Annotated in this window: 50 protein-coding genes, 1 tRNA gene and 1 pseudogene (1 of these 52 cut by a window edge); 19 read left to right on the top strand and 33 right to left on the bottom strand. The window is 60.0% G+C overall.

Features of this window, described 5'->3' with window-relative positions; translation table 11 throughout:
* The 3 genes in view from uvrA to IB244_RS22010 are tightly spaced (at most 15 nt apart) and all read left to right on the top strand, a layout consistent with a single transcriptional unit that may run on beyond the window.
* A protein-coding gene (uvrA, locus tag IB244_RS22000) for an excinuclease ABC subunit UvrA (RefSeq protein WP_192305554.1) crosses the window boundary here: on the top strand, window positions 1-2058 show its 3' portion. It extends 867 nt beyond the left edge of the window; the window shows 2058 of its 2925 coding nt (coding positions 868-2925); its start codon lies beyond the left edge, outside the window; the stop codon is at window positions 2056-2058.
* Complete coding sequence (locus IB244_RS22005) at window positions 2055-2519, top strand: GNAT family N-acetyltransferase (RefSeq protein WP_192305556.1); 465 nt, start codon at window positions 2055-2057, stop codon at window positions 2517-2519. Before uvrA ends, IB244_RS22005 begins: the two co-directional genes overlap by 4 nt.
* A gap of 15 nt (window positions 2520-2534) precedes the next feature.
* Entirely contained in the window at window positions 2535-3341 is an 807-nt protein-coding gene (locus IB244_RS22010) for a DUF72 domain-containing protein (RefSeq protein WP_169683842.1), read from the top strand.
* An 8-nt stretch (window positions 3342-3349) separates the two neighbouring features.
* On the opposite strand, the gene IB244_RS22015 is transcribed toward IB244_RS22010, so the two are convergent.
* Window positions 3350-4822, bottom strand: a complete 1473-nt coding sequence (locus IB244_RS22015; protein ID WP_029792654.1) for a bifunctional ADP-dependent NAD(P)H-hydrate dehydratase/NAD(P)H-hydrate epimerase — start codon at window positions 4820-4822, stop codon at window positions 3350-3352.
* A gap of 342 nt (window positions 4823-5164) precedes the next feature.
* Between IB244_RS22015 and IB244_RS22020 the strand changes: the two genes are divergently transcribed.
* From IB244_RS22020 to hspQ, 3 genes are all read left to right on the top strand, one after another.
* Entirely contained in the window at window positions 5165-5503 is a 339-nt protein-coding gene (locus tag IB244_RS22020) for a P-II family nitrogen regulator (RefSeq protein ID WP_003539626.1), read from the top strand.
* A 57-nt stretch (window positions 5504-5560) separates the two neighbouring features.
* Complete coding sequence (glnA, locus tag IB244_RS22025) at window positions 5561-6970, top strand: type I glutamate--ammonia ligase (protein ID WP_029792651.1); 1410 nt, start codon at window positions 5561-5563, stop codon at window positions 6968-6970.
* A 153-nt stretch (window positions 6971-7123) separates the two neighbouring features.
* Window positions 7124-7453: a heat shock protein HspQ gene (hspQ, locus tag IB244_RS22030; protein ID WP_025660985.1), complete on the top strand. Its 330-nt coding sequence runs from the start codon at window positions 7124-7126 to the stop codon at window positions 7451-7453.
* A 115-nt stretch (window positions 7454-7568) separates the two neighbouring features.
* Here the strand turns inward: hspQ and IB244_RS22035 are convergent, their stop codons facing one another.
* Entirely contained in the window at window positions 7569-8225 is a 657-nt protein-coding gene (locus IB244_RS22035) for an invasion associated locus B family protein (protein WP_018855032.1), read from the bottom strand.
* Window positions 8226-8491: 266 nt separating this feature from the next.
* On the opposite strand from IB244_RS22035, the gene IB244_RS22040 reads away from it, so the two are divergent.
* Together IB244_RS22040 and IB244_RS22045 are read left to right on the top strand one after the other, a co-directional pair.
* Complete coding sequence (locus tag IB244_RS22040) at window positions 8492-10297, top strand: extracellular solute-binding protein (RefSeq protein ID WP_029792650.1); 1806 nt, start codon at window positions 8492-8494, stop codon at window positions 10295-10297.
* A gap of 88 nt (window positions 10298-10385) precedes the next feature.
* Window positions 10386-11057: a DsbA family oxidoreductase gene (locus IB244_RS22045; protein ID WP_018855030.1), complete on the top strand. Its 672-nt coding sequence runs from the start codon at window positions 10386-10388 to the stop codon at window positions 11055-11057.
* A gap of 4 nt (window positions 11058-11061) precedes the next feature.
* Here IB244_RS22045 and mfd read toward each other — a convergent pair whose 3' ends face one another.
* Complete coding sequence (mfd, locus tag IB244_RS22050) at window positions 11062-14568, bottom strand: transcription-repair coupling factor (protein WP_192241906.1); 3507 nt, start codon at window positions 14566-14568, stop codon at window positions 11062-11064.
* Window positions 14568-14882, bottom strand: coding sequence for a succinate dehydrogenase assembly factor 2 (locus IB244_RS22055; protein ID WP_018855028.1), 315 nt, complete (start codon window positions 14880-14882; stop codon window positions 14568-14570). Before IB244_RS22055 ends, mfd begins: the two co-directional genes overlap by 1 nt.
* 92 nt (window positions 14883-14974) lie before the next feature.
* Between IB244_RS22055 and recG the strand changes: the two genes are divergently transcribed.
* Entirely contained in the window at window positions 14975-17080 is a 2106-nt protein-coding gene (gene recG / locus IB244_RS22060) for an ATP-dependent DNA helicase RecG (protein WP_113470411.1), read from the top strand.
* A 33-nt stretch (window positions 17081-17113) separates the two neighbouring features.
* Here the strand turns inward: recG and IB244_RS22065 are convergent, their stop codons facing one another.
* From IB244_RS22065 to pcsA, 15 genes are all read right to left on the bottom strand, one after another.
* Complete coding sequence (locus IB244_RS22065) at window positions 17114-17599, bottom strand: GNAT family N-acetyltransferase (protein ID WP_018855026.1); 486 nt, start codon at window positions 17597-17599, stop codon at window positions 17114-17116.
* 89 nt (window positions 17600-17688) lie between these two features.
* Window positions 17689-18393: a DUF502 domain-containing protein gene (locus tag IB244_RS22070; protein WP_018855025.1), complete on the bottom strand. Its 705-nt coding sequence runs from the start codon at window positions 18391-18393 to the stop codon at window positions 17689-17691.
* 120 nt (window positions 18394-18513) lie between these two features.
* On the bottom strand, window positions 18514-20340 hold the full coding sequence (glmS, locus tag IB244_RS22075; protein WP_192305558.1) for a glutamine--fructose-6-phosphate transaminase (isomerizing): 1827 nt from the start codon (window positions 20338-20340) through the stop codon (window positions 18514-18516).
* Window positions 20341-20444: 104 nt separating this feature from the next.
* Window positions 20445-21806 (bottom strand): bifunctional UDP-N-acetylglucosamine diphosphorylase/glucosamine-1-phosphate N-acetyltransferase GlmU, encoded by a 1362-nt coding sequence (gene glmU, locus IB244_RS22080; protein ID WP_192305560.1) that lies wholly within the window; start codon window positions 21804-21806, stop codon window positions 20445-20447.
* A gap of 82 nt (window positions 21807-21888) precedes the next feature.
* Window positions 21889-22641 carry a FadR/GntR family transcriptional regulator gene (locus tag IB244_RS22085; protein WP_025660978.1) on the bottom strand — a complete coding sequence of 251 codons (753 nt, stop codon included), beginning with the start codon at window positions 22639-22641 and terminating at the stop codon, window positions 21889-21891.
* Between the two features lie 15 nt (window positions 22642-22656).
* The gene (gene yjfF / locus IB244_RS22090; RefSeq protein WP_018855021.1) at window positions 22657-23625 is read right to left on the bottom strand and encodes a galactofuranose ABC transporter, permease protein YjfF; all 969 of its coding nucleotides are present in this window, start codon (window positions 23623-23625) and stop codon (window positions 22657-22659) included.
* Entirely contained in the window at window positions 23622-24641 is a 1020-nt protein-coding gene (locus tag IB244_RS22095) for an ABC transporter permease (RefSeq protein ID WP_113470413.1), read from the bottom strand. Before IB244_RS22095 ends, yjfF begins: the two co-directional genes overlap by 4 nt.
* Window positions 24638-26161 (bottom strand): galactofuranose ABC transporter, ATP-binding protein YtfR, encoded by a 1524-nt coding sequence (gene ytfR / locus IB244_RS22100; protein ID WP_169683837.1) that lies wholly within the window; start codon window positions 26159-26161, stop codon window positions 24638-24640. The genes IB244_RS22095 and ytfR overlap by 4 nt, the downstream gene beginning before the upstream one ends.
* A 123-nt stretch (window positions 26162-26284) precedes the next feature.
* Window positions 26285-27247 carry a galactofuranose ABC transporter, galactofuranose-binding protein YtfQ gene (gene ytfQ / locus IB244_RS22105; RefSeq protein WP_018855018.1) on the bottom strand — a complete coding sequence of 321 codons (963 nt, stop codon included), beginning with the start codon at window positions 27245-27247 and terminating at the stop codon, window positions 26285-26287.
* Between the two features lie 148 nt (window positions 27248-27395).
* On the bottom strand, window positions 27396-28469 hold the full coding sequence (locus IB244_RS22110) for a BMP family ABC transporter substrate-binding protein (RefSeq protein ID WP_018855017.1): 1074 nt from the start codon (window positions 28467-28469) through the stop codon (window positions 27396-27398).
* A gap of 50 nt (window positions 28470-28519) precedes the next feature.
* The gene (locus tag IB244_RS22115; protein ID WP_018855016.1) at window positions 28520-29440 is read right to left on the bottom strand and encodes an ABC transporter permease; all 921 of its coding nucleotides are present in this window, start codon (window positions 29438-29440) and stop codon (window positions 28520-28522) included.
* Window positions 29437-30522, bottom strand: a complete 1086-nt coding sequence (locus IB244_RS22120) for an ABC transporter permease (protein WP_025660975.1) — start codon at window positions 30520-30522, stop codon at window positions 29437-29439. Before IB244_RS22120 ends, IB244_RS22115 begins: the two co-directional genes overlap by 4 nt.
* The gene (locus IB244_RS22125) at window positions 30512-32086 is read right to left on the bottom strand and encodes an ABC transporter ATP-binding protein (RefSeq protein WP_026371498.1); all 1575 of its coding nucleotides are present in this window, start codon (window positions 32084-32086) and stop codon (window positions 30512-30514) included. Before IB244_RS22125 ends, IB244_RS22120 begins: the two co-directional genes overlap by 11 nt.
* A 42-nt stretch (window positions 32087-32128) precedes the next feature.
* Window positions 32129-33109, bottom strand: coding sequence for a quinone oxidoreductase family protein (locus tag IB244_RS22130; RefSeq protein WP_192305562.1), 981 nt, complete (start codon window positions 33107-33109; stop codon window positions 32129-32131).
* Between the two features lie 9 nt (window positions 33110-33118).
* Window positions 33119-33847, bottom strand: a complete 729-nt coding sequence (gene pcsA / locus IB244_RS22135) for a phosphatidylcholine synthase (protein WP_018855012.1) — start codon at window positions 33845-33847, stop codon at window positions 33119-33121.
* Between the two features lie 247 nt (window positions 33848-34094).
* On the opposite strand from pcsA, the gene IB244_RS22140 reads away from it, so the two are divergent.
* A complete protein-coding gene (locus IB244_RS22140; protein ID WP_025660972.1) occupies window positions 34095-34907 on the top strand; it encodes a ferredoxin--NADP reductase in 813 nt (270 codons plus the stop codon).
* A gap of 45 nt (window positions 34908-34952) precedes the next feature.
* Here the strand turns inward: IB244_RS22140 and IB244_RS22145 are convergent, their stop codons facing one another.
* From IB244_RS22145 to IB244_RS22165, 5 genes are all read right to left on the bottom strand, one after another.
* On the bottom strand, window positions 34953-35570 hold the full coding sequence (locus IB244_RS22145; RefSeq protein WP_169683835.1) for a GntR family transcriptional regulator: 618 nt from the start codon (window positions 35568-35570) through the stop codon (window positions 34953-34955).
* Between the two features lie 247 nt (window positions 35571-35817).
* Window positions 35818-37026 (bottom strand): ABC transporter permease, encoded by a 1209-nt coding sequence (locus IB244_RS22150; RefSeq protein ID WP_018855009.1) that lies wholly within the window; start codon window positions 37024-37026, stop codon window positions 35818-35820.
* A complete protein-coding gene (locus tag IB244_RS22155) occupies window positions 37016-37732 on the bottom strand; it encodes an ABC transporter ATP-binding protein (RefSeq protein WP_018855008.1) in 717 nt (238 codons plus the stop codon). The genes IB244_RS22150 and IB244_RS22155 overlap by 11 nt, the downstream gene beginning before the upstream one ends.
* Window positions 37733-37744: 12 nt before the next feature.
* Window positions 37745-39037, bottom strand: a complete 1293-nt coding sequence (locus IB244_RS22160; protein WP_192305564.1) for an efflux RND transporter periplasmic adaptor subunit — start codon at window positions 39035-39037, stop codon at window positions 37745-37747.
* Between the two features lie 367 nt (window positions 39038-39404).
* On the bottom strand, window positions 39405-39596 hold the full coding sequence (locus tag IB244_RS22165; RefSeq protein WP_018855005.1) for a hypothetical protein: 192 nt from the start codon (window positions 39594-39596) through the stop codon (window positions 39405-39407).
* A gap of 443 nt (window positions 39597-40039) precedes the next feature.
* Here IB244_RS22165 and IB244_RS22170 point away from each other — a divergent pair.
* Window positions 40040-40115, top strand: a tRNA-Lys gene (locus tag IB244_RS22170).
* A 656-nt stretch (window positions 40116-40771) separates the two neighbouring features.
* Here IB244_RS22170 and IB244_RS22175 read toward each other — a convergent pair.
* Window positions 40772-40978 (bottom strand): hypothetical protein, encoded by a 207-nt coding sequence (locus IB244_RS22175; RefSeq protein ID WP_018855004.1) that lies wholly within the window; start codon window positions 40976-40978, stop codon window positions 40772-40774.
* A gap of 780 nt (window positions 40979-41758) precedes the next feature.
* On the opposite strand from IB244_RS22175, the gene IB244_RS22180 reads away from it, so the two are divergent.
* Entirely contained in the window at window positions 41759-42010 is a 252-nt protein-coding gene (locus IB244_RS22180) for a GlsB/YeaQ/YmgE family stress response membrane protein (protein ID WP_025660968.1), read from the top strand.
* A gap of 61 nt (window positions 42011-42071) precedes the next feature.
* On the opposite strand, the gene IB244_RS22185 is transcribed toward IB244_RS22180, so the two are convergent.
* A complete protein-coding gene (locus IB244_RS22185) occupies window positions 42072-42353 on the bottom strand; it encodes a hypothetical protein (RefSeq protein ID WP_007793703.1) in 282 nt (93 codons plus the stop codon).
* Between the two features lie 217 nt (window positions 42354-42570).
* On the opposite strand from IB244_RS22185, the gene IB244_RS22190 reads away from it, so the two are divergent.
* From IB244_RS22190 to IB244_RS22215, 6 genes are read left to right on the top strand one after another with little or no spacing between them, the layout of a single operon-like run.
* Entirely contained in the window at window positions 42571-44463 is a 1893-nt protein-coding gene (locus tag IB244_RS22190; RefSeq protein WP_192241902.1) for a peptidylprolyl isomerase, read from the top strand.
* Window positions 44464-44479: 16 nt separating this feature from the next.
* Window positions 44480-45496 carry an anthranilate phosphoribosyltransferase gene (trpD, locus tag IB244_RS22195; RefSeq protein ID WP_018855001.1) on the top strand — a complete coding sequence of 339 codons (1017 nt, stop codon included), beginning with the start codon at window positions 44480-44482 and terminating at the stop codon, window positions 45494-45496.
* Between the two features lie 9 nt (window positions 45497-45505).
* A complete protein-coding gene (gene trpC, locus IB244_RS22200; protein ID WP_113470420.1) occupies window positions 45506-46318 on the top strand; it encodes an indole-3-glycerol phosphate synthase TrpC in 813 nt (270 codons plus the stop codon).
* A 1-nt stretch (window position 46319) separates the two neighbouring features.
* Window positions 46320-46817 carry a cyclic pyranopterin monophosphate synthase MoaC gene (gene moaC / locus IB244_RS22205; RefSeq protein WP_018854999.1) on the top strand — a complete coding sequence of 166 codons (498 nt, stop codon included), beginning with the start codon at window positions 46320-46322 and terminating at the stop codon, window positions 46815-46817.
* Window positions 46814-48037: a gephyrin-like molybdotransferase Glp gene (gene glp, locus IB244_RS22210; RefSeq protein WP_192241901.1), complete on the top strand. Its 1224-nt coding sequence runs from the start codon at window positions 46814-46816 to the stop codon at window positions 48035-48037. Before moaC ends, glp begins: the two co-directional genes overlap by 4 nt.
* A gap of 50 nt (window positions 48038-48087) precedes the next feature.
* A complete protein-coding gene (locus IB244_RS22215; protein ID WP_018854997.1) occupies window positions 48088-48504 on the top strand; it encodes an ACT domain-containing protein in 417 nt (138 codons plus the stop codon).
* Between the two features lie 13 nt (window positions 48505-48517).
* Here the strand turns inward: IB244_RS22215 and IB244_RS22220 are convergent, their stop codons facing one another.
* The 6 genes from IB244_RS22220 to IB244_RS22245 form a co-directional block, all read right to left on the bottom strand.
* Window positions 48518-49213: a class I SAM-dependent methyltransferase gene (locus IB244_RS22220; protein ID WP_192241900.1), complete on the bottom strand. Its 696-nt coding sequence runs from the start codon at window positions 49211-49213 to the stop codon at window positions 48518-48520.
* 14 nt (window positions 49214-49227) lie between these two features.
* Complete coding sequence (locus tag IB244_RS22225; RefSeq protein WP_062370917.1) at window positions 49228-49659, bottom strand: GNAT family N-acetyltransferase; 432 nt, start codon at window positions 49657-49659, stop codon at window positions 49228-49230.
* Window positions 49660-49713: 54 nt separating this feature from the next.
* Window positions 49714-51588: a DEAD/DEAH box helicase gene (locus IB244_RS22230; protein WP_192241899.1), complete on the bottom strand. Its 1875-nt coding sequence runs from the start codon at window positions 51586-51588 to the stop codon at window positions 49714-49716.
* Between the two features lie 97 nt (window positions 51589-51685).
* Window positions 51686-53545 carry a CHASE2 domain-containing protein gene (locus IB244_RS22235; protein ID WP_192241898.1) on the bottom strand — a complete coding sequence of 620 codons (1860 nt, stop codon included), beginning with the start codon at window positions 53543-53545 and terminating at the stop codon, window positions 51686-51688.
* Between the two features lie 5 nt (window positions 53546-53550).
* Complete coding sequence (locus tag IB244_RS22240) at window positions 53551-54090, bottom strand: FecR family protein (RefSeq protein WP_192305566.1); 540 nt, start codon at window positions 54088-54090, stop codon at window positions 53551-53553.
* Window positions 54091-54198: 108 nt separating this feature from the next.
* A complete protein-coding gene (locus IB244_RS22245; RefSeq protein WP_169683831.1) occupies window positions 54199-55344 on the bottom strand; it encodes a citrate synthase in 1146 nt (381 codons plus the stop codon).
* A gap of 87 nt (window positions 55345-55431) precedes the next feature.
* Here IB244_RS22245 and IB244_RS22250 point away from each other — a divergent pair, with 87 nt between their 5' ends.
* Window positions 55432-56520 carry a citrate synthase/methylcitrate synthase gene (locus IB244_RS22250; protein ID WP_169683830.1) on the top strand — a complete coding sequence of 363 codons (1089 nt, stop codon included), beginning with the start codon at window positions 55432-55434 and terminating at the stop codon, window positions 56518-56520.
* 137 nt (window positions 56521-56657) lie between these two features.
* Here IB244_RS22250 and IB244_RS22255 read toward each other — a convergent pair.
* Window positions 56658-56770, bottom strand: a pseudogene (locus IB244_RS22255) (IS110 family transposase); the annotation flags it as partial.

Below are 56770 nucleotides of genomic sequence, written 5' to 3' on the forward strand. Positions count from 1 at the left end.
TCCTTCAACAATCCAGCCGGCGCCTGCCCGACCTGCGACGGTCTCGGAGCGCAGCAGAAGATCGACGCCAACCTGATCGTGCCGGAGCCCGAGCGCACGCTGCGCGATGGCGCCATTGCGCCGTGGGCGAAGTCGACCTCTCCCTATTACAATCAGACGCTCGAAGCTCTCGGTAAGCACTATGGCTTCAAGCTCGGCGCCCGTTGGAACGATCTTTCGGACCAGGCGAAGGATGTCATCTTGAATGGTACCGACGAAAAGATCGAGTTCCACTATGCCGATGGCGCGCGGTCCTATACCACGCACAAGAATTTCGAGGGCATCATCACCAATCTCGAGCGTCGCTGGAAGGAGACGGATTCCGCCTGGGCGCGAGAGGAAATTGAGCGCTATATGTCGGCAGCCCCCTGCCCGTCTTGTGGCGGTTTCCGCCTGAAGCCGGAGGCGCTTGCCGTCAAGATCAATACGCTGCATATCGGCCAGGTGACCGACATGTCGATCCGCGTCGCCCGAGACTGGTTCGAGGTCCTGCCGCAGTCGCTGAGCGCCAAGCAGAACGAGATTGCCGTTCGCATTCTCAAGGAGATCCGCGACCGCCTGCGCTTCCTCAATGACGTGGGCCTGGATTATCTCAGCCTGTCGCGAAACTCCGGCACCTTGTCGGGCGGCGAGAGCCAGCGCATCCGGTTGGCGTCGCAGATCGGTTCCGGCTTGACCGGCGTATTGTATGTCCTCGACGAGCCATCGATCGGTTTGCATCAGCGCGACAACGCCCGGCTGCTTGATACGCTGAAGCACCTTCGCGATATCGGCAACACCGTGATCGTGGTCGAGCATGACGAGGACGCGATCTTGACCGCCGACGATGTCGTCGACATCGGTCCCGCCGCCGGCATCCATGGTGGCCAGGTGATTGCCCATGGCACGCCACAGGAGATCATGGCGAACCCTAAGTCGCTGACCGGCAAATATCTGTCCGGTGAACTCGGCGTTCCGGTTCCCGACGAGCGCCGTAAGCCCAAGAAGGGCAAGGAAATCAAGGTCGTCGGCGCCCGCGGCAACAATCTGAAGAATGTCACCGCCTCCATCCCGCTCGGCGTCTTTACGGCGGTCACTGGCGTATCAGGGGGCGGTAAGTCCACGTTCCTGATCGAGACGCTGTATAAATCGGCTGCCCGGCGCATCATGGGCGCCCGCGAAATCCCGGCTGATCACGATCGCATCGACGGCTTCGAACACATCGACAAGGTCATCGATATCGACCAGTCGCCGATCGGCCGCACGCCGCGTTCCAACCCAGCGACCTACACGGGCGCGTTTACCCCGATCCGTGATTGGTTTGCCGGTCTGCCGGAAGCGAAGGCGCGCGGCTACCAACCGGGACGCTTCTCGTTCAACGTCAAGGGCGGACGCTGCGAAGCCTGCCAAGGCGACGGCGTCATCAAGATCGAGATGCACTTCCTGCCTGATGTGTACGTCACCTGCGACGTCTGCCATGGCAAGCGCTACAACAGGGAGACGCTCGACGTTACGTTCAAGCACAAGTCGATTGCCGACGTGCTCGACATGACCGTCGAGGAAGGCGTCGATTTCTTCGCTGCCGTCCCGGCTGTGCGCGACAAGTTGCAGGCCCTGAAGGACGTCGGCCTCGGCTACATCAAGGTCGGACAGCAGGCGAATACGCTGTCCGGTGGTGAGGCGCAGCGCGTCAAGCTGGCAAAGGAACTGTCGAAGCGATCGACGGGCCGCACCCTCTACATCCTCGACGAGCCTACGACCGGCCTGCATTTCCACGACGTCGCCAAGCTCCTGGAGATGCTGCAGGAGCTGGTCAACCAGGGGAATTCGGTCGTCGTCATCGAGCACAATCTCGAAGTCATCAAGACGGCGGACTGGATGCTCGATTTCGGTCCGGAAGGTGGCGATGGCGGTGGGGAGATCGTCGCCGTCGGCACGCCGGAAGCGATCGTCAAGGAGAAGCGGTCCTATACCGGGCAGTTCCTGAAGGAGCTGCTTGAGCGGCGCCCCACACGAAAAACTGTTGTGGCAGCCGAGTGATGCTGAGAGCGGCGTCGCTCGATGACCTGCAGGCGGTCGAGGCGCTGACCGCCGAAGCCTATGCTCCATACACGCGTCTCCTTGGCCGCCCGCCGATTCCCGTTACCGAAGACTACACACCGCGCATCGGTCGCGGTGAGGTCTGGTTGCGGGAGGTGCAAGGAGAGCTTGCCGGCCTGGCCGTCGTTGAACGGCACCCAGACCATGTGATGCTCTTCAGCATTGCTGTCTCCCCGAAATTTCAGGGCGCCCAGTACGGCCTTGCCATTCTGAGATGGGTGGAAGAGACGACGCGGGAATGGGGGCTTCCGGAAGTTCGTCTCTACACGAATGCTCGCATGAAACGGAATATTGCGCTCTACCGGGCGTTTGGCTTTCAGGAAACGGGTCGCCGCGAGAATCCGCATAGGCCAGGATGGGTGATTGTCGATATGGCAAAGCAAGTCGGCGGACTGAGATAATCAGAGGAGGAAGGAATGACGAAATCCGGCAACATTCGCGTCGGCATCGGCGGCTGGACCTTCGAGGCATGGCGGGACCACTTCTACCCCGGGGATCTGAAGCAGAAGGACGAACTGAACTATGCAAGCCGCAAGCTGAAGGTCATTGAGATCAACGGCACCTATTACAGTTCGCAGAAGCCGGAAACCTTCGCCAAATGGGCGGCGGATGTGCCTGATGGCTTCATCTTTTCGCTCAAGGCCAGCCGTTTTGTCACCAATCGTCGTGTGCTCGCGGAGGCTGGCGAGTCGATGGAGCGCTTTCTCACTCAGGGCCTGACGGAGCTCGGCCCGCACCTGGGCCCAATCCTCTGGCAGTTCGCCCCGACGAAGAAGTTCGATCCGGATGATTTCGAAGCCTTCCTCAAGCTGCTGCCGAACAAGCAGGATGGCTTGCCTCTGAAGCACGTCGTCGAGGTACGCCATGACTCGTTCAAGGTGCCGGAATTCGTGGCGTTGCTTTCGAAATACGGCGTTGCGCCTGTCTGCGCGGAACACTTCGATTACCCGATGATCGCGGATGTAACTGCCGACTTCGTCTATGCGCGCCTTCAGAAAGGTTCGGACGATATCAGGACCTGCTACTCGCCGGGCGACTTGAAAAACTGGGCTACGCGCCTCGAAACCTGGGCGGATGGCAAGGTACCCGGCGATCTGCCTCTCATCGATGGCGATCGCAAGGTTGCAACCGAACCGCGGGATGTCTTTGCCTTCATGATCCATGAAGGCAAGGTCAATGCGCCCTTTGGGGCGATGGCGCTACAGGAAGCGGTGTTGCGATAGGCTTGTCGTCAGAGCGGACGAACCTCAGTCGCCAGCTCTTCCGCGGTCAGTCCTTTGCCAGCGCGCATGCCGGCCTCTCCATGCATGTAGACGCCGGCCGCGGCCGCCTCGAACGCAGGAACGCCCTGGGCCATCAGCGCTCCAATGACGCCTGCGAGAACATCGCCGGAGCCGGCGGTTGCGAGCCAAACCGGTGCGTTGGTGTTGATGCAGGCTCTCCCGTCAGGCGAGGCGATGACGGTATCGGCGCCCTTGTAGACGATGGCGGCATTCGCCCGTGCCGCGGCAGCCTGCGCTTTTTCGACCTTTCCCATGGCTGTGTCAGCGGCGATATCGGGAAACAGCCGGCCGAACTCCCCCTCATGTGGCGTTAGCACCAGCCGCGGCTCGCCGGAGAACTGTGAAAATAGTTCATCCGGGGCATCCTTAAACGACGAAAGCCCGTCTGCGTCGAGCACGAGATGGCGGTCGGAAAGTGCGGCGACGAAGCGCCGCGCCTTGTCACCGACTCCGAAGCCTGGGCCGAGAACGAACGTCTGCAGCCGCTCGTCGTGCAGCCAGTTGCCGAGTGCGGCTTCCTCTTCGATCGGATGCAGCATGATCGCCGTAAGGTGCGCCGCATTCTCTGCGACTGCATCTCCCGGCGCGGCGATTGTCACGAGTCCTGCCCCGGCCTTCAGCCCCGCCATCGCCGACATTCGGGCGGCGCCGGTCTTGCCTGCTTCGCCAGAGAAGACGACGAGGTGACCGCGTTTGTATTTATGTGTTTCCAGTCCGCTTGAAGGCAGCACCTGGCGCCAACATTCCGGCTGGTTCTCGGCGATTTGCAGTTTTTTCTCGGCGCGAACGATACGGGCGGGTATGCCAATGTCGAAGACTTCCAGTTCGCCGCAGAGTTCGCGCCCGGGCATCAGGAGATGGCCGGGTTTCCGCGTCATGAAAGTAACGGTCCGAACGGCCGTAAAGGCCGCCCCTCGGACGGTTCCCGTACGACCGTCCACGCCCGATGGCAGGTCGACGGCAATTACAGGCACCTGCGCCTGCTTCACTCGCTCAATCACGTCAGCGACGCTCTTCGGAACATCGCGGGCAAGGCCAGCACCGAACAAGGCATCGATGATTACGTCGCCATTCCGTGGCTGATACGTCTCAAGCGGCTGTACTGCGTTCGGAAAATTGTCCCTGGCCCGGGCGGCATCGCCCTTGAGCTTCTCCGGTTCGCCCATCTGGAACACGACGACGGCAAAGCCGCTATCAGCTAGCAGGCATGCGGCAACATAGCCGTCGCCGCCGTTGTTGCCCGGCCCACAAAGAACGACGGCGCGAAGAACCGCGGGAAAATCACGCAACAAACTGGCGGCGACGGCGGCACCTGCTCGTTGCATAAGGGCATAGCTATCGATGCCGGACGCGGCGGCTGCCGTATCGACTGCTGTCATTTCTTCCGGCGTGAGGAGTAGATTGGAGATTCCCGCGGTCATCGCCGCATTCAAACAGAAATCGCCTAAATAACAACCTGTCGAATGATCGGCAAAAAGATCGAAAAATGTGCAAACGCACAAAGGTTAGGCGAGTGGCGAGTTTTGTCATCGATTATTAGCGCGGGGGAATATTCCGAAAAATGAGCCGGATTTGCCGCTTGCATGTCGATTTTCGAAGAATTTCAGCCCAAAACCAGTGAGAATCTGCCCGATTATGGGTTCCTGCGCCTGATCTGCGTCAATTTCTGAAAAATCCGCTTCCCAACTGGCACGATAACTGCATCATGACGGAAAGCAGGTCTGAGCCTGCCATTAACGGGAGAAGCGGAGAGTCATTTTCTCATGAAAAAGATCGAAGCGATCATCAAGCCCTTCAAGCTCGACGAAGTGAAGGAAGCCCTTCAGGAAGTTGGCCTGCAGGGTATTACAGTTACGGAAGCGAAGGGCTTCGGTCGCCAGAAAGGCCATACGGAACTCTACCGGGGCGCGGAGTATGTCGTCGATTTCCTGCCGAAGGTGAAGGTGGAGGTTGTCCTCGCGGACGAAAACGCGGAGGCCGTCATTGACGCGATCCGCAAGGCCGCCCAGACCGGCCGCATCGGCGACGGCAAGATTTTCGTCTCCAACGTCGAAGAGGTTATCCGCATCCGTACCGGTGAAACCGGCATCGATGCCATCTAATCTTTATCGCCTTCGGGCGAACCAAAGTATCGTCATCTCAAATAAAGGAACTATTTAATGGCGACCGCAAGCGAAATTCTTAAGCAAATCAAGGAAAACGACGTCAAGTTCGTAGACCTTCGCTTCACCGACCCGAAGGGCAAGCTGCAGCACCTCACGATGGATGTGGTCTGTGTCGACGAGGACATGTTCGCTGACGGCGTCATGTTCGACGGCTCTTCGATCGTCGGTTGGAAGGCCATTAACGAATCCGACATGGTGTTGATGCCAGACCCCGAAACGGTTCACATGGACCCGTTCTTCGCGCAGTCCACCATGGTCATTCTGTGCGATATTCTCGATCCGGTCTCCGGCGAAGCCTACAATCGCGATCCGCGCGGCACCGCCAAGAAGGCTGAAGCCTACCTCAAGGCATCCGGCATCGGCGACACGGTCTTCGTTGGTCCAGAAGCTGAATTCTTCGTCTTCGACGACGTCCGCTACAAGGCAGATCCCTACAACACCGGCTTCAAGCTCGATTCCACGGAACTGCCGTCCAACGACGACACCGAATATGAAACCGGCAACCTCGGCCACCGTCCGCGTGTCAAGGGCGGCTATTTTCCGGTTCCGCCGATCGACAGCTGCCAGGACATGCGTTCGGAAATGCTGACGGTTCTGTCGGAAATGGGCGTGGTCGTCGAAAAGCACCACCACGAAGTGGCGGCTGCCCAGCACGAGCTCGGCATCAAGTTCGACACGCTCGTCCGCAACGCCGACAAGATGCAGATCTACAAGTACGTCGTGCACCAGGTCGCCAACGCTTACGGCAAGACGGCAACCTTCATGCCGAAGCCGATCTTCGGCGACAACGGCTCGGGCATGCACGTGCACCAGTCGATCTGGAAGGGCGGCAAGCCGACCTTCGCCGGCGACGAATACGCAGGCCTGTCCGAAAGCTGCCTCTACTACATCGGCGGCATCATCAAGCACGCAAAGGCGCTGAACGCCTTCACCAACCCGTCGACGAACTCCTACAAGCGTCTCGTTCCGGGCTATGAAGCTCCGGTCCTGCTCGCCTACTCGGCCCGCAACCGTTCGGCATCGTGCCGCATTCCGTTCGGCACCAACCCGAAGGCCAAGCGCGTCGAAGTCCGCTTCCCCGATCCGATGGCAAACCCATACCTCGCTTTTGCCGCCATGCTGATGGCCGGTCTCGATGGCATCAAGAACAAGATCCATCCTGGCAAGGCCATGGACAAGGACCTTTATGACCTGCCGCCGAAGGAACTGAAGAAGATCCCGACGGTCTGCGGCTCGCTGCGCGAAGCGCTGGAAAGCCTCGACAAGGACCGCAAGTTCCTAACCGCCGGCGGTGTATTCGACGACGACCAGATCGATAGCTTCATCGAGGTGAAGATGGCGGAAGTCATGCGCTTCGACATGACGCCGCATCCGGTCGAATACGACATGTACTATTCCTCCTAAGAAGAGAGAAAGCCCCGGTTCGCCGGGGCTTTCGCCTGACCGGATGTCACAGTTATTTGATAGCGGATGTGACACTCATGTGACGAGATCCCGCAAAAATCTTGATTTGAGCGGGGCCAATCACCAAATCAGGTGATGAAAGGAAGTCGTACCATGAAAGAAAGAGTAGCAAAGTTCAGTATCGGTGAAGTGGTTCGGCACAAGGTATTTCCGTTTCGCGGCGTGATCTTCGATGTCGATCCGGAATTCGCGAATACGGAAGAATGGTGGAACTCCATTCCCGCCGAAGTGCGCCCCAGCAAGGATCAACCCTTCTACCATCTGCTGGCCGAGAATGATGAAAACGAATACGTTGCCTACGTATCCGAGCAGAACCTGATCAACGATGAAAGCGGTGTACCGCTCCGTAACGAACAGGTCTATCAGATTTTCGATATGGCACCGACGGGGCAGTTCAAACCCAAGATGAACTTGGCCCACTAACGTCCGCTAATATCATTCAAAACCCCGCTCCTCCCGCGGGGTTTTTCTTTGCTTGGGTCGTGTAACAGAAAACCCGGCGCAAGGCCGGGTTCTTTGCGAATCCGATGGCTCAGAATTACTGAGCCTTGGCAGCCTTCTGGGCCTCTTCAAGCTTCTTGCGGGCTTCGTCAGCCTTCTTCTGCATGCTGTCCTGCAGGCTCTTCTGGCTCTCAGCAAGCTTGGAAGCGGAAACCGGTTCGCCATCAAAGGCGCCGGTGAAGCCTTCGAGCGAGATCTTGATCGGGTTCGGCGCGCGGCGGAAGTTGATCGAGGTGAGAACCAGATCGGTGCCCTTCTTCAGGCTGGCGACCATGGCGTCAGTCAGCGGGATCTGGGCGACACAACGGTCGGGCATGCACATCAGGTAGTCGATCTTCTGGGCCTTGCCGCCGTCGATCTGCATCGCGACACCTGGCGGGATCAGACGAGCCGGCGGAACCGAAACCTGAAGGCTCTTGTTGTTGATCTTGCCGGAAACGCTGATGAGGCCAACGCCCGTGACGAGCTGGCCGCCGCCTGCGAGAACAACGTTCTGAACGACGCAGACATCATTGTCTTCCTGCTTGCTACAGGTCTTGTACCAGCCGAGACGCGGGGCGCCGGCAGCAGTAGCCGGGTCGGCGGAGGCCGCTGCATCCTGCGCGAAGGACGATACGGGAGCTGCTGCAGCACCGAGCATCACTGCCAGAACGGACAGGGCTGCCCGCGTTTTGTTTTCAGCCTTGAACATCATAACGAATTCCGTCTCCTGAAATCCCTTAGGGACGACAACGTGCCATCCTCACCAACAGGGTTGTTCGCAATTCACCTCTTAGAACAATGAGGCAAATGCATGACCCCCCAACTTCGGGTTCCCCTGTTACATTGCGTCGGGCCAGATATCCAGTATTTCTTTGACCTTTTCGGGGTCATCCGAAAGAATTCGGCGCGGATGGTGAACTGCGGTGGCTGCATGATAGTCTTGCGCCGAATCGTGCGTTCCCTGAAAGGACCTCAACGATGCTTCGGATCGTTCTTCCCGTCATTTTTACACTCGTTGGCAGCGCGGCTCTCGCTGAGCCGGTGCATGGCATCGCGATGCATGGCGTGCCGGCCCTGCCCGCCGATTTCAGGCACCTTCCTTACGTCAATCCCGATGTGAAAAAGGGTGGGAAGATCAGTTATGGCGTCGTCGGGACCTTCGACAGCCTCAATCCCTTCATCTTGAAAAGCATGCGCACGACGGCGCGCGGCATGTGGGATCCGGAGTACGGAAATCTCGTTTTCGAGACGCTGATGCTGCGCTCGCGCGATGAACCCTTCACCCTCTACGGCCTGCTGGCAGAGTCCGTCGAATGGGACGAAGACCGGACGTTTATCCAGTTCAATCTCAATCCAGCCGCCAAATGGTCGGACGGGCAGCCGGTGACCCCCGATGATGTGATTTTCACTCTCAATCTGCTCAAGGAAAAGGGGCGCGTTCCCTTCAGCACGCGATTGAATGCGGTCGAGAAGATGGAGAAGGTGGGCGACCACAGCGTTCGTTTCACCTTCAACGACAAGGCTGATCGCGAATTCCCGATGATTTTGGCCGGCTCCACGCCGATCCTGCCGAAACATGCCATCGATCCAGAGACATTCGATCGTTCGACGCTCACACCTCCCGTGGGATCTGGTCCTTACAAGATCAAGTCTTTGAAGCCCGGCGAGAGCATCACCTTCGAACGCGATCCCAATTACTGGGGCAAGGACATTCCGGCCAAGGTTGGGCTCGACAACTACGATCAGATAACGGTGCAGTATTTCCTGCAGGACACCACCCTGTTCGAGTCTTTCAAGAAGGGTGACATCGATATCTATCCGGACGGAAGTCCCGGCCATTGGGCAAGTGCTTACAATTTCCCGGCAGTGACCTCAGGCAACGTCGTCAAGGATACGTTCGAACCCAAGCTGCCGAGCGGCATGTTCGGCTTCGTCTTCAACACCCGGCGGCCGGTCTTTGCCAACGCGAAGCTTCGCGAGGGGCTGTCGCTGGTCTTCGATTTCGAATGGGCGAACAAGAACCTCTTCTCGAACGCTTATATCCGCACTGCGAGTTTCTGGCAGAACTCGGATCTGTCGAGTTTCGGGGTGCCGGCGGACGAACGCGAGCTGAAGCTTCTCGGCCCGATCAAGGATCGAATCGATCCAGCGATCCTGGATGGCACCTACAAGCTCCCAGTCACCGACGGATCGGGCCGCGATCGCAATGTCCTGAAGCAGGCAGCCGCGCTCCTCAAGGAAGCAGGGTATACGATCAAGAATGGCAAGATGAGCGACACCGACGGACGTCTGCTTGCTTTCGAGATCATGACGCAGAACACCGACCAGGAGAAGCTCGCAGTCTCCTATCAGCGTTCACTGCAACTGCTCGGCATTGTCGCGACCATCCGCACGGTGGACGATTCCCAATATCAGAGCCGCACGAGCAGCTTCGACTATGACGTGATCATCAAGTCCTATACGTCGTCCCTCTCGCCGGGCATCGAACAGCTCGGACGTTGGTCTTCCGCGGCCAAGGAGCGCGAAGGCACAGACAATTTCGCCGGAGTTTCCGACCCTGACATCGATACGCTGATCCAGCACATCCTTATGGCCCGGTCGGCTGAAGACTTTACCGCGGCGGTGCGTTCTCATGATCGGATGTTGCTGTCGGGGCACTATGTCCTGCCGCTTTACCATGTTGATCAGCAGTGGGTTGCGCGCAGCAAGCGCATCGCTCATCCGGACTCCGTGCCGCTCTATGGCTACCAGTTGCCGGCATGGTGGGATCAGAGCGTCCAATAGCAGGTTCCTTTTTTCTGCCTGGTTGAAGTCGCCCGCCGCAGGGACTAGATGGCGGGAAGGTTTCGATTTGAGAAAGAAGGAAAAGCCCATGGAACGCATTACCATCGACGTTGTCTCCGACGTCGTCTGCCCGTGGTGCTATCTCGGTAAGGCCCGGCTCGAGCTTGCGATCGCTGAAGTTCAGGACGAGGTCGGCGTGGATATCAACTGGCGCCCCTACCGCCTCAACCCCGATTATCCGCCTGATGGCGTCGACCAGAAGAAGGCGCTGGAGGAGAAGCTTGGCGGTGCCGAGCGCGTTGCCCAAGGACACAAGATGCTGACTGAGCTTGGTCGTGAAGTCGGCATCAAGTTCGATTTTGACGCGATCAAGATCGGCCCGAATACGCTGGATGCGCATCGCCTGATCCATTGGGCAATGGTTGAGGACCGCGACAAGGCGGACAAGGTCGTCAACGGCCTGTTCAAGGCGAACTTCGAGGAAGGCCGCAATGTCGGCGATCATGCCGTGCTGCTCGACGTTGCCGAGAAGGCAGGCCTTGACCGCACGGTCACTGCGTCGCTGCTCGCCTCCGATGCCGATAAGGTCCTGGTGGTCGAAGAGATCGAGGCGGCGCAGAAGATGGGCGTGAACGGTGTGCCGTTCTTTATCTTCGATCAGCAATACGCCGTCAGCGGCGCTCAGACGCCGGACGTTCTGGCAGGCGCGCTTCGCGACATCGCCAAGGCGAAGGCGGAAGCGCGCGCCGGCATGAACTGAGCCCTTACCCCTTCGCCATTTCCGCAAGCTGCGTCATGATAACGGCTGCGCCCTGCAGCCGCTTTTCCGGCGTCGGCAGATCGCGTGTGAGGAAGACGCTCTGGTCCGGCCGAATCTTTGCCATGGTCCCCTGCTTGGCGATGTAGCCAACCAGGTTCGCTGGATGCGGAAACTCCTTATTGCGGAACTGGATGACCACCCCCTTGGGACCTGCATCCAGCTTCTCCACGTTGGCGACCCGGCAGAGCGATTTCACATACACGATCTTTAGAAGGTGCTGGACCTCGATCGGCATGGGGCCGAAGCGATCGATCATTTCTGCGCCGAAGGCATCGATTTCCTTCAGTTCCGTGATCTCGCCGAGGCGGCGATAGAGTGCCATGCGCAGATGCAGGTCCGGCACGTAACCGTCGGGGATCATCACCGACGTGCCCACAGAGATCTGCGGCGACCAGCCGGTATCCTGGATTTCGTCGACGCCCTTCACCTCGGCCACCGCCTCTTCCAGCATCTGCTGGTAGAGCTCGAAGCCGACCTCCTTAATGTGGCCGGACTGCTCTTCGCCGAGCAGGTTTCCTGCGCCGCGGATGTCGAGATCGTGGCTGGCCAACTGGAAGCCGGCGCCGAGCGTGTCGAGCGACTGCAGCACCTTGAGGCGCCGTTCCGCCGTCGCCGTCAGCACCTTGTTGACCGGCAGCGTGAAGAGCGCAAAGGCGCGCACCTTCGAACGTCCGACGCGACCACGCAGCTGGTAGAGCTGCGCCAGGCCGAACATGTCGGCGCGGTGCACGATCAGCGTATTGGCCGTTGGCACGTCGAGTCCCGATTCCACGATCGTCGTCGACAACAGCACGTCATAGCGGCCCTCGTAGAAGGCGTTCATGATGTCCTCAAGCTCGCCGGCGGGCATCTGGCCGTGCGCGACCGCGACCTTCAGCTCCGGTACATCCGACCGCAGGAAGGCATGCACATCCTCCAGATCGGCAAGCCGCGGGCAGACATAGAAGCTTTGGCCACCGCGATAGTGCTCGCGCATCAGCGTTTCGCGGATGACAAGCGAATCGAAGGGCGAAATGAAGGTGCGAACCGCCATGCGGTCGACCGGCGGCGTCGTGATCAGCGACAGCTCGCGCACCCCAGTCATCGCGAGCTGCAGCGTGCGCGGGATCGGTGTCGCCGAGAGCGTCAGCACATGGACATCGCTTTTCAGCTCCTTCAAGCGTTCCTTGTGCTTGACGCCGAAATGCTGCTCTTCGTCGATGATCAGCAGCCCGAGATTGGCAAACTTGATCCCGGCACCAAGAAGCGCATGGGTGCCGACGACGATATCCGTCTTGCCCTCTGCTACTTCCTTCTTCGTTAACGCCAATTCCTTCGACCCGACGAGGCGTGAGGCTTGCTGGATGCGAACCGGCAGGCCGCGGAACCGCTCGGCGAAGGTCTTGAAGTGCTGGCGCGCTAGCAGTGTGGTCGGCACGACGACGGCAACCTGTATGCCGTTCATCGCCGCAACGAAGGCAGCACGAAGCGCCACCTCAGTCTTGCCGAAACCGACGTCGCCGCAAACGAGGCGATCCATCGGCCGACCGGCTCCAAGGTCGGAGCGCACAGCCTCGATGGCATTATCCTGATCCTCCGTCTCGTCGTAAGGGAAGCGCGCGGCAAACTCGTCGTAAAGCCCTTCCGGCGTCGTTAGCACGGGCGCATGCCGCGTCAGTCGCTCAGCTGCGATACGGATCAGCCCATCCGCCATATCGAGCAGCCGCTTCTTGAGCTTGGCCTTGCGCATCTGCCATGCGCCGCCGCCGAGCTTGTCGAGTTGCGCTTCCGTCCCCTCTCCGCCATAGCGCGACAGAAGGTCGATGTTCTCGACCGGCAGGAACAGCTTCGCGTCGTCTGCGTATTGCAGTTCGAGGCAGGCATGCGGTGCGCCCGCCGCTTCGATCGTTCTCAGGCCGACAAACCGACCGATACCGTGCTGTGCGTGGACGACGACCGAACCTTCGTCGAGCCCGGCAACTTCGGAGATGAAATCGGCGGCGCGCTTGCGTCGCTTCGAACGCCGCACCATGCGGTCGCCGAGAATGTCCTGTTCGCCGATGACGACGAGATTGCCGACTTCAAATCCGGATTCGAGGCTGAGCACGCCGGCAGCCGCCTCGCCTTTGGCAAGGCCATCCATCTCCTTCAGCGCGCCGACCGGCTTCACGCGCTCGAGCCCGTGTTCGCTCAGCACCTGCAGCAGACGCTCCAGCGAACCTTCCGACCAGGCGGAAATCAGGACCTTCGCGCCAGCCGAGCGCTTGTCGGCAATATGCTTCACGACAGCGTCGAACACATTGATCCGCTCGGCATTGCCGCCACCCTCGGCATTCGAGCGTGCCCAGCGCTCGCCTTGCCGCGCGTCGAGATTGATCACACGCCGCGCCTCTCCCTCATGCTCGTTAAAGGGCGAGATTCGCATCGCGTTGAACGCGTCGAGCGTGCTGGCGAACGTCTTTCCGTCCAGGTAGAGTTGGCTGGGCGTCACGGGCTTGTAGGGTGTCCCTTGCGCCATCTGTCCCTTGCTGGGCTGCCCGGAACTGAGGCGGGCGTCATAGTAGTCGAAGACGAGCTTGGACCGTTCCTCGGCGGCCTGGCGCACAGTATGATCGGTGACCATCCGGAAGTCTTTGAGATAGTCGAATACCGTCTCCAGCTTCTCGTAGAAAAGCGGCAGCCAATGCTCCATGCCTGGGTAGCGTCGGCCCTCCGATATGGCGAGATAAAGCGCATCGTCGCGTGTCGCCGCGCCGAAGGAAGAGAGGTAATTCTTCCGGAAACGGCTGATCGTATCGGGCGTCAGTGTGACCTCGCTCATCGGGTTGAGGTCGAGGGAGCGCACCTGCCCTGTGGTGCGCTGACTTGCCGGGTCAAAGCTTCGGATGCTTTCCAGCGTGTCGCCGAAGAAATCGAGGCGAACAGGCTCCTCGGAGCCCGGCACGAAGACGTCGAGAATACCGCCGCGCACCGCATATTCGCCGACCTCGCGAACCGTTGCGACGCGGTCGAAGCCGTTGCGTTCAAGGCGCCCGGCAACATCGTCCATGCGCACCGTATTTCCGGGGCGAGCTGAGAAGGCAAGGCTTTCGATAATCTCTTGTGGGGCGACTTTCTGCAGCATTGCATTGACTGTCACCAGCACGATCGCGGCATGTGGCTTCTTGTGATGCGCGATCAGGCCGCCCAGCGCAGCGAGACGGCGTGCCGACGTATCGGCGCTCGGGGAAACGCGGTCGTAAGGAAGACAGTCCCAGGCCGGCAAGGTCAGAACCGGGATCTCCGGCACAACGAAGCCCAGCATCTGCTCAAGGTCCACCATCCGCTGGCCGTCGGAAAGCACGTAAGCGACCGGCTCTCCGGCGCGCGCCAGGTCGGCCAGCAACAAAGCTTCCATACCTGTCGGCACATTGCCGATTGTCAGCGGCTCGGCGACGGCTGACAGCTTCCTTACGTCAAAACCTGAGGTCATTAGGCATTCCTGGGCAGGGCGTCGGCTGGATATTCGAAATCGGGCTTGTAAGCGGCAAGGCGCGCAAACATCGGCGTCTGGAAACGCTCAGGCACCGGCCATGTTCCCATGATCCAGCGCACGAGATCGTTGTCCTCTTCGGCCATGATGGTTTCGAACTCGTCGAGTTCGGTCTCGGACAGGGTGGCGATCTCCTTCTCGGCGAACTGCCCGAAGACCAGATCCATTTCGCGGATGCCGCGATGCCAGCAGCGAAAGAGGATTCGGCGGCGGCGCGGATCAAGATCGGCGCTCGAGAGTGACACACCCGTCATGGCTTTACCTTCCTGTTGATGCGCCTCTATAGACCCTCGAAAGCAGCTTGTCAGCCTTGCCAAGGCCGCATTGTTCATCGCATTTTGCGGCCATGCGCCCAGCCATTCTCGATCCGCTGTTTTCGCCCGTTTCCGCCCTGCCCGGCGTCGGCCCAAAGATCGCCGAATTGCTGGTGAAGCTGCTTGGGCGCGAGACGCCCGAAGATACGCGCGTCGTCGATCTGCTGTTTCATGCGCCGCACTCGCTGATCGACCGTCGAAACCAACCGGGTATCGCCCGCGCCCCGCAAGGTGCAATCGTCACCGTCACGGCGCGGGTCGATCGTCACCAGGCGCCGCCGCGCGGCAAGAGCAACATTCCGTATCGCGTCACGCTGCACGACGAAACCGGCGAACTGACCCTTGTCTTCTTTCGCGGCCAGGCGGCTTGGCTGGAAAAGCAGCTGCCGTTGGACGAGGAGGTAACCGTCAGCGGCAAGATCGACTGGTTCAACGGTCGCGCGTCGATGGTCCATCCCGACTACATTGTGAAGGCCAGCGAAGCCGAGAACCTGCCCCTCGTCGAGCCGATCTATCCGCTCACAGCTGGTCTTTCGCCGAAGACATTGCGCAAGATCATCGAAGCGGCGCTGCCGCGCGCGCCGGAAATGCCGGAATGGATCGACTTCGCTCTTGCGCAGAAGCAGGGTCTGCCCTCGATATCAGACGCTTTCCATGGACTACACGAACCGCGCGATCCCTCGGATATCGATGCACAAGCCCCTGCCCGCCGCCGGCTTGCCTATGACGAGTTTCTCGCGGGCCAACTATCGCTGAGCCTCGTTCGCCAACGATTGCGCAAGGTTGCCGGCCAGCCCGTACACGCCACCGGTCAAGTCAGCAGGCAGATCCTGCAGGCTCTGCCGTTTTCGCCGACGAACAGCCAGAATGCGGCGGTCGCCGACATCCTGAAGGATATGGCCGGCGAGGACCGCATGCTCCGCCTTCTTCAAGGCGACGTTGGCTCCGGTAAGACCCTGGTTGCCCTCATGTCGATGGCAGCCGTGATTGAAAGTGGCGGTCAGGCCGTCCTCATGGCGCCGACGGAAATTCTAGCCCGCCAGCACCATGCGACGATCTCCAAATTTGCCGCTTCCGCAGGCCTCGGAATCGAGGTTCTTACCGGCCGCACCAAGGGCCGCGAACGTGAAGATATTCTCGAGAGGATCGCATCCGGAGAGGCGCAGATCGTCATCGGCACCCACGCCCTCTTCCAGGACAGCGTCAACTACCGCAACCTCATGTTGGCTGTCGTCGACGAGCAGCACCGCTTCGGCGTCCACCAGCGCCTGCGGCTGACTGCGAAGGGCATCACACCTCATATGCTCGTCATGACCGCGACGCCGATACCGCGCACACTGGTGTTGGCTGCCTTCGGCGACATGGACGTCTCCAAGCTGACGGAGAAGCCGGCCGGACGGAAGCCGATCCAGACGATCACAGTGCCGACCGAACGTATCGGCGAGATCGTCGGGCGCCTTAAGAGCGCCTTGGCGGAGGGCAAGAAAGCTTATTGGATATGCCCGCTTGTAGAGGAGTCCGAGGAGAGCGACCTGATGTCGGTCGAGGAGCGTCATGCAACGCTCGTTTCGTCGCTCGGCGGCGCCATCGGCCTGATCCACGGCCGCATGAGCGGCCCGGAGAAGGATGCCGTAATGATGGCGTTCAAGAACAGCGAAATCCGCCTCCTAGTCGCAACAACAGTGGTGGAAGTCGGCGTCGATGTTCCCGATGCGACGATCATGGTGATCGAGCATGCCGAGCGCTTCGGCTTGGCGCAGCTTCACCAGCTTCGCGGACGCGTAGGGCGCGGTGACGAGGCTTCGACCTGCATCCTGCTCTACAAGGGGCCACTGGGCGAAACTGGTCATGCGCGCCTGTCGATCATGCGTGAAACGGAAGACGGTTTTCGCATCGCTGAGGAAGACCTGAAACTGCGCGGCGAAGGCGAATTGCTCGGCACGCGCCAGTCGGGAACCCCAGGCTTTCGCATCGCGAGCCTCGAGGCACATGCCGACCTGCTGGAAATCGCCCGCCGCGATGCGGCCTACCTGATCGAGCGCGACCCCGATCTCACCAGCGAGCGTGGCAAGGCAGTACGCTCCCTGCTCTACCTTTTCCGCCGCGACGAGGCGATCCGCTTCCTGCATGCAGGGTGAGCCGAGCCCGGCCCACAGCGCGCCGAAGCCGTCTTACAGCGTCCGGAACATCACGAGAGCGTCAACGTAGCCTTTTGTCGGGTGCTCGAAGGCGCCGGGCAAGCGGCCGACCGTCTCAAAGCCCAATGTTTCCCAGAGACGAACGGCGCGTTCGTTGGCGCTGACGACGAAGTTGAACTGCATCGCCCGGAAACCACGCTCGCGGGCGCGGACGAGCGAGTGCTCGTGCATCTGTCGCGCCACGCCCTTGCCTGCCGCGGCAGCAGCGGTCATGTAGCCACAATTGCAGACATGTGCACCACCGCCCGCCTGGTTGGCGCGGAGGTAATAAGTACCGAGGATCTCGCCACTTTCGTCTTCGGCGACGAAGGTCTCTTTGTCCGGCCCCAGCCAGTAAGTGAGGGCATCGGTCTGGCTCATGTCGCGATCGAGCGTGTAGGTCTCCCCCGCGCGGATCGTCGGCTCGATGATGGTCCATATGGAGGAACGGTCTTCCGCGGTGGCTGGTCTGATCAGCATTGCGTATGTCATCCTTCAACCGCCATCGCATGGCAACATGGCGGAACCAACAGACGTGATCTCGCGTACGGGCCAAGCAGGAGCGGAAGTTACATTTCGATCGGCGCCGGCAGCGGCTTGCGTGTCCGCTCCTGTTTTTTCATGCGCCCGGCAAGCTCTTCGGGCGTGACGAGACCACCGGAGATCAGGAGCTTCGCCGCGTCCTCCGGTGACATGTCGAGCGGCACAATCTTTTCGCGCGGCGTGAAGATCAGAAATCCGGCCGTCGGCACCGGGGTCGGCGGCAGGAACACGCAGACCATGTCCTGACCCATCGCCTTGAACTTTGTCGCGATCTCGCCTTTGGCATCCGTCGAAATGAAAACGAGCGCCCAGAGGCCGGGGCTGGGATATTCGATGAGGCCGACCTTCTTGAAGGAGTTCGTCTTGTCCTTCAGCACCGTCTCGAAAATCTGCTTCACGCTCTGATAGATGCTCCGCACCAGCGGCACGCGGCGAACAAGCGATTCGCTGAACTGAACGATGCTCTGGCCGATGAGGTTCTTGCCGAGGAATCCGATAAGCGTGATCGCGACGAGTGCTATCAGCAGGCCGGACCCTGGCACCGCAAAGTTAAGGTAGTTATCCGGGTCATAGCGCGCCGGTAGGTAGGGTTTGACCCAGCTATCCGCCCACCGCACGACCGACCACGTCAGCCAAAGCGTAATCGCGACCGGCGCACAAATAATCAGCCCCGCCAGGAAGTCGTTCCTAAGGCGAGTGGCTATAGGCAATCGGGGCAGTTTTTCCTTCATCGCGTACTGATAACTCCGTTGAGCAGGCCGGCTATCAGAAATCAGCTCCCCCGTGCTTTCCTATCAGAAAGCTGCCAGAAACTACCAAGCCATACAAGCCTCCTGGAGGCGAACAAGCGGTCACTCCACCGTGACCGACTTCGCCAGATTGCGCGGCTGATCGACGTCCGTGCCCATGAAAACGGCCGTATGGTAGGCAAGCAGCTGGATCGGCAGGGAGAAGATCATCGGCGCGATGATCTCGTTGACATCGGGAAGCACGATCGTCGCCATAGTCGGCAACTTCGATGCCGCCGCGCCCGCCTCGTCGGTAATGAAGATGATGCGTCCGCCGCGTGCGGCAACTTCCTGCATGTTCGAGACAGTCTTGTCGAAGAAGCGGTCAAACGGCGCAATCACGATAACAGGCATGTTTTCGTCGATCAGCGCAATCGGTCCGTGCTTGAGTTCGCCTGCGGCGTAACCTTCAGCATGGATATAGGAGATTTCCTTGAGCTTAAGCGCCCCTTCCATCGCAAGCGGGAAGCTCGTGCCGCGACCGAGATAGAGGACATCCCGGCACTTCGAAAGTTCGCGCGACAGGCTCTCCATCTGCGGCTGGATGAGGTTCAGCACGCGGCTCATGATGCGCGGCATTTCGGCGAGATGGCGGACCAGCTCCCTTTCCTGCTCTGCGCCGATCGTTCCCCTCGCCTTGCCTGCGCCGAGTGCGAGCGTGGCAAGGACGGCCAACTGGCAGGTGAAGGCTTTGGTCGAGGCAACGCCGATCTCCGGGCCCGCCATGATCGGGAAGACTGCATCCGACTCACGGGCAATGGTCGATTCCTTGACGTTGACCACTGCGCCAATCTTCAGCCCGCTCTCCTTGCAGTAACGAAGCGACGCCAGCGTGTCCGCCGTCTCGCCTGACTGCGAGATGAAAAGCGCAGCCTGCGAAGGCGACAGAGGCATCTCGCGATAACGAAACTCGGAGGCGACGTCGATCTCGACGGGCAGACGGGCGTAACGCTCGAACCAGTATTTGCCTACAAGCCCCGCGAGATATGCGGTTCCGCACGCGGAGATCGCCAGGCTGGTGGTAGCCTTGAAATCGATCGCGTTGATGCTGTCGCTGATCGTGTTGCTGGAAAAATCTACGTAGTGGCTGAGGGCATGCGAGATGACCTCGGGCTGCTCATAGATTTCCTTTTCCATGAAGTGGCGGTGATTGCCCTTGTCCACCACATAGGCGGTCGTCTGTGATATCTGACGGGCGCGCTTTACCTCGTTACCTGCGAAGTCGAGGATTGTCGCGCCGTTTCGCGTAAGCACGGCCCAATCGCCATCGACGAGATAGGTGATCTCGTTGGTGAAGGGGGAAAGCGCAATCGCATCCGAGCCGAGGAACATTTCGCCGGAGCCATAACCCACGGCAAGCGGCGGGCCGGACCGTGCCGCCATGAGCGTGCCCGGATCGCTTTGGAGCATGATCGCAAGAGCATATGCGCCTGTTACCCGGTTCAGCATCTTTAGCATCGCGGCGCGCGGCTCGAGGCCGTCACGGAGGTACTTCGCAATAAGATGGGCGACGACTTCCGTGTCGGTCTGCGTCCCGAAGACGGCCCCTTCGGCGATCAGCTCTTCACGCAGTTCGGAGAAGTTCTCGATGATGCCGTTATGGACGACCGCGACGCCCTCGACGAAATGCGGGTGAGCGTTGGTCTCGTTGGGAATGCCATGCGTAGCCCAGCGCGTGTGCGCAATGCCGATCGTTCCCGGCAGAGGGTCACCGTCCAGGCGCTTCTCGAGATTGAAGAGTTTACCCTCGGCGCGACGACGAGCCATCTCGCCGTTATGTATCGTCGCAACGCCCGCAGAGTCATAGCCGCGGTACTCGAGCCGCTTCAGCGCATCCACGAGACGCCCCGCAACCGGGCTGCTGCCAACGATTCCAACAATACCGCACATAAACACCCCCAAAGCCTTCTGTTCAGAGGCCACTCGTAACGATTCCGTCTTTTTTCTCAATGGCCTCGGCGGTCACTTTCGGTTTCCACGCGTTACGCGGAAGCCTATGGTTTGGCCTTCTTTGCAGCCTTAATCGCGAATGCGCGTTCGCGGAGCACGGCAGCCCTGCCCGGCTTCAGCTCCTGGTGCGCCCGGCCAAGGGCCAGCGCATCGGCAGGAACATCCGCAGTGATGACACTGCCAGCGGCTATGTAGGCACCGTCGCCAATGCTGACCGGCGCCACAAGCGAGGAGTTTGATCCAATGAAGGTGTTCGCGCCGATCAGCGTCTGATGTTTGTTTAGGCCATCATAGTTGCAGGTGATCGTGCCTGCACCGATATTCGCGCCAGCTCCGACCTTCGCGTCGCCGATGTAGGTCAGGTGATTGACCTTGGCGCCCTCACCGATCTTCCCATTCTTGACTTCGCAGAAGTTGCCGACCTTCGAGCCGTTGGCGAGGTCGGCGCCGGGCCGCAAGCGGGCGAAGGGACCAACGATTGCGCCGGCACTGACATGCGCGCCTTCGATATGTGAGAAGGCATGAATGATTGCGCCGCCGTCGATCGTCGCGCCGGGACCGAATACCACATTCGGCTCGATCAGCGCGTCCTGCCCGATGGTTGTATCGTAGGAAAGAAACACAGTCTCCGGCGCGATCATCGTCACGCCTGATATCATCATCTCGTCGCGTCGGCGTTCTTGCCAGAGCCGCTCAATCACGGCGAGCTCCGCGCGATTGTTGCAGCCAGTCATCTCAATTTCAGGAGCATCGACAGCCGTAACGCGGCCCCCAATGGAGTGAGCGATTTCCACCAAGTCGGTCAGATAGTATTCGCCCTTGGCATTGGCGTTGCCGATGCGAGACAGGAGCTCGAGCGCCTTACGGCCGTTGATCGCCATCAGGCCGCTGTTGCACCATTTCACGGCACGCTCGGCATCGGCGGCATCTCGTTCCTCACGGATGGCGATCAGTTCGCCGTCCTTGACGAGCAGCCGGCCGTAGCCGGTCGGCTTGTCGGTGTGGAAACCGATGACTACGACATCGCTGCCCTCGGCAAGGCCCTGACGTGCTGCCTTGAGTGGCCCTTCGGTCTGCAACGGCACATCGCCGTAGGTCACGATGATATCGTCATATCCGCGAGCAATAGCATCGTGCGCTGCCAACACCGCATGACCAGTGCCGAGCCGCTCCTTTTGCAGATAGGTCTCGATTTTGACACCTTCGACCTGGGCCGCCTTCGCCACTTCGTCGGCATCACGCCCAACGACCAGCGCGACCGATGAGATGTCGCTTTTTGCCACGGCATCCAAGACATGGGCGATCATCGGGCGGTTCGCGATTGGATGCAGCACTTTCGATTTCGACGACTTCATTCGCGTGCTGTCACCCGCAGCGAGAATGATGGCGAGGCAAGTGCGTTCCATGATGTGCTCCGAGAATCCGTTATGTGCGGCCTTTGCTGCCTCATAGCAGCAAGACAAAGGCAGGACAAAGATCAAAAATGGATCAGGCGGATTCTCTGCTCATCGCCGCATAGGCCTCGCGGACGTGATCCCGGCCGTCGACAATCACGGCCTCCATCGCTTTTCGAGCGCCATCGATGTCGCCGGCAACGATCGCCTCCACGATGCGCATATGCGTGTCCGCAATATCTGAGAAGCCGTTCTGCGAGGGGGGCGTACTGATACGAAACATCCCAACCAACGCAGCTTCGATCAAGCTCCCTAGTGTTCGCATGAACGGGTTGTGAGAGGCATCGGCTATGGCGAGGTGGAAATGCAGATCGGCCAAGGCGAGGCTTTCGCTGGTATGACCCGGGGCTGCCATCTCCGTCGCTAGCGCGCGCAGATTTTCAATATCCTCCTTGCTCGCCCGCTCCGCTACGAGACCCGCGGCAAATGGCTCGAAGGCCATCCGAATGTCGTAAAGCTGCAACAGGAATTCTTCCGTCACGCCACAGTCGAAATGCCAAGCTATGATCTCGCTGTCGAACATGTTCCAGAAGTTTTTCTTCGTCACGCGTGTTCCGACACGGGCCTTGGCGATGATCATGCCTTTTGCGGCAAGCGTCTTCATCGTTTCCCGAAGGACCGTCCGCGAGACCTTGAAGTGTTGCGCGAGTTCGGCATCGCCCGGCAGAATGCTTCCGACAGGATAGGTTCCGGCAACAATCGCCCTGCCAAGGCCATCCACGACCTGGGCGTGGCTCGTTCGCGATTTGCGCGCTGTTCTTCCGGTCTCAAGCAATCTGTTACGCAACGAATACCTCCCCGTTCAGGCATACCTCTTATTCATACTGGAAAGGAAGAGAATAACCTTCTGCATTAGAATAAATGCAAAAAGCAATAGGCCGATCAAGATCTTCGTCCACCAGCTCGACAGCGTCCCGTCGAAGGTGATGTAGGTCTGAATGAGGCCTTGTATCAGGATACCGATGAAGGTACCCGCTACGAATCCCGCCCCTCCGGTCAACAGCGTCCCCCCAATGACAACTGCTGCGATCGCATCCAGCTCAACGCCGACTGCTGCCAGAGAATAACCGGCTGACGTATAGAGCGAAAAAACGATTCCGGATAGGCCAGCAAGAAAACCGGATAATGCGTAGATCTGTATCGTGGTGCGGCCCACGGCGACGCCCATGAGTTGCGCTGTTTGCGAACCGCCGCCTAGTGCGTAGACATTGGTCCCGAAGCGGGTGCGGTGCGCCAGGAATATGCCGCCGACAAAGACCAGAAGCATGATGCCGCCGATCAGCGTCAAACGCCCCCCACCTGGCAGCTTGTAATAGAGGCTCGTCAACGTGGTGTAATAGTCGTGATTGATCGGAATGCTGTCGATCGACAGAACGAAAGCCATGCCACGCGCAAGAAACATGCCTGCGAGCGTCACGATAAAGGCCGGCATTTCCAGATAGTGAATGATAGCACCCATTACGGCGCCGAACACGGTCGTGATGATCAGGACCAATGCGAACGCGACGAGCGGATGGATGGTCGTGTTCTGGAGGACGACTGCCAGGAACACACCGGTAAACGCAATGACAGAGCCAATCGACAGGTCGATGCCGCCGGAGATAATGACAAAGGTCATGCCGACTGCTGCAATCCCGAGAAAGGCGTTGTCGGTCAAAAGATTGCCGATTACGCGGGTCGACAGAATATTGGGATACTGCAGCGTGCAGATCGCATAAGAGAGAACGAAGATCACGACCGTTGCCAGAAGCGGCAGATATTTCGAGTTCATTGAACCTGCCCTTCCGTGACGCGGCTCGATCGCCGGCTCAGGACCACGGCGGCCGATTGGACCGCAGGCGACTGAATGACGAGGATCACGATGACGATCACCGCCTTGATGATCAGGTTGAACTCAGGCGGGAAGCCCGAGAGAAGAATGCCAGTATTGACCGCCTGAATGATCATTGCACCGATCAGAGAACCCAGAATGCTGAAACGCCCTCCAAGCAACGAGTTGCCTCCGACCACGACCGCCAGGATCGCGTCGAGTTCAAGCCAGAGACCGGCATTGTTCGCATCTGCGCCCTTGATATCGGCTGCGACAATGATCCCGGCAATCGAGGCGCAAAGGCCGCTCAACATATAAACGGCCATCAGCAGCACAGGCGTGCGCACACCCGACAACGTGCTTGCACGTCGATTGATACCGGTTGCTTCAATCAGCATGCCAAGCGCTGTGCGTCTCACGAGGAGGATCACCAGGGCCCCCACGACCAGCCAGATGATAACGGGCATGGGTAGGAAAGCAAATGCGCCGCTGCCGAGTGCGATCAGCCCTTCATCGTTGAAGGTCATGATTACACCCTCGGTGACGAGCTGCGCGATCCCGCGTCCAGCGACCATCAGCACAAGCGTGGCGATGATCGGCTGGATGTTGAGCAACGCGACCAGGAATCCGTTCCATACACCGCAAAGCAGTCCGACGCCGATCGTTACCAGCAGCGTCGAAGCAAGCGAATGGCCGGACACGATGGATGATGCGGCAACCGCGCCGCAGATCGCGATCACGGCACCGACCGAGAGGTCAATCCCCTTCGTAGCGATCACGAGGGTCATGCCGATTGCCAACAAAGCGACCGGCGCGCCGCGGTTCAGTACGTCGATCAGGCTGCCGTAAAGCCGGCCATTCTGAATAACAACATTAAAAAACTGAGGGAACATAATGAAATTCAATAGGAGAATGACCGCAAGCGCGATAATTTGCGGCGCAAGCCGGGTCAACAAGGCATTGAGTGACGACTTCATGCGTCCTCCGTCTCTTTCTGGGCTGCGGCGATTGCGTCGACGATGCGCGCGGTGCTGACATTGTCACCTGTCAGCTCAGCGACATGTTCGCGGTCACGAAGCACCAAAATACGTGAGCTATAGGCGATAAGCTCTTCCAATTCCGAAGAAATCACGATCAGCGACATGCCATTCGCGCACAGTTCTTCGATCAAGCGGATGATCTCGGCATGCGCTCCGACGTCGATGCCGCGGGTCGGCTCGTCGAGAATGAGAAAGTCGGGATTGGTGGCCAACCAGCGTGCAAGGATCGCTTTCTGCTGATTGCCGCCTGACAGCAGACGGATGGGCTTTTCCCTGTCCGTCGTACGGATGTCGAGTGCGCTGATGTAGCGGTCGGCCAAGGCGTTCTGATCGGCGCGAGAAATCGGTCGGGCCCAGCCTCTACGCGCCTGCAGCGCCAACGCAATGTTCTCGCGAATGGACAGGTCGCCGATGATCCCGTCCGTCTTACGATCCTCCGGACAAAAGCCGAAGCCGTTGCGGATCGCAGCACGCGGGTTCGACAGACTAACCTGCCTACCGTCGACCTTAGCGGTTCCGCTGTCGGCATGCTCGATCCCGAACAGCAATTCGGCGGTCTCCGTGCGTCCCGACCCGAGCAAGCCGGCAACGCCCACCACCTCGCCGACACGGACCTCGAGATCGAACGGCTTCACCTTGCCGCGCTTGCCATAACCCTCGAAGCTGTATTTCACGGGACCGGCAGCAACGGAGTGCGCCCGGGCGGTGGCCTCGGCCTTTGCCAGTTCACGGCCGAGCATCATTGAAATCAGGCTCTGGCGAGACAGCTCGGATGTCTCACGGGTGCCGACGAGCTTGCCGTTTCGAAGGACCGTGATGCGGTCACTGACCTCGTAAACCTGTTCGAGAAAATGTGTAATGAAGACAATTCCAAGGCCGCGGTCTTTCAAGTCACGCATGATGCGAAAGAGCATCGCGACTTCTTGCGTGTCGAGGCTTGCGGTTGGCTCGTCGAGGATGAGAACTTTGCCGGATAAATCGACAGCCCGCGCGATCGCCACGACCTGCTGCACGGCGACCGAAAACCGATCGAGTTGCGCGGTCACATCGATGTCCATCCCATACTGATCAAGCAGCAACCGTGCCTGTCGGTTCATCGCACGCACATCGATCATGCCGAAACGCTTCGGCTGGCGGCCAAGATAGAGGTTCTCAGCGACGCTCAGATTGGAGAGGAGATTGACCTCCTGATACACAGTCCCGATGCCCAGTTTCTGAGCCGCGAGCGTATCGGACGGACTGATTTCAGCGCCGTCGAGAACGAGCCGGCCTTGGTCGCGGTGGTAGGCACCGGTGATGCATTTGATCAGCGTCGACTTTCCTGCGCCGTTTTCGCCGAGAAGCGCATGCACCTCGCCCTTACGCAGCGAGAAGTCGACCTTATCGAGCGCAATGGCACCCGGGAAGAATTTCGAAATACCGGAAGCGGCTAGAACGGTCTCAAAATCGTGAATCATGAGTGCGGCTTTTCCTGATACAGGCCTTGCGGTGCCGCGGCATTGAAGGACATGAGGTCCTGATTGGCAGGCGGCAGTTCCGCACCGGTCCATGATGGACCGGTGCGGTTCGAGCGTCAAAAATCAGTAGCCGAGGTTCTTCTTCGACTCGTAGACCTTCGTCGGGTCGTCAGCCGGCGTGTAGAGCTTGGATTCCGTCTGGATCCACTTCGCCGGAGCCTTCTTGTCCTTCAGGTATGCGTCGAGGACGTCGAATGCGGGACCAGCCATGTTCGGCGTGAGTTCCACGGTCGCATTTGCTTCGCCGGCTGCCATGGCCTTGAAGATATCTGGCACGGCGTCGATCGAGACGACCAGAATGTCCTTGCCCGGCTTCAGACCGGCTTCCTTGATCGCCTGGATGCCGCCCACGGCCATGTCGTCGTTGTGAGCGTAGAGGGCGCAGATATCCTTGCCGCCGTTTTCGGCCTTCAGGAAGCTTTCCATGACTTCCTTGCCCTTGGTGCGGGTGAAGTCACCGGTCTGGCTGCGAGCGATCTTGAAGTTTGCCTTGCCGGCGATGGCTTCTTCGAAGCCCTTCTTACGAGCGATGGCGGGGGAAGAGCCGGTCGTTCCCTGGAGTTCGACGATCTTGCAAGCCTTGTCGCCGACGGTCTTTACCAGCCAGTCGCCGGCAACCTTGCCCTCATGAACCTGATCCGAAGTGACAGCGGTCAGGTAGAGGTCTTCAGGCGCCTTGATCGTCCGGTCGAGCAGTATTACGGGGATTTCAGCTTCCTTTGCTTCCTTCAGAACAGCGTCCCAGCCGGTCTCGACGACGGGCGCCAGGAAGATAGCGTTGACGCCCTGGGCGATGAAGGAGCGGATCGCCTTGATCTGGTTTTCCTGCTTCTGCTGAGCGTCAGCAAATTTCAGGTCAACGCCACGCTTCTTGGCTTCTTCCTTCGTGACGGTGGTTTCAGCAGCGCGCCAACCCGATTCAGAACCGATCTGCGAAAAGCCGACGACCAGTTCCGCAGCCGATGCAGAACCGAACATGCAGGCAGCCAGAATCGTAGCACTCAAGAGTGCAGTCTTCAATTTCATTATATCCTCCCAAAGCCGCCTCCACGCGGCACACCGAGAAAAAATCATATAGTATTACTTTTGTAAATGCACTTTCTGGTATGCGGTGCAAATAAAAAAAGGCGCTCAAAACGAGCGCCTTTTCGCACGTGCTAATTGCCTGACGAAATCACTTCGGCAGCTTGTCGTCGACGCCTTCGACGTAGAAGTTCATGCCGAGCAGCGTGCCGTCGTCAGCCTTTTCGCCAGCCTTCAGCCACGGGGTGCCGTCCTGCTTGTTGATCGGGCCGGTGAAGGGGTGAAGCTCGCCCGACTTGATCTTGGCTTCGGTATCCTGAGCCATCTTCTTCACGTCGTCAGGCATGTTGGTGTAGTCGGCCATCTTGAGGATGCCGTCTTTCAGGCCGTCCCAGCTCTGCTCGGACTTCCAGGTGCCGTCGAGCAGCGCGTGAACGCGCTTGGAGTAGTAGTTACCCCAGGTGTCGACGATCGCCGTCAGCTGAGCCTTCGGGCCGGCTGCGATCATGTCGGAGGCTTGGCCGAACGCATGAATGCCGCGTTCCTCGGCAACCTGCATCGGAGCGGTGGTATCCGTGTGCTGCGTCAGCACGTCGACGCCCTGGTCGACCATGGCCTTTGCTGCATCGGCTTCCTTGCCCGGGTCGAACCAGGTGTTCACCCAGATGACCTTCAGCTTGAAGTCCGGATCGATGGAGCGGGCACCCTGTTCGAAGGCGTTGATGCCCATGACCACTTCCGGGATCGGGAATGAGGCGATGTAAGCAGCACCGTGGTTCTTCGACGTCTTGGCTGCGATCTGGCCGAGGATGTAGCGCCCTTCGTAGAAGCGCGAGTTATAGGTCGCGAGGTTCGGGCCGGACTTGTAGCCGGTGCCGTGTTCGAACTTCACGTTCGGGAACTTGGCGGCGACCTTCACGGTGGCATCCATGAAGCCGAAGGACGTCGTGAAGATCAGCTTGCAGCCCGAACGCGCCAGACGCTCGATCGCACGCTCGGCGTCGGGGCCTTCCGGTACGTTTTCGAGGTAGGGCGTGTCGATCTTATCGCCGAATTCCTTCTGGATCTGCTGGCGACCGAGATCGTGAGCCTGGGAATAACCACCGTCCGTGTGTGACCCAACGTAGACGAAGCAGACCTTGGTCTTGTCAGCGGCCTGCGCGGACGAACCGACGCTCAGGACCGCGGCAGCTGATGCGGCAAATGCAAATGCGAGTTTTTTCATGATAACCCCTGTTAGTTTGTAATTTCCGGAAGCGCGTCTCATTCTTCTGTTTAGCGCTCCGGCACGAACGGTTTTCCCAGCGACGCAGGCGTGTTGATCAACGTCGTACGGCGATTATGAGAAATGATGACAAGGACCACAATAGTGGCAGCATAAGGGAGCATCGACAGAAATTGGGCCGGAATTCCAACGCCAAAAGCCTGTGCATGAAGCTGCAGGATCGTGACCGCGCCGAAGAGGTAGCCACCCGCAAAAACCCGCCATGGACGCCAGGATGCGAAGACGACGAGGGCGAGTGTGATCCAGCCACGGCCGGAAGACATGTTCTCCACCCATTGCGGCGTATAAACGAGGGAAAGCTGCGCTCCGGCGAGCCCCGCGCAGGCACCACCGAACATCACGGCGAGGTAGCGCGTGCGGATGACCCTGATGCCGAGAGCGTGCGCTGAACCGTGACTGTCGCCGATCGCGCGCAGCTTCAGGCCGGTGCGGCTGCGGAACAGGAACCAGCTCACGCCGAAGAGCAAAGCCAGCGACAGGTAGAATGTCAGATCCTGCCTGAACAGGACGGATCCGATGAGCGGAATGTCGGAGAGGTAGGGAATGACGATCGGCGCGAGGCGAACGCCCGGTACGCCAACATAGCCCTCACCCAGCATTCCCGACACCCCAAGGCCGAGGATCGTCAACGCCAGGCCAGTCGCCACCTGGTTTGCGACCAGCGTGAGGGTAAGGAAACCGAACAGCAGTGAAAACAGTGCGCCGGCGACAATGCCGCCCAGCAGCCCGATATAGGGAGACCCCGAAATCTGAGCGCTGGCGAAGGCAGCGACGGCCCCCATGATCATCATGCCCTCGACGCCGAGGTTTAGAACACCGGATCGTTCGGCGACGAGTTCGCCCAAGGCTGCAATAACGAGAGGTGTGGACGCTGTGATGACGGTCAGCAGAATAGCTTCGAAGATGCTCACGCGACGCCTCCCCGGACCCGCAACCAGACGATACGGATCTTGTAGTAGATGAGCGTGTCGCAGGAGAGCACGAAGAAGAGCAGCAAGCCCTGGAAGACGCGGGTGACCTTGTCGGATACGCCGAGCGAAAGCTGCGCCGCCTCGCCGCCGAGGTAAGTCAGCGCGAGCACAAGGCCGGATGCGATGATGCCGAGTGGGTTCAGGCGTCCGAGAAACGCGACAATGATCGCCGTGAAGCCGTAGCCTGGAGAAATCGCAGGCTGCAGGTGTCCGATCGATCCCGATACTTCGGAGATGCCGGCAAGTCCTGCAAGTGCCCCCGAGAACAGAAAGCTGAACCAGATCATCTTCTTGGACGAAAAGCCGGCGAAGCGCCCTGCCCGCTCGGACTGGCCGAGCACCACGATCTCGAATCCTCTCAGCGTGTATTTCAGCATGAACCAGACGAGAAGCGCTGCAACAATCGCGAACACGAATGCCCAATGGGCGCGGCCGGACTCTTCCCAGATCGCCGGCAGTGTGGCTTCGGGTGGAAACGGCACGCTTTCGGGAAAGTTGAAGCCTTGCGGATTGCGCCAGGCGCCGCGGATCAGCCAATCCAGAAACAGCTGCGCAATATAGACAAGCATTAGGCTCGTCAGGATTTCGTTGGTATTGAAATGCGCCTTCAGCAGCGCTGGAATGGCCGCAAACAACGCACCGCCGATCGCACCCATGACAAGCATCAAGGGCAGCACGAGAGGCGAATGCCATTCTGTAAATACGATCGGCAGGATCGAGCCAGTAATCGCGCCGATCGTAAATTGACCCTCGGCGCCGATATTCCAGTTATTGGAACGATAGCAGACCGCCAACCCGACGCCGATCATGATCAGGGGCGCTGCCTTAACGGCAAGCTCATGCAGCGACCAGACTTCCAGCAAGGGTTCGAGGAAGAAGGCATCCAGCGCTTCGACGGGGTTCTTGCCCAAAATGGCGAACATGATCCCGCCGGCAATCAGCGTCAGCACCAATGCCAGTAACGGTGAGACGAAACCATAGAGCTTCGACGCTTGCGGCCGCTTCTCGAGCTCAATGCGCATTGGCCGTCTCCGACGCGGTCTTGCCTTCGTGCAGGCCGCCCATCAGAAGGCCAATCTTCTCTCGAGACAGTTCTCCCGCCGGGAAGGGTTGCGAAAGTCGCCCCTCAGAAATCACGGCAATCTCCGTTGCGACTTCAAATATTTCGTCAAGATCCTGGCTGATGACGACGACTGCCGAGCCGTTGCGCGCCAGATCGACGAGGGCCTGACGAATGCGACTCGCGGCTCCCGCGTCGACGCCCCACGTCGGCTGATTAACAACGAGAACCGCCGGTTGTCGGTCGAGTTCACGCCCAACGATGAACTTTTGCAGGTTTCCGCCAGAAAGCGATCCTGCCGCAGGGTCCTCTCCGCTCTTGCGCACGTCCATCGCGTCGGCAATCCGCTTTGTCGCGGTCTTGACGGCACCGCGACGGATCACCTTGAGAAAAGAACCACCGAGGAAGCCCCTGCGGTCGGATTGGCTTCGCGCCAGCACAAGGTTGTCGGAAAGCTTCATGGCTGAGACGGCCGCATGGCCATGGCGTTCTTCCGGCACGAACCCGGCGCCAAGCAGACGCCGTGCCGTGATACCCTGGGTGCCCACCGCCTTCTTGCGGATGGTGATCGCATCCGGCGAGCTCACGGGATACTCTCCAGAGAGCGCATCGAAAAGTTCGCCCTGGCCGTTGCCGGCGACACCCGCAATCGCCAGGATCTCGCCCGACCGAACCGTCAGGGATACGTCCTTGAGGGGCATGGCAAAGGGCGTGCGGGCGGAGACGGAAAGATTGCTGACGGAAAGCTGCACGTCGCCCTTGTTGCCACGATCGGGATGAGTGACGGTTGCGACGTCGCTGCCAACCATCATGCGGGCAAGCGAGGCAGGCGTTTCCTGGCGTGGATCACAGGCGCCGGTGACGCTTCCGTTGCGCAACACGGTCGCCCGGTCGCAGATGCGCTGAACCTCCTCGAGCCGATGACTGATGTAGAGGACCGATTTGCCCTCCGCCTTCAGCTTGAAGAGTGTTTCGAAAAGCTTGTCGGCCTCCTGCGGCGTCAGCACCGAAGTCGGCTCATCGAGGATAATGAGTTTGGGGTTTTGCAGCAGCGCACGCACGATCTCGATGCGCTGGCGTTCGCCGACGGAAAGATCGGCGACGTGGGCATGAGGGTCGAGCGGCAATCCATAGGCGCGCGAGAGCGCCCTTGCTTCTTCCGCAATCCTGCCGATCGGAATGCTGTCATCAAGGGAAAGCGCGATGTTTTCAGCAACCGTCAACGCCTCGAAGAGCGAGAAGTGTTGAAAGACCATGCCGATGCCGAGCTTGCGGGCATCACCCGGCGAACCGATCGAAACCGGCTGGCCCTCCCACAGGATATGGCCCTCGGTCGGTTCGAGTACGCCGAACAGCATCTTGACGAGCGTCGATTTGCCGGCGCCGTTTTCACCAAGGAGAGCATGGATTTCGCCGTGGGCGATATCGAGGTCGATGTGGTTGCAGGCAGCAAAGCTGCCGAAGAGTTTCGTCAGTTGCTGGACAGACAATAACGCGCCGGAACCCGGCACATCAGATAACGACACGTTCCCCTCATTTCTCTCTGCCGACCCTGCCCATTCGGGTCATTATGGGATCAGCAGCGTAGTTCCGGTAGTTCTTCTGGACTCCAGATCCATGTGAGCCCGTCCGACTTCACGCAATGGATAGGTTTGGTTGATATTGATACGCACTTTGTTGCTCAAAACAACATCAAATAACGCGTTTGCACAATTGGTTAGCTCTTCGCGTGTTGCGATGTAGGCGAAAAGCGTGGGCCGTGTTGCAAAGAGCGATCCCTTCTGCGCGAGCATGGCAAGGGTGAAGTTCTCGATCGGTCCTGAGGATTGGCCGAACGAGACGAACATGCCGAACCGTCGCAGGCAGTCGAGCGATTGCGGAAACGTGTCGCGGCCAATCGAGTCGTAGGCGATGTGGACCCCTGCCTCACCGGTGATCTCGCGCACGCGCTCTACAAAATTCTCGGTGTTATAGTTGATAACGTAGTCGTAGCCATGCTCGAGTGCCAAACGCACCTTGCTATCTGACCCCGCGGTGCCGATCACCGTTGCCCCGAGCGCCTTGGCCCATTGGCCTGCGATGAGGCCGACGCCACCGGCGGCGGCGTGAAACAGGATCGTCGTATCCGGGCCAACCTTGTATGTCCGGTTGAGCAGGTATTCCGCAGTCATTCCCTTCAACATCATCGAGGCTGCAGTTTCCAGGGGAATTCCATCCGGCACCTTGACGAGGTGCTTGGTCTCGACGTTCCGCTCGACGCTGTATGCGCCATCCGCACCGGCATAGGCGACCCGATCGCCAATTTTGAAATCCTCTACATCAGGCCCGACAGCGATGACAGTGCCAGCCGCTTCCTTGCCCGTCACGAAAGGCGTATGCGGCGCCTTGTAGAGACCTGTCCGGAAGTAGACGTCTATGAAGTTAAGGCCGATGGCTGCATGCTTGATCTGCACTTCGCCTGCGCCGGGCGGCGGCAGGTCGATATCGACATATTCAAGAACCTCGGGTCCACCGGTCCTGCTGAATGAGACCGCCTGCGTCTTTGCCATCGTCTTCTCCTAGGCTCTACGTCCAAGCGCCGGGAAGAACTGCAGCACGGCGCCGACGCAGTAGAGGTAGATACCGCTAAGGATAAAGAGGACAAGCGCCCACTGCGGGATCACGAAATGCGTCAGAAGCGCATACATTCCGAGCGCCGACCATAGGAAGAAAACACCGAGGTTGAGCGGACGCAGGCGCTGGACGCGGACAGGATGGAGAAAATTGATCGGCAGGAAGGTCAGGATGACGGAAACGATGACGACGACAAGTGCTGTGATCGCGCTGGCATCGATGACGAAAAGCGTAAAGACGATCATGTTCCAGACTACTGGGAAGCCGGAGAAGAAGTACTCGTCCGTCTTCATTCCGGTATCCGCGTAGTAGATTGCACTCGATACGACGATCATGCCTGCCGCCACGAAGGACCATGGTTCGCCGATCATGCCACTCTGGTAGAGGGCAAAGGCCGGCAATAGAACGTAGGTGACATAGTCAATGATATTGTCGAGCGTATCGCCCGACCAGTTTGGCAGCACCTCCTTGACGCTCACCTTGCGGGCAATCGGTCCGTCGATACCGTCAACTAGAAGCGCAAGGCCGAGCCACCAGAACATGTCGATGAACCGGTGCTCGGCAGCAGCGACCACGCCGAGGAACGCGAGAAAAGATCCGGATGCCGTCAGAATATGGACGGAAAATGCGCGCATCTCCGCGTAAGGTACGCGCTTGTAATTGAAAATCTTCATGTTTCCCCGAGCAGCCTATGGCGTCCGCGCATGGCAGACGCGGTTTTTGGCTTAATATGCATCCTTTGCTTCGCTTCGCCAGCGCAAAAGCGACGAAGCGACGCAAGGGGCAGGAATCCTGACGATGACACGCATATTTCGTGCAAGTCGCATGAGAAAGAATGGATTACCTTTAATCCCGACACTATTTGTAATATCTCGCTGGCATCGATAACATTGTGCGATGAATACGGGATCCGATACCGAAATGAACGCCCCTGCAAAAACCGAAGACTTCGCCTCCCCGATTCCGGCCGGAGTCTATGCCGAAACCGTGCTTAGCGTGACGCATTATACGGACCGCTTGTTCCGGTTCACGATGACGCGCCCGCAGGGTTTCCGTTTCCGGTCCGGCGAATTCGCGATGATCGGGCTGATGGTCGAAGGCAAGCCGATTTTCCGCGCCTATTCGATCGCAAGCCCCGCTTGGGCGGAGGAGCTGGAGTTTTTCTCGATCAAGGTCCCGGATGGTCCGCTGACCTCGCATCTGCAGGCGATCAAGCCAGGCGACCAGGTTCTGATGCGCAAGAAGCCGACGGGCACGCTGGTGCTTGACGCGCTGACGCCCGGCCGTCGTCTCTATATGTTTTCGACCGGCACCGGTATCGCCCCCTTCGCGAGCCTGATCCGCGATCCAGAAACCTACGAGAAGTACGAGGAAGTCATCCTCACGCACACGACCCGCGACGTAGCGGAACTGAAGTACGGCTTCGATCTCGTCGAGGAAATCAAGAACGACGAACTTCTGCAGGAGATAGTCGGCGACAAGCTGCGCCACTACGCGACGGTCACCCGCGAAGACTTCGCCTATCGCGGCCGCATCACGGATTTGATCTCGGCGGGCAAGCTTTTCACCGATCTCGGCGTTCCGCCGCTCGATCCATCAATCGATCGCGGTATGATCTGCGGGTCCTCGGCGATGCTGAAAGATACCAAGGAACTGCTGGAAAAGGCTGGCCTCAACGAGGGCGCAAACAGCAAGCCGGCGGAGTTCGTTATCGAGCGGGCATTCGTCGGCTAAATCAGCCAAGATAGAAGCGTTCACGGCCCCGAAATGGGGCCGTTTTCAATTGTGGCCACTGAGATACTCGATGAGGGCGCCCATCGTCCGGTTGGCGTCCTGGGATCTGCCCTGCTGAATGGCCCGTATGACCTCGACGTGCAGAGAGATGGATTGATCCATCCTGTCGGGACTGCTGGATGCAGACCAGAGCCGACGGGAATGGGTCTGAACCGGTCCGAGCGCCGATGTTATGAAACTGTTCGGGCAGGCTTCTTCCAGGATTTCGTCAAAGGTCTTGTCCGCGGCGAAGAATGCTGCCAAGTCGCCGGTCGTGGCGGACATTTCCATCGTCTGGGCACATTCACCCAGTTCCCTGCGCTGCTCTGATGTCGCAAAGTCGGCTGCCAGGGCGGCAGCGATCGGCTCGAGCTCGCGGCGAACCTGCATGACGTTCTCATGGTCCGTCGGCTTGATTTCGGCCACCTGCAGCCCGACACGCGGCTTCACCACGATGAGCCCTTGCCACGCCAGCTTCTGGATCGCTTCGCGCACCGGCGTGCGTCCGTGACCGGCAAGGTCGATCAGATGCTTCTCGGTAACCAAGGCGCCCGGCTGCAACGTCAGCGTCACGATCGCATGTTCCAGGGTGAGATAGGCACGGTGGCTGAGTGAGTTCTGCATCCGCGTATTCGGCTCCAGAAAGTGTATGCGTGTTGCGAAGCGACTGTAACGTTAATGATATATCAGCGTTCTTTCGAACGGCAAGCCGCGGGAGCGCCTGGATCTTCCGGCGATGCGTCTTCTCAATCACGGTGAAATGGCAAATGGCCTTGCAGCGAGTGGTGACGCAAGAGCGCTGGCCAGCGCCGAGCGCCTAACCCTATGAGGCATGCAGAGCAGCGGCCCGGCCGAAACCAGGCGCCTCCGCTCACTCGTGCCTCAACGCGTCGATCGGGTTGAGCTGCGCCGCACTGCGAGCGGGGAAGTAACCGAAGACCATCCCTATCGCGGCGGAGAACGCGAACGCCACAGCGATCATCGTGGGGCTGACCACGAACGGCACCTTCAGCACGGTCACTGCTCCATAACCAAGGCTGACCCCCAGCAAAATCCCTGCGATCCCACCAAACACGGAGAGTGCCACCGCCTCGACAAGGAACTGCAGCAGCACCTGGTTTTCCAGTGCGCCGATCGCCAGGCGTATGCCGATCTCGCGGGTGCGCTCGGTCACTGACACCAGCATGATGTTCATGATCCCGATCCCGCCGACAAGCAGGCTGATCGCGGCGACCGCTCCGAGCAAGCTGGTCAACAGTGTCGTGGTACCGGTCATTGCGTCAGCAATCTGCGTCATGTCATTGACGCTGAAGTCATCGTCACGTCCCGGTACGATCTTGCGCCGCTCCCGAAGCAGGTTTTCGGTTTCGGTCTGAACTTTCGATGTCGACACCCCGTCGCGCGCCGAGATCACGATCATCTGGACATTGGCGTTCGCTTTGCCGCCGACCCGGCGTTGATAGACCTTAACGGGCATGACGACGACATCGTCCTGATCGTTGCCCATGCCGGACTGGCCGCGCTTGGCAAGGACGCCGATGATGCTGCACGAAACCTTGCCGACGCGAATCTGCTGTCCCGTGGGATCGGCGGCGCCGAAGAGTTGCGAGCGTACCGTTTCTCCGAGGATGCAGCGCGGGCGTCCGCGTTCTTCCGCCGCGTCAAAGGTGCGGCCGATCGCCATGTCCCAGTCCTGCGCGATGAAGTAGTCGTTGTTCGTCCCCATCACGGTCGTCGAGTGGCTCTGCCCGCCGTAGATGACGGTCGCGGTCGTCTGATTGAGCGGCGCCGCGGCGCGCAGGCCATTGACCTGATCGCGAATGGCGTCGACGTCCTTGATCGTGAAGCGGCGTGCTTCCGAGCTTGGGCGACCAGGACCGAACTGACCCGGGCGCGCAAACAGCATGTTGGTGCCGAGCCGTGAAAGCTCGGCCGAAACCTGGGCGGTCGTACCGTTGCCGATCGTCACCAACGCGATGACGGCCGCCACCCCGATGACCACGCCGAGCACCGTGAGGAAGGAACGAAGCATGTTCCGGCTGATCGCACGCAGCGCAAGTTTCAGCGTCTCAAAGAACATGATCCGCCCTCCCGCGATGCTCGACCTCGGTCTCGAGCTTGCCGTCTATGAAACGCAGCAGGCGCTGAGCGTAGGCAGCAATATCGGGCTCGTGCGTGACCATGACGATCGTGATGCCCTGTTCGCGGTTCAGTCGCGTCATCAGGTCCATGATCTCGACGCTGGTCTTCGTGTCCAGATTGCCGGTTGGCTCATCCGCGAGAAGCAGCGAGGGCTCGGTCACGATCGCCCGGGCAATCGCGACACGTTGCTGCTGGCCGCCGGACAGTTCCTGCGTCTTGTGATGCTCACGCCCGGAAAGCCCCACAAGCCCGAGCGCCTCCTTGGCCTTGCGGTGGCGCTCGCTTGCATGCATGCCGCGATAGATCAGCGGCAACTCGACATTCTCCAACGCCGAGGTGCGCGGCAGCAGGTTGAACCCCTGGAATACGAAGCCGAGCATATGACGGCGCAGCAATGTCAGTTGGCTGCGGTCGAAGCCCTGTGTTGAGACGCCTTGGAAAATGTAGTCGCCGTCGGTGGGCACATCGAGACAACCAAGAATGTTCATGGCCGTCGACTTGCCCGAGCCGGAAGGTCCCATGATGGCGACGAATTCGTGTTCGCGGATCGACAGATCCACCCGGTCGAGGGCGCGGATGGCCGCCTCTCCCTGACCATAGATCTTCGAGACCTGCTTGAATTCGATAAGTGCCGGGCTCTGCATCGTGAGCCTCGCCTACTTCGCCTGCGTAGCGTCGGTAATCACCGCATCGCTTTCCTTCAGGTCACCGGAAACGATCTGAGTGAATTGCCCGTCGGAAGACCCCACCTGGATGATCACTGGTGCCGGCTTGCCTGCTTTCAGCAGCCATACGCGCCGCTTTGCTCCGGTCAGGGCTTCGCCTTGGTTGCCGCTCCGTGGCCCCATGCGCGGTGGTCGGAGCAGGCCGAAGATGCCGCGGCCGCGGGGAGACTCTGCAGCCGGGGGGGCATAGCGAAGGGCCGAATTTGGGATCATCAGGGTATTCTCGACTGCCTCAACGGTGACATCAGCCGTCGCGGTCATGCCAGGACGCAGCAACAGGTCAGCATTGTCGACCGACAGGATCGCCTTGTAGGTCACGACGTTGTTCGTGGTCTCGGATGCAAATCGAATCTGCTTGATCTCGGCCGGAAAGGTCCGGTTGGGATAGGCATCAACCGTGAACGTCGCCTTCTGGCCGACGGCAATCTGACCGACATCGGCCTCGTCGACATCGACCTGCAGTTCCATCTTCCGCAGATCGCCGGCGATGACGAACAGCACCGGCGCGGACAAGGACGCTGCGACCGTTGCGCCGGGATCGACCGAACGCGTGAGAATCACACCGTTGATCGGCGAGACGATCGTCGCCTTGGCGAGGTTGACTTCGGCCAGCCGCAGATCGGCCTCCGCAGAGAGCACGGCAGCGACGTTGATGTCCTTTGCGGCAACCGCGGAATCGAACTTGTAGCGCGCATCTTCGAGGCTCTGCTGCGTAGAAACGTTGCTCTGAACGAGGTTGCGGGCTCGCTGGAACGAGCTCTGGGCCGACTCGAGGTCGGCGGTCGCCTTCACGACATTCGCTTTGGCCGAATCGAGTTTCGCCCGCGAACTCTTGACGTCCGCCTCAAGCTTGTTCGTATCGAGAGCGGCAAGAACCTCGCCGGCCTTGACCTCGCTGTTATAGTCGACGTTCACCTCGCGAACCGTTCCCGACAGCTCGCTTGATATATCCACTTGCTCTGTCGGCTGCACGGATCCGGTTGCCGTAACCAGCACGGTCAGGTCGCCGCGTTTGATAGGTTGAGTGGCGTAGCTGTATTGGTTGCCTTCTTGCCGCGCATAGAAATAACCCACCCCGCCGGCCGCAAGAATCAGCAGAAGCAATACCAATAGGCGACCACGCCAACGGCCCTTCGACTGTTTGCGTGAAGCCGCAAGGACGGTCGCCAGGTCGGCGCTCGCCTTGGTCGGCTTGGTTTCGTGCATAGTCTTGACGTCGTTCATTCCGGCCTCGATCAACATGCTGCCAACGCAGCCGCCAGCAAGATGATCATGTCGAAGCTGAACGGCAGATTAGCATCGGCCCGGATTGGCACGAAATGACGGTCGAATGAAATGAAATCTTGGTAATGAAAGTTCAGTTTCCGTAGGCTGAAATGGGACCGAGAGGATTCGCTTTGTATTGGCCGTCGCTCTTAAGCTGGCCTTCGACCTCTTCGATCTGCAGCCGCTGAAACTGCAGAACCGTCGTGGAGAGCTGCAGCCCCTCGCCGGACTGACCGAGTGATGGCCACACCGCAACGGCGACAAAAGCGAATCAACTCGATTTGCTGCAGTCCTTATGCGTTTGATAGAACCATCGATAGAACCATCAATGAACCGGTAGACGCCGCTTGGCGGCCATGAGCAGATCGAGTTCCGTGGCCGATGGCCCGAACTTCTCATAGAGCCGCTTTGCCTCGGTTTCCTCTAGTCTATACTTCCTGGCAAACTCACCGAGGCTGTAAGGTCGCCCGCGCAACACTTTTCGGGTGGTCGTTGTGGGTGTGGTCACGCTGGTCATCGCAGTCTCCTTGTCTGTACAAGGAGCTAGCTAGAGCGTCATGTGACTTTGTGAAGGTATCGACCAGCCTCGGAAAGGATTGATTCGATTAAATCTTTTTCGGTGGAACCTTCTGATCCGTCGCGCATTTATATGCTGAGATTGTGAGCCGAGCCAAGCGGACTCGGCGGCGCGAAAGTATACCCGGATTTTTCCGCTTTCTCCGGGTCGTCAACACTATATTCGAACTTTCGTCCGCCCGGTTCATGACCTCGTTTCCCCCAACTTTTACAAAGCGCCTTCGGGCGCTTTTCTTTTTGGCCGTTTCCAGGGGGCCGCCTTTTCAGGCCCAGTCGCAAGAAATGTGCCTAATGCACAGGGAACGGTGATTTTTTGGTTGACCGCAATGGGGCACCTGCATATGTTCCGCGCACTTCCAGCCGGACGCACCGCTCGGCTTCAGGGAGAGCGTAGCTCAGCCGGTAGAGCAACTGACTTTTAATCAGTAGGTCTCGGGTTCGAACCCCGACGCTCTCACCATGAAATCAAAGACTTAGTATAGTTTGGGACGGCGACTGCCTTGCGTCCTCGCACCACGTTCGTGTCTAATAGCTGCACGGGCGGCCGTTACTAGGTCTGAACCCATCTGCACAGGCTGGATTTACAGAGCGATCGCGTAGATAGGCCGATGACGACCCGATTGATGAGGTCTGATCAGGGTTTGTGGTGCAGGCTGAGGTGATTGTGGAAAGGCCGATCAGCGCCACGGCCGCCAGAAATGTGAGAAATATGTGCGTCCGCGCTCCTCCGGGAGGGCCATTGCTCACCGCCGCGCGCGCAATCTAGCGTGTCATCGCAAGCCCGGGCGAGAATTACGGCGCCCTTTGCCAGGCACAGTTCACGAATCCGCTACCGCCGGCGAGTTCCAGATCCTCTGCGGCATCGCTATGCGGCGTGAGGCACGATGAAGCGAAACTCACCTGATTTTATCCGACAGGTCGCAGATTTTCGTCCTGTAGGTAGTGGGTTGAACTCCACTCCGTGATGTCATCACTCTACTGGCGTGCTGAAACGCTATTCACTACCCCGGTGCCGCGATGCCTGGATGTGCGGAGATCTTTCCTGCGGGCAAATGCTGCTGCCTTGCCCGCAGATCCGGTGTCCTCGTCCTCGCCCCATTAGCAATGTGACGCCTATCAATGCGACGTCGCCTTCCTGCTGGCCAACAACAGAATGTAGTCATCCGCTGCATCCGCTATTGCCATCGCCACTTCCGCCGGCGCCCACCCCTTTAGTTGCGCATCGCGGATGATCTGATGGAGCGCGGGTTCAACATCGGCGCGGCAATCGAGCAGGCGTTGATCATGAGTAGTGTCATTACGAACCGATTGAAGATTAATCATAGCTAGAACCCCTCTCATGTGAGGAAGCTACCATGACATAGATTGCAGGTTGAGCAAGCAAATGCTTAAGGAAACGCGCGATTTCGTTGAGAATGAGCTTTTTCGATGACACAAGGGGGGTCGGCAAAGCGATTCACGGTATAATCAGCCATCTGAAACCATCACGGAAGTGTGATGGATTTTGCGGGCGCCATCCGACGAGAGAGCTCCGGACTCGTCTTCCGGAACAAAACTGATCGCATATTGGTATTATTCCTACGCGACTGATATACCGGAAAGTACGACGATTGGTATGCATTTCCGACGTTGTCGTCAAAACGTGATGACCCCGTGATATGGTGTTTTGTTCGCGACTTGCCAGCTGATGAATTTGTGCCTGCCTGGCGGAACCATTCAGCATCTCTCAAGGCGCACTCGACACCACGTCGAGTGTTTTGCAAAAGGACGTCCAGTGGTTGTGGCTGGGTTAAGGGGGGCCGTCGAAGATTGTTCGGAAAGTGTGTTTGAAGGGATGTGAGGTCGATCGCACGGACTTTGCCGCCGTTGTCCTCGTTTTAGGGCGAACACATTTGCGTTGCGCAACCAAACGGATCGCCTATCTTTTCTCTCGGGGGAATTGAGTCTGACTGCCGGCATTGGACATTTGCGCAGCCTTTGCGTTTGACCTGCCTTACGCTGCCAAAAGCATACCTCTTCTGCCATGCACTGCCCCGGCCGTTACAAAGGCCTCAATTTCCGCCTCGAGCGTTGACTTCGTAGTTTCTCTGGAAGGAAAATCATATGGAAGACGCAGGCGTAGGTTGGGTAGCAGCTATCATTATCGGCGGCATTGCCGGGTGGCTGGCGGAAAAGTTCATGAACAGCAACATGGGCCTGTTGATGAACATCATTCTTGGCATTGTGGGCGCGATCGTTGCGAACGCCATCCTCTCTGGGCTAGGCATCGCGCTTGCCGGCTGGCTCGGGTATTTGATTGCTGGCTTCGTCGGCGCGTGCCTGCTCATTGCCGTTGGGCGAGTCATTCGTCGCTAGTTAAAAACCAAAAGCCGGGCGCCAACACGCCCGGCCCTTGCCTGGTCAAACGCCGTTCGATCTATCGACGGCTCATCAATCCGAAAAGGTAAGCGACGCCGGCTGTCACGGCGAGCGCGAAGATAGGTTCCTCCCTTACCTTGTCGCGCAGCCGCTCCGTCATGACCGATGCCTCGTCGGCGACGGCGGTCTTGGCGCCGTGTCCAAGCGCCACAACGCTTTCGGACAGGCGTGCAAGGTCTTCGCGCAATGCGGCGACCTGTGCGGAAAGATCGTCTGCCGCGATCTCCGCCTTCACACGCGCGGTTGCGGACTGGGCGGAGGCGGTTTTCATATCGGCCATGGTCTGCTCCTCTTTTTCCGGATGCTCTTCAACGAATTAGTGCTGGGAAAGGTTCCGATGTCCGGTCTCTTTTGCGGCGCCAGGCGCTCCAGTATGACTGCACATATAGCGCAGATGTTTTCGTGCGATAACCCTTCATTTCCTGCTGGCTTTGTTCTAAGGAACGTCAAAAGCTTTGCCCGCGAACGGGCGAATATAATGCGAGGTTTGCGTTTCGATGTTCGATCTTCTGCGAAGAGCTGCTCACACCTGGGTTGCCAAGCTCCTCATGCTGCTACTTGTCGCCTCTTTTGGTATTTGGGGCGTGTCGCGCTCACTGATATCGGGCGGCACGAGCACGACGGTTGTCAGCGTCGGAGACCAGCACGTCGACGTCAACGAGTTTCGCCTGGCCTACCAGCGGCAGGTCGCAAATCTCAGCCAGCAGTTCGGCATGCGCCTGACACCCGAGCAGGCCCGGGCCTTCGGTGTGGAGCAGCAGGTTCTGGCACAGTTGGTCGCCGGCGCATCGCTCGATCAGTTGGCGGAAGACATGAACCTTGGCCTGTCGCAGGATCGGCTTGCGCAGCTGATCGGCGACGATCCAGCCTTCAAGGCGGTGAATGGCCAGTTCGACCGTACCCTCTTTACGTCGCGCCTGCGCAATGCCGGCATCCGCGAAGATGATTACATCAAGGAGCGCAGCAAGGTCGCCGTTCGGAGCCAGATCGTCGATGCAGTATCGAACGGCTTCACGGCGCCGAAAACGCTCGTCGATGCGCTCAAGCTTTACCGCCAGGAAAGTCGCGGTATCGATTACCTGCTGCTGACCAACGCCAATATCGAGCCGATCAAGGCGCCTGCCGAGGATGTCCTCGCCAAGTGGTTCGAAGGCGCCAAGACGCGCTTCCGCGCGCCGGAATACCGCAAGATCGCGTTCCTGAAGCTGCAACCGGAAGACATCGCCGATGCCGCCTCCGTTACGGACGACCAGATCCGCGAGGATTTCGAAAAGCGAAAGGAGAGCTTCCGCACGCCAGAGGCCCGTACGATCGAGCAGTTGACCTTCCAGAACAAGGATCTTGCCAATGCCGCGCTGGCCGCGCTGAAGACCGGCACGACGTTCGATCAACTGGTGACCGATCAGGGCAAGACGGCAGCGGACGTGTTCCTGGGCGAGTTCTCCAAGGACAAGGTGCCGGATCAGGCGATCGCGGATGCGGCCTTCGCCGTCTCGAAGGATGGCGGAACGACGCCCGTTGTCGATGGCACCTTCGGCCCGGTCATCGTCCGTGTCAGCAACATCAAGCCCGAGAGCGTCAAGACCCTTGACGAGGTCAAGGAAGAGATCCGCAAGCAATTGGCCGTTTCCAACGCCTCGCAGGAACTCATCAACGTTCACGATCAGATCGAGGATCTGCGCGGGTCGGGCTCGACGCTGGAACAGATTGCAGAGCAGCTCAAGCTCAAGGCGGTCGTGATCGACGCCGTCGATGCGACCGGTCTCGATAGGGACGGCAACGAGGTCAAGGATATTCCGGCCAAGCAGCAGGTTCTTGGGGCTGCCTTCAAGACTGAGGCTGGGGCAGACGCTCCTTCCCTCTCGATCGGCACCGACGGCTATCTTTGGTTCGACGTCCGCGACATCACGCCGGAGCGTGATCGGCCGCTCAGCGAAGTGAAGGATAAGGCAATCGCCGACTGGACCGCCGAACAGCAGAAGCTCGAACTCGCCAAAAAAGCCGAAGAGCTGAAGCAGCAGGCGCAGAAGGGAACGTCGCTGGCCGATATCGCTGCACCGCTCGGCATTACGGTCGAAAGCAAGAGTGGTATCACCCGCGGCACCGACGACGCCGTTCTCGGCAGGGCCGGTGTCATTGCCGCGTTCTCCGGCCCGATCGACACCATTGCCAGCGCCGTTGGTGGCGACCCGACGACGCAGATTCTGCTCAAGGTCACTGAAGTCAACACGGAACCGACGGGTGACGTTCTCAACAACCAGGACCAACAGATCACGTCAACTGCAAACGCTGCCGGCGACGACATTCTCGATCAGATGGTCAACTTGCTGCAGACGCAGTACGGCGCATCGGTCAATCAACCTCTCGCCGAACAGGCGGCAGTCCGCTAAGGGGAACATTAAGCGCATGACCGATCTGAAGCCGCTTTTGGCGAAGGCTGCAAGCCGCGAGCCTCTGACACGTGAGGAGGCCCGCGAGGCCTTCGACATACTGATGTCCGGTCAGGCAACCCCTTCGCAGATCGGGGGCTTCCTGATGGCATTGCGCGTCCGCGGTGAGACGGTCGACGAGATTGTCGGCGCTGTGACGACGATGCGCTCCAAGATGCTGACCGTCGATGCCCCGGCGGATGCAATCGACATCGTCGGGACCGGCGGTGACGCAAGCGGGACCTACAATATCTCGACGCTGGCTGCCCTTATCGTGGCCGGTGCGGGTGTCCCTGTTGCAAAGCATGGCAATCGGGCACTGAGCTCGAAATCGGGCGCCGCCGACAGCCTCGCTGCCCTCGGCGTCAAGCTGGATGTAACGCCCGAGGTGATCTCGCGCTGCATTCGCGAAGCTGGCGTGGGCTTCATGTTTGCCCAGCAGCATCACTCTGCGATGCGTCACGTTGGACCCACGCGTGTCGAACTTGGCACGCGCACCATCTTCAATCTGCTTGGCCCTCTCTCCAATCCGGCCGGTGTCCGCCGCCAGTTGCTTGGCGTTTACGCGCCGCAGTGGGTCGTTCCGATTGCCGAGGTCATGCGCGATCTCGGCTCGGAAAGCGTGTGGGTTGTCCACGGCAACGGCCTCGACGAAATCACCACGACGGGACAGACGAGCGTCGCGGCACTCGAGGGCGGCAAGATCCGCACCTTCGAACTGTCGCCCGCGGATTTCGGCGTAGAACCTTGCCGGCTGGAAGCCATCAAGGGTGGCGACGGCGTGGTGAATGCGGCGGCGCTGCGCGACGTCCTGAGCGGCGCAAAGAACGCGTACCGCGATATCGCGCTCGCCAACGCAGCGGCCTCGCTGGTGATCTCCGGCAAGGCTGAGATGCTGAAGGATGGCATGCGGCTTGCTGCGCAATCGCTGGATAGCGGTGCGACGGCGGCAGCCCTCGATAAACTCGTCGCCGTGTCGAACGACATCGACTAGGATAGAGCCATGACCGACATCCTGAAGAAAATCGAACTATACAAGCGGGAAGAGATCGCCGCCGCAAAGACGAAAGTGTCGCTGGCCGACCTGAAGGCGATGCAGGCGGATCAATCGGCGCCGCGCGGCTTCCACCGCTCGCTCGTTGCAAAACGTGAGGCCGGCCAGTACGGTCTGATCGCCGAGATCAAGAAGGCCAGTCCTTCCAAAGGACTGATCAGACCCGACTTCGACCCGCCGTCGCTGGCCAAGGCCTATGAACTCGGAGGCGCGGCATGTCTTTCGGTGTTGACGGACACGCCAAGTTTCCAGGGCGCGCCGGAATTTCTGATGGCGGCACGTGCCGCCTGTTCGCTGCCGGCGCTGCGCAAGGACTTCATGTTCGAGACCTATCAGGTGCAAGAAGCCCGCGCCTGGGGTGCCGATTGCATTCTCCTGATCATGGCGTCGCTTTCCGATGACGATGCAAACCGTCTCGAGGACGAGGCCTTCGGCCTCGGCATGGATGTACTGGTGGAAGTTCACGATGCCGAGGAAATGGAGCGTGCGCTGAAGCTCTCCTCCCCGCTCGTTGGCATCAACAATCGCAATCTGCGGACATTCGAAGTCAGCCTCGAAGTCAGCGAAAAGCTGGCGCCGATGGTTCCAGAGGATCGCCTGTTGGTTGGCGAAAGCGGCATATTCACGAACGCGGATTGCAAGCGCCTACAGGCGGTAGGCATCAACACGTTCCTGGTTGGCGAGAGCCTGATGCGCAAAGAAGATGTTACGGCGGCGACGCGCGCGCTCCTATTCGCCGAAGCCGCTCAGGCGGCCGAGTGATATGAGCGGCCAATCCGGTCTCACGCACATTGATGCCTCCGGCGAGGCGCATATGGTCGATGTCGGCGATAAGGCCGAAACCACAAGGATCGCGACCGCCGAGGGGCACGTGCGGATGGCGACGGCAACGCTCGATCTCATTCGCGCGGGCAACGCGAAAAAGGGCGACGTGATCGGCACGGCGCGCCTTGCCGGCATCATGGCGGCCAAGCAGACGAGCAACCTCATCCCGCTCTGCCACCCCCTGATGTTGACGAAAGTCTCGGTCGACATCACGGAGGATGCCGATCTCCCTGGCTTGCGCGTCACCGCAACGGCAAAGCTGACGGGCAAGACGGGCGTCGAAATGGAAGCCCTGACAGCCGTTTCCGTCGCCTGCCTGACGATCTACGACATGGCCAAGGCCGCCGATAAGGCCATGGAAATCGGAGGCATCCGGCTACTCGAAAAATCTGGCGGCAAGTCTGGAGACTTTCGTCATCCGGAGTACGGCAAATGAGCTTGCTGCCGGTTGCTGAGGCGCAGGATCGCCTGCTGTCGCGTGCTGAGCCAATCGAGACCCTTGAAACAGTCCCCTTGCCGGAGGCCGACGGTCGTGTGCTCGCGACCGATGTTGCAGCCCGGTTGACCCAGCCGCCTTTCGACGCGTCAGCGATGGATGGGTACGCCTTGCGCGGTGACGACGCCCCTCAGCCCGGCAGTCAGTTGAAGCTCATAGGGATGTCGTCCGCCGGGCACGGGTTTGAGGGCGTTGTCGGCAAGGGCGAGACCGTCCGTATATTCACCGGCGCCCCGGTTCCGTCCGGTGCGGATAGCGTCTTGCTGCAGGAGGATGCGGAAAAAATCGAGGGTGGCATCCGCACGACCTTTGCAGTTCGTCCCGGCCAGCACGTCCGGCCTCGCGGCCAGGACTTTCTCGAAGGCGAAGCGGTGCTGAAGGCCGGCACTGTATTGGACTTCTCTCGCCTGACCGTGGCGGCCGGAATGAACCACGCGACCCTTGAGGTCCGGCGCAAGCCGGTGGTTGCGTTGCTTGCGACCGGCGACGAATTGTTGCCACCTGGAAGCTCGCCCGCTCCCGCGCAGATCATTGCGTCTAGCACCTTTGGCATCGCTGCCATGGCCCGCAAGGCGGGCGCCGAGGTTCTTGACCTCGGAATCGTCCCCGACGACAAAGCCGCGATTTCGGCGGCGGTCGAGCGCGCAAGGCGGGCCGAGGTCGATGTCATCGTGACGCTCGGCGGAGCGTCGGTGGGCGACCATGATCTGGTGCAGGCAACGCTGCTCGCATCGGGCATGAAGCTCGATTTCTGGCGGATTGCCATGCGCCCGGGCAAACCCTTGATGGTCGGCAGCCTCGGCGAAACCCATGTCATTGGCCTGCCTGGTAATCCGGTGTCGAGCCTAGTCTGCGGGATCCTGTTCCTTGAACCGTTGATCCGGAAACTGGCCTCGCTGCCACCAGTCAGACGCGAGGCGACCGTAGAGGCGGCTGCGACGCTTCGTGCCAACGACCAGCGGCAGGACTACGTCCGAGCCACGCTGTCGCGATCGTCATCCGGCGCGCTGGCGACAAAGCCGTTCACCAAGCAGGACTCGTCCATGATGAAGATCTTCGCCGAGTCCGACTGCTTGATCGTTCGTCCACCGCATGCACCGGAACTGCCCGCCGGAAGTCCCTGCCCGGTGATAATGCTGAGGCCTGATCTTCTGGGCTGAGTCGTCGAGCCTGCCCTGATTGTTTCCTGGGAACAGAAAGCAGGATTGAGATGACGAAGGAGGCTGTCAAAGACACACAGGCCATGCTTTCGCGCATGACGCCTGCGCTCATGGATGGCGAGTTCGTATTCTGCGTGACCTCAGACGAGGATGTGGCACAGCTTGCTGTTCCCGATGCTCTTGCATGGTTTCGCGAGCACGAAGGGACCTCCCTGATCCTCTCGAGAGGCCGAGCTGCGGAACTCGGCTTTAATTGCGATGCGCCGATGCGGCGTATCGTTCTTGAAGTCTTTTCGTCGCTGGAAGGTGTCGGCCTGACGGCCGCGGTTGCTTCTGCGTTGGCAGCCCGCTCAATCCCGTGCAACATGGTAGCGGCCTACCATCACGATCATGTCTTCGTTCCAGTCGCCATGGCGGATTTGGCGCTCGAGATCTTGCTTAAACTACAAGAAACGTCGTCGGCCTAAACGCCGTCTTTGATCAGCGGGCGTCCGCCAGAGTGAACACCCCGCCGATCGCCCCCTGCCCGGTCGAACCGTCGCCGAAATCGGGGACAGCGTATTCAGCGACTAGGTTTAGGGCTGCGAGTGGCAGCGACTGCCTGCGTGGATCTCCGATGAGCACATCGACGCCTGCCTTGCGACTGGCCGCAAGGAACGGCAAAACCCTCCCGGCAAGCTGGGGATTGTAGAAGACGTCCCCAGCGAGGATGACATCGACATCCGGCGGTGGGCCGGCAAGCACGTCAGCGCTCGTCACTTCGATCGCGACGCCGTTCGCTGCCGCGTTGAGGCCGATCGCCGCGATAGCGTTCGTGTCGATCTCGGCTGCGATCACGAGGGATGCTCCGCATTTTCGGGCCACGATCCCGACGATGCCGGACCCTGCGCCGAGATCGAGGACGCGGCGGCCACTAACGATGTCCGGATAATTCAGAATATGCCGAGCGAGCAGCGTTCCACCAGCCCAGTTGTAGGCCCAGTACGGCGGCGCATCCTCCGCGTCGCTGGTTCTGAGGCGCGACAGCCCACTGCCGGGATGAGCCGTGTAGAGAACTATCTCCTGCAGGCCGGGTGCGGGTTTCAGGTGAAGGTTTTCGACGATAAAGGCGCGGACATCCCGCGGAAATAAAGCATCGCGATTTGGTTCAGCCTCAGGATGGCGGTGTCCGCTCATTCCGCTCGGCCGGATCAATAATTCTTCATCGCCAGATGCGGTATGCCGCCATCAGGGAATTCGTCGCCGAAGGCGGCAAATCCGAAGCGTTCGTAGAGTGCTATTTTATCGCTTTGTGCCGTCAGATAAAACCGGTTCTCACGGGCAGATCGGTGCTCGTTCATCGCATAGGTCAACATCGCGCTTGCGACACCATGTCCGCGCCATGCCTTGCCGACGGCGACGCGGCCTATCTTCACATGCTCGTTCGCATGGATGATCCGGAGCGTCCCGCAGACCTCACCGCCTGCAACCGCGACGACATGATGCGCAGTAAGATCAAGCGCATCGAATTCTTCATCGGCGGGTACATTCTGTTCGGCTACAAAGACCGCGCGCCGGAGCTTGAACGCCTCATTGCAAAGGGTACTGAAAACAGGAACCGTTAAAACGATGGTATCTGCCATTGTCCTCTCCGCGGGTTCAAGCGGCGACGCAAGGCTGCGCCGCCGGTGGGATCATTATGCCTTCTTTTTCGAGAACTTGGGCTTAGGGCCGCTGCCGCCCTTGCCCTCGAACTTCGGCTTGCCCGGCTTCTTGCCCCAAGGCTTCGAGTCGCGTCGCTCGTCGCTCCCGCCCTCGCCGCGGGCTTCCTTGCGGAAATTGCCTTTGGGGCGCTCATCCGTGAATTCACGACGCTCGCCAAAGGCCTTCTTGCCGGCATAGGGTTTTGCGGCGGCAGGTTTGCTGAAATCAGGCGTGCCGTTCAGCGGCGTCACGCGGATGCCGCGCTCCATCGTCTTGTTTGGACCGATCGACTGCAGGAAGCTGTCGGCGCTGGCCGCGGAAATCTCGACGTAGGTTTCCTCGGGCTGCATCTTGATCGCGCCGATCTCGCGCTTGGTCAGATTGCCGTTCCGACAAAGCATCGGGATCAACCATCGCGGCTCTGCATTCTGCTTGCGACCGACCGAAATCGAAAACCAGACGCTCGCGCCGAAGTCGTCGCGCGGACCTTTCTGATAAGGCTCCCGTAAACTCTCGGCATGCTCGCGGCGCTTGCCGCCACGGCTGTCCTGGACCGAGACCTCGATCAGATCCTCCGGCGCGGACTGGTTCGAACGATAGAGGTTGACGAAGGCAGCAGCGAGCTTTTCGGCGCCATGCGTATCGAGAAGCCGCTTGACCAGGTCCTGGGCTTCCTCGCTCGAGGCTTCATCAAAGATGGGGTCGGCAAGCAGACGGACTTCGTCACGTGCTGTGACCTCCTCTGCTGACGGTGGACGAGCCCAGGCGGCCGAGATGCCGGCGTTGTCGAGAAGACGCTCTGCCTTGCGGCGGAGGTTCAGCGGCACGATCAGCGCGCTGACGCCCTTGCGGCCGGCGCGACCGGTGCGGCCGCTGCGATGAAGCAGGGTTTCGGGATTGGTCGGCAGGTCGGCATGAATAACAAGGTCAAGACCCGGCAGGTCGATACCGCGGGCGGCGACATCCGTTGCGATGCAGACCCGGGCGCGTCCATCCCGCATTGCCTGCAGCGCATGGCTGCGCTCGTTCTGCGTCAGCTCGCCCGACAAGGCGACGACGTTGAAGTTGCGATTGTGAAAGCGGGCCGTCAGATGGTTCACCGCCGCGCGCGTCGAACAGAATACGATGGCGTTGGTCGCTTCGTAGTAGCGCAGGACATTGATGATCGCGTTCTCGCGGTCGCTCGGCGACACGACAAGAGCCCGGTATTCGATGTCGCCGTGCTGCTTTTCCTCGGTGGCCGTTGCGATCCGGACAGCGTTCTTCTGATAGCTCTTCGCGAGTTTCGCGATGGCTGCCGGAACCGTCGCCGAGAACATCAGCGTGCGACGGTCATCGGGGGAGGAATCCAGAATGAACTCCAGATCTTCGCGGAAGCCGAGATCGAGCATTTCATCGGCTTCATCAAGTACAACAGCCTTGAGGCCGGAAATGTCGAGCGCATTGCGCCTGATATGATCGCAGAGGCGACCGGGAGTGCCGACAACGATATGGGAGCCACGCTCCAGCGCACGGCGCTCGCTGCGGATGTCCATGCCGCCGACGCAGCTGACAATCAGCGCGCCCGTCGCTTCATAAAGCCATTCGAGTTCGCGCTTGACCTGCAGCGCGAGTTCGCGCGTCGGTGCGATCACAAGAGCCAGCGGTTCGGCTGCAGGGCCAAAGCGTTCCGCGTCCTGGAGCAGCGTCGGCGCCAGCGCGAGGCCGAAGGCTACGGTCTTGCCGGAGCCGGTCTGGGCCGAAACGAGGGCGTCCGACGCGGCGAGCGCCGGGTCGAGCATGGACTTTTGAACCGGCGTCAGCTCGGTGTAACCGCGCTTCACCAACGCCTTGGCGATCGCCGGAACGACGCCGTTAAAATCTGTCATGTTGTCTATCTTTCGGAAGTCTCACGCGCATGTTGCGCCCTGGCCGGCAATTGCCGGTGGAGAAGTTGGCCGTTCCTACTTGGTCAGGCGGCAAATGTCAAAGCGGATGTCCCTGCCATAGCCACACGTCGATGCCTTCGCTTCTGCCACGAATGCGTGCTTTTGCAGGGCCCTCGAGCTGGCCGGCGCGAAGCGGCGCGCTATCGGCGCCTGCCGCCTTCATCAGTGCGGCGCTCAACGCCAGTTCGACACCACACTCTGCCGCGACCTCCATCAGGCGGCTGGCGACATTCACGGTGTCACCGGTTGCGGTAATCTGCTGGCGGCTGCCGGTTCCTAGGCGCGAGGCAACGACCGGACCGCAATGAGCTCCAACCTTGAAACCAGTCTTTCGGCCGCTCAGCGCGGGATGTATTGCAAGCCAGGGACGCATTCGCCCGCACAGGCGAACGGCGCACGCGGCGGCTCGCGCGGCATCGTCATCGGCCGGTTGCGGCAAGCCGAAAAGAATCATCGCTCCATCGCCCATGAAGCTGGTGACCGCGCCGCCGTGCGAGCGCGCCTCTTCGTCGACCAGTTCAAAAAAGTCGCTGAGAACTTCGCGGACATTCGTCGCGCCGATTGCTTCGCTCAAGCCGGTGAAGCCGGAGAGGTCGATGAAGACGACTGCGGCGTCTTGCCGGACCGGCTTTGCGAGAAAGTTGGGATCGCGGGCGAGCCACTCTCCCAGGCCCGGGGCCTCGATGCGCTGCAGGAGGTCGCTTTGCGCCGCAAAGTGTGCGGCCTGGCGACGATCCATCCAGATCTCGGCGGCGCCGAAAAGCAGCACGGGCGGCAGCGCCGCTGCGATTGGCAATGCCGCACTGAACCAATAGCCGTGCGCGAAGGCGACAACGTTCAGGGCGGCCCATGCAAGCGCCGCCGACGCAATGATAGCGTAGCCGATGGCGCTGCGTCGCCACGCAAGCAGGCTGATCAACAGCACCGGCAGACCCACCGCGATCAGCGAATCGAGCAGGCGCACATTGCGGTCCCTGATGATGCCGTCGCCAGCAATCAGATGCGTCGCTGCCGTCGCCATCACCTCGACGCCCGGCAATACCGGATCGAATGGGGTTGGGAAGACGTCGCCACCGCCCGTCACCGTGGAGCCGATCACGACGATCTTGTCCTCTATTGCCTTGGCGGGGAGGTTGCCGGCCAGCACATCCGCCGCGCTGAATGTCGGAATGGTGCCGCGTGGACCATAGAAGGTGATCGGCAGGCGCTGCCCGTTGTCGGTCGGCAGATGCCGATCGCCGAGCGCAAGCCCGCCAGGCGAGAATGCCGGATTGATACCCAGTGCCAGTGACGCCACCCGCAACGGAAATGAGGCATCGACTCGTGCGCCGCCACGCGAGATCAGCGGAATGAAACGCGGTGTGCCTGACTCGTCGGTGGCGACGTTGACGACGCCAATAGCAGCAACGTCGGAAAAGCGACTTAGAGGCAACAGCATCTGGCTGGCTGCCGGTATCGCTGCCAGCGGATCATTGGCGTCGTGATCGACCGCCTGTGTGTCTTTCGGGAAGACGCCTGCGGCGGCGATCACGCTGGGGCTCTGATGGAGCGCCACGGCAAGCGCCGCATCTCCCTCTTCTGGTCCGGGATCAACCAGCAAAAGATCAAGTGCGATGACCTTTGGCTTGAAGGCGCCGACGGCGGCAACCACGCGGGCAAGCGTTGCCCGATTGAGAGGATAGCCGTTGTCGACGGCAGTCTGGTCGTCAATCGCAACAATACTGGTAACCGGCGGAGGCTCCTTTGCGCCGATCACCGTGCTTCGCACGTCAGTAAGGGAAGCTTCGAGGCGGTCGAGGAAACTCATGCTTCCCGAAAGATGCATATAGCCGAGGAGGCCGCCCCAGAGCGCGGATAGCAGCAGAGCAATCGTGACCAGGAGCCGTCTGCCCTGCATCGGCGTTATTGGCCGAGGCGGGCGAGCAGGGCCGCGCTACGGGCCGGCGGCCAGCGGCGGACGGTGAGCGGTGCGCTGCCCGGCGCGACATCAACACCCTCGCCTTCATTCAGCACGACGCGTGCTGCTGCTCCTGCCGAAGGACGGCCGACCGCTACGCGTCCGCGTACGACTAAGACAGAGGTCGTGCCGTTCTTGACATCGACAACCCAACGTGTGCCGCGGACGGCGGCAATTGCCTGTGGTGTGACGACCTCGAATCCGTCCGGGTGCCGCGCCCGGTCGACATCGACGAGCACGGCCTTGTTGCGCAACGAGACCGTGTCCGGTCGCCCGTCGTGATTGCGGTCGACGACGTTGAAGCGAGCCCCCGCCTCGGCGGTGATCGTCACGCCATCCGCGCACCGCATGATCTGTCGCGCCGTTCCCGCCACGCGCGCCATCGTGCATCCGTTCGCTTGCGCAAGTGCCGGATCTGAGTTGAATAGACAGGCAGCGCTTGCCCACGCGGCCAGCGCCAGGAGCATTCTGGAGTTCACAAGCATATTCGTCCCCTACCTGAATGCATGGCCGGACAGCCCGGGCGTGCGACGGCATCATACGCTGATAGCTGCAGCACGCATGTCAAAACGTCAACGCCTATCCGACATTGTCTATGTCTTAAGCGGTCTTTCGATTGCCGGTCCAGTATAGCGCGCCCTCGGGCGAATAAGGTGGCCGCTCTCGATCTGCTCCATGGCATGAGCGAGCCACCCGACGGTTCGCGCGAGCGCGAAAATCACGAGGGGCGCATCATCGGGAAGATCGAAGGCGGCGCTCATGGCTGTCAGCGCGAAATCGATGTTGACGCCTTCCCCGACGATCTCTTGTCCCGCGGTCGCCAGTTCGGCGTAGCTCGGCGGCAAGTCGAACTGAGCCATCAGCGCCTTTGCCCTGATGTCTCCATCCGGATACAGAGGATGGCCGAACGCCGGCAGCGGTCTTCCCTGTGTCAACGCCTGCCGTATTGCTTGACTGGCATCGAGCGCGTCGACCTCTGCGATCAACGAGGCGACGCCATGCCAGGCGCCACCGTGGAGCGGTCCGCTCAAAGTCGATAGGCCCGACAGGACCGCGGCCGATAGCGTTGCGCCTGAAGAAGCAGCCACTCGCGAGGCAAAGGTCGACGCGTTGAGCTCGTGATCGGCAAGGAGCACAAGCGCGCGCCTGATGCAATCGGCGGCTTCTGGCCTGGACCAGCTGGTGGCGAGGCGCAGATGCAATGGTGAAGCTGCCGCATCTGGAGCAAGGACACTGGCCACGATCGAAAGAATACTTTCTGCTTCGGCTTGCAGTACGATTGGCGCTCTGCCGAGAGTCGGTAAGTCGCGGGTCACGCGCTGTGCGAGCAAAACAAATGCCCGCTCTAACGACGGTGCAGTTTCAGAAGACTCGCTTGCTGCGGCTGTAATCGGTCCGGACTTCCACAGAAGTGCCGCGGTCTCCTCGAGCGTCGCATGTTCCGCCCATGTCGCCACATCACGGCCGCGATAGTAGAGTCGGCCATCCAGAATGGTGGAAATGGCAGATGGCAACACGGGATCGCCCCATTGGATGGCGTCTGCCGCAACTGTCTCGGTCTTTCGTCGGCCAGCGTGACGTGCGGCAAGCCGCATGACGTCGACCGCATTGTAAAGACTTCGCCGTGGATCGCTGGCATCTGCTTTGGCCCGGATACGGCCGCGACTCACATTGGCGTACAGCGTTTGTGGCTTGGTTCCGAGTTTCTCGAGCGCCTGCTCGGCTGTCAGCCAAAGCATTTTGTCCTCTTTACATTGATCATTTGCATCAAGATTGACGTCAATCAATCTAAGCTTGATCCTGTTGCACGTAAAGGAGAAAACACCATGAAAAACGGTTTGGAAGATGTTATCGCAGCGGAAACGCAGCTCTCCGATGTCGACGGCGAAGCGGGCCGCCTGATCATCCGTGGCGTGTCGCTCGATCATCTCGTATCGACAGCAACCTATGAAAGTGTTGCCGCGCTGTTGCTCGACGGCCTGACGGAACGGCATTTTGGTCCTGCAGAACTCGGCGATTGGTTGGGTGAAATGCGGGTGCGCATATTTGCCCATGTGGCGGCCCTCCAATCGGACCTGCTGGCCTTGCCGCCAGTGGACGCGATGCGCGCTCTCATCGCTCGCCTGCCAGATGGCGAGGACTTCGAAGCGGCGCTTCGATTGCTGGCAGCGCCCGCAGTTTTCCTGCCGGCGATACTCCGTCTGCAGGCCGGCAACGAACCCGTGGCCCCGGACGCTTCGCTACCCCAGGCAGCCGACATCCTGCGCATGCTCACAGGCAGGATGCCGAGTGCGGAGCAGAAGGCTGCTCTCGACGCCTATCTTGTGACCATTTCCGACCATGGCTTGAACGCCTCGACCTTCGCTTCGCGCGTCATCGCCTCGACGCGGGCCGGCCTCACTTCATCAGTGCTCGCGGCGATAAGTGCGCTTAAAGGACCTTTGCATGGCGGCGCGCCGGGGCCTGTGCTCGATATGTTCGATGAGATCGGAGCCAGCGAGAATGCACGCGGGTGGCTCGGTGGAGCATTGGATCGCGGCGAACGCCTGATGGGCTTCGGTCACCGCATTTACCGGGTGCGTGATCCGCGCGCCGATGCATTGAAGAAGGCGCTGCGACCGCTCGTCTTGGCTGGGCAGGTCGATCGCCAGCGCGTGGAGCTCTCGGAAGCCGTCGAACGTGCGGCGCTTGCTGTCCTGAGGGAGCGCAAGCCAGACCGGCCGCTGGACGTCAACGTCGAGTTCTACACCGCCTTATTGCTCGATGCGCTGGGCTTTCCGCGCGAATCATTCACCGGCGTATTCGCGATCGGCCGGACCGTGGGGTGGATCGCGCATGCGCGCGAGCAGGCGCTGGAAGGCAGATTGATCCGTCCTCGGTCGATCTATGTCGGGCCGGTGCCGCAGGCGGCGTGAGCATCGACAATAAGAAGAACCGGCGGTCCCAGCCGCCGGCATATCGTTTATAGTGGGTCTCGGTGCGGGGAAGCCTCTAACCGCTGAGATAGGCCGCAAATTGCTAAGTGTCTCTCGGCAATTAAAAAGCAACGGTGTTAGGCGTCAATCACCGTTGCTCGATAGTCTCTCATTTTGGCATTGAGGATTATGATCATCCTTCGCATGACCGCGACGAGAGCGACCTTTCCGGGCTTTCCTTTCGCTTTCA

The organism is Rhizobium sp. RHZ02 (assembly GCF_014851575.1).
Classification (GTDB): domain Bacteria; phylum Pseudomonadota; class Alphaproteobacteria; order Rhizobiales; family Rhizobiaceae; genus Rhizobium; species Rhizobium altiplani.

What these genes read in the sequence shown, in the direction of transcription:
- IB244_RS22120 (WP_025660975.1), bottom strand. Translation starts at nt 30,522, where the DNA reads ATGCGCATTGAGCTCGAGAAGCGGCCGCAAGCGTCGAAGCTCTATGGT.
- trpD (WP_018855001.1), top strand. Translation starts at nt 44,480, where the DNA reads ATGACCGATCTGAAGCCGCTTTTGGCGAAGGCTGCAAGCCGCGAGCCT.
- glmS (WP_192305558.1), bottom strand. Translation starts at nt 20,340, where the DNA reads ATGTGCGGTATTGTTGGAATCGTTGGCAGCAGCCCGGTTGCGGGGCGT.
- IB244_RS22015 (WP_029792654.1), bottom strand. Translation starts at nt 4,822, where the DNA reads ATGACCGCGGGAATCTCCAATCTACTCCTCACGCCGGAAGAAATGACA.
- IB244_RS22045 (WP_018855030.1), top strand. Translation starts at nt 10,386, where the DNA reads ATGGAACGCATTACCATCGACGTTGTCTCCGACGTCGTCTGCCCGTGG.
- ytfQ (WP_018855018.1), bottom strand. Translation starts at nt 27,247, where the DNA reads ATGAAATTGAAGACTGCACTCTTGAGTGCTACGATTCTGGCTGCCTGC.
- IB244_RS22190 (WP_192241902.1), top strand. Translation starts at nt 42,571, where the DNA reads ATGTTCGATCTTCTGCGAAGAGCTGCTCACACCTGGGTTGCCAAGCTC.
- IB244_RS22095 (WP_113470413.1), bottom strand. Translation starts at nt 24,641, where the DNA reads ATGAAGTCGTCACTCAATGCCTTGTTGACCCGGCTTGCGCCGCAAATT.
- glmU (WP_192305560.1), bottom strand. Translation starts at nt 21,806, where the DNA reads ATGGAACGCACTTGCCTCGCCATCATTCTCGCTGCGGGTGACAGCACG.
- IB244_RS22035 (WP_018855032.1), bottom strand. Translation starts at nt 8,225, where the DNA reads ATGATGTTCAAGGCTGAAAACAAAACGCGGGCAGCCCTGTCCGTTCTG.
- pcsA (WP_018855012.1), bottom strand. Translation starts at nt 33,847, where the DNA reads ATGAAGATTTTCAATTACAAGCGCGTACCTTACGCGGAGATGCGCGCA.
- IB244_RS22215 (WP_018854997.1), top strand. Translation starts at nt 48,088, where the DNA reads ATGACGAAGGAGGCTGTCAAAGACACACAGGCCATGCTTTCGCGCATG.
- IB244_RS22065 (WP_018855026.1), bottom strand. Translation starts at nt 17,599, where the DNA reads ATGCTGATCAGACCAGCCACCGCGGAAGACCGTTCCTCCATATGGACC.
- IB244_RS22110 (WP_018855017.1), bottom strand. Translation starts at nt 28,469, where the DNA reads ATGAAAAAACTCGCATTTGCATTTGCCGCATCAGCTGCCGCGGTCCTG.
- IB244_RS22250 (WP_169683830.1), top strand. Translation starts at nt 55,432, where the DNA reads ATGAAAAACGGTTTGGAAGATGTTATCGCAGCGGAAACGCAGCTCTCC.
- mfd (WP_192241906.1), bottom strand. Translation starts at nt 14,568, where the DNA reads ATGACCTCAGGTTTTGACGTAAGGAAGCTGTCAGCCGTCGCCGAGCCG.
- IB244_RS22020 (WP_003539626.1), top strand. Translation starts at nt 5,165, where the DNA reads ATGAAAAAGATCGAAGCGATCATCAAGCCCTTCAAGCTCGACGAAGTG.
- IB244_RS22155 (WP_018855008.1), bottom strand. Translation starts at nt 37,732, where the DNA reads ATGCAGAGCCCGGCACTTATCGAATTCAAGCAGGTCTCGAAGATCTAT.
- moaC (WP_018854999.1), top strand. Translation starts at nt 46,320, where the DNA reads ATGAGCGGCCAATCCGGTCTCACGCACATTGATGCCTCCGGCGAGGCG.
- hspQ (WP_025660985.1), top strand. Translation starts at nt 7,124, where the DNA reads ATGAAAGAAAGAGTAGCAAAGTTCAGTATCGGTGAAGTGGTTCGGCAC.
- IB244_RS22235 (WP_192241898.1), bottom strand. Translation starts at nt 53,545, where the DNA reads ATGCAGGGCAGACGGCTCCTGGTCACGATTGCTCTGCTGCTATCCGCG.
- IB244_RS22180 (WP_025660968.1), top strand. Translation starts at nt 41,759, where the DNA reads ATGGAAGACGCAGGCGTAGGTTGGGTAGCAGCTATCATTATCGGCGGC.
- IB244_RS22160 (WP_192305564.1), bottom strand. Translation starts at nt 39,037, where the DNA reads ATGAACGACGTCAAGACTATGCACGAAACCAAGCCGACCAAGGCGAGC.
- IB244_RS22165 (WP_018855005.1), bottom strand. Translation starts at nt 39,596, where the DNA reads ATGACCAGCGTGACCACACCCACAACGACCACCCGAAAAGTGTTGCGC.
- IB244_RS22070 (WP_018855025.1), bottom strand. Translation starts at nt 18,393, where the DNA reads ATGAAGGAAAAACTGCCCCGATTGCCTATAGCCACTCGCCTTAGGAAC.
- IB244_RS22055 (WP_018855028.1), bottom strand. Translation starts at nt 14,882, where the DNA reads ATGACGGGTGTGTCACTCTCGAGCGCCGATCTTGATCCGCGCCGCCGC.
- trpC (WP_113470420.1), top strand. Translation starts at nt 45,506, where the DNA reads ATGACCGACATCCTGAAGAAAATCGAACTATACAAGCGGGAAGAGATC.
- IB244_RS22245 (WP_169683831.1), bottom strand. Translation starts at nt 55,344, where the DNA reads ATGCTTTGGCTGACAGCCGAGCAGGCGCTCGAGAAACTCGGAACCAAG.
- IB244_RS22040 (WP_029792650.1), top strand. Translation starts at nt 8,492, where the DNA reads ATGCTTCGGATCGTTCTTCCCGTCATTTTTACACTCGTTGGCAGCGCG.
- IB244_RS22240 (WP_192305566.1), bottom strand. Translation starts at nt 54,090, where the DNA reads ATGCTTGTGAACTCCAGAATGCTCCTGGCGCTGGCCGCGTGGGCAAGC.
- IB244_RS22145 (WP_169683835.1), bottom strand. Translation starts at nt 35,570, where the DNA reads ATGCAGAACTCACTCAGCCACCGTGCCTATCTCACCCTGGAACATGCG.
- glnA (WP_029792651.1), top strand. Translation starts at nt 5,561, where the DNA reads ATGGCGACCGCAAGCGAAATTCTTAAGCAAATCAAGGAAAACGACGTC.
- IB244_RS22150 (WP_018855009.1), bottom strand. Translation starts at nt 37,026, where the DNA reads ATGTTCTTTGAGACGCTGAAACTTGCGCTGCGTGCGATCAGCCGGAAC.
- yjfF (WP_018855021.1), bottom strand. Translation starts at nt 23,625, where the DNA reads ATGAACTCGAAATATCTGCCGCTTCTGGCAACGGTCGTGATCTTCGTT.
- glp (WP_192241901.1), top strand. Translation starts at nt 46,814, where the DNA reads ATGAGCTTGCTGCCGGTTGCTGAGGCGCAGGATCGCCTGCTGTCGCGT.
- IB244_RS22175 (WP_018855004.1), bottom strand. Translation starts at nt 40,978, where the DNA reads ATGATTAATCTTCAATCGGTTCGTAATGACACTACTCATGATCAACGC.
- IB244_RS22140 (WP_025660972.1), top strand. Translation starts at nt 34,095, where the DNA reads ATGAACGCCCCTGCAAAAACCGAAGACTTCGCCTCCCCGATTCCGGCC.
- IB244_RS22220 (WP_192241900.1), bottom strand. Translation starts at nt 49,213, where the DNA reads ATGAGCGGACACCGCCATCCTGAGGCTGAACCAAATCGCGATGCTTTA.
- ytfR (WP_169683837.1), bottom strand. Translation starts at nt 26,161, where the DNA reads ATGATTCACGATTTTGAGACCGTTCTAGCCGCTTCCGGTATTTCGAAA.
- IB244_RS22130 (WP_192305562.1), bottom strand. Translation starts at nt 33,109, where the DNA reads ATGGCAAAGACGCAGGCGGTCTCATTCAGCAGGACCGGTGGACCCGAG.
- IB244_RS22185 (WP_007793703.1), bottom strand. Translation starts at nt 42,353, where the DNA reads ATGGCCGATATGAAAACCGCCTCCGCCCAGTCCGCAACCGCGCGTGTG.
- IB244_RS22225 (WP_062370917.1), bottom strand. Translation starts at nt 49,659, where the DNA reads ATGGCAGATACCATCGTTTTAACGGTTCCTGTTTTCAGTACCCTTTGC.
- IB244_RS22010 (WP_169683842.1), top strand. Translation starts at nt 2,535, where the DNA reads ATGACGAAATCCGGCAACATTCGCGTCGGCATCGGCGGCTGGACCTTC.
- recG (WP_113470411.1), top strand. Translation starts at nt 14,975, where the DNA reads ATGCGCCCAGCCATTCTCGATCCGCTGTTTTCGCCCGTTTCCGCCCTG.
- IB244_RS22230 (WP_192241899.1), bottom strand. Translation starts at nt 51,588, where the DNA reads ATGACAGATTTTAACGGCGTCGTTCCGGCGATCGCCAAGGCGTTGGTG.